Below are 45,487 nucleotides of genomic sequence, written 5' to 3'. Positions count from 1 at the left end.
ACCCGCCTCCCCTCGGCGGTCCACGCACCGCTGCCGCCGCCCGCCTTACCCGGGGCGGGACGCCCCGGCCCCGGTCCGCCGCGGTGGGGGCGCCCGGGGCCGGGAGGGGCACCGCCGGGGAAGGGGGAGCAGGCGGTGGGGACTACAGGGAGTGCACGTGCGGGCCCACCGCGTTCGACCAGGCGTTGCCCGCGGAGGCGTCCCAGTTGGTCGACCAGGTCATCGCGCCGCGCAGGCCCGGGTAGGCCTTGGCGGGCTTGAACGAACCGCAGTTGGTGAGCTTGGTCAGGCAGTCGAGGGCGTTGTTCACGATGGTCGGGGAGACGTAGCCGCTGCCCGCGCCGCTGGTGGAGGCGGGGAGGCCGAGGCCGACCTGGGACGCGTCGAGACCGCCCTGGAGCTGGATGCAGGCGAGCGCCGTCAGGAAGTCGACCGAGCCCTGCGAGTAGACCTTGCCGTCACATCCGAGCATCGAACCGCTGTTGTAGTACTGCATGTTGACGACGGTGAGGATGTCCTTGATGTTCAGCGCGGTCTGGAAGTAGGAGTTCGACGTGGACTGCATGTCGATGGTCTGCGGGGCCATGGTGATGACCAGGGACGAGCCCGCCTTCGCGGACAGCGAGCGCAGCGCCTGGGACATGTAGGTCGCGTTGAGACCGTTCTCCAGGTCGATGTCCACGCCGTCGAAGCCGTACGTCTGCATCAGGGAGTAGACGGAGTTGGCGAAGTTCGTGGCCGAGGCGGAGTCGCTCACCGAGATGGTGCCGTTCTGCCCGCCGATGGAGATGATGACCTTCTTGCCCGCGGCCTGCTTGGCCTTGATGTCGGCCTTGAACTGGTCGACGGTGTAACCGCCCAGCCCGGCCGAGTCGAGCGTGAAGCTCACGGCGCCCGGCGTGCCGGTGGCGTCGGCGAACGCGACGGCGATGATGTCGTACTGCGACTGCACCGCGGAGAGCTTCTGCACGGTCGCGCCGTTGTTGAAGTTCTGCCAGTAGCCCGTCACGGCGTGCGCGGGCACGGTTCCCCCGCCCCCGCCGCCGCCCGAGGCGCTCGTCGTCCCGGTGACGGCGGACGACTTCGCCGACTCACCGGCCGAGTTGGTCGCGCTGACCTGGAACGAGTAGGACGTCGAGGCGGAGAGCCCCGAGACGGTCGCGGAGGTTCCGGTCACCGACTGGACCTTGGAGCCGCCCTGGTAGACGTTGTAGCCGGTCGCGCCCGACACGGTGTTCCAGGCCAGGGAGACCGACGAGGAGGTCGTGGAGGACACGGCGAGACCCGCGGGGGTCGCCGGGACCGTCGGGGCCGGGTCGCCGCCACCGCCGCCGTCGGGGCCGAACACCGAGAAGTCGTCGGCGAAGTAGGCGGGCTGTCCGTACCAGCCGTGCGTCCAGACCGTCACCGACGTCGTCGAGGCACCGGTGGTGAAGGTGGTCGAGAGCTGCGTCCAGGCGGTGTTGGGCGTCCAGGTCGAGACGTCCGTCGTCCCCGTGCCGGTCGCGCCGAGGTAGGTGTAGGACCCCTGGACCCAGGCGCTCAGCGTGTACGTCGAGTTGGGCTTCACGGCGACGGACTGGGAGCACTGCGCGTAGTCCTGCCCGGCGGGCGTGGCCTTGAGGGCGGCCGAGCCGCCGTGGACCGGCGAGGAGACGGTCGCGCCGCTGCCCGCCGAACAGGTCCAGTTGCTCAGGCCGGACTCGAAGCCGGCGTTCTTGACGTTGTTGACGTCGGCGGCCTGGGCCTGGCCCGCCAGGCCCGTGAGGGAGAGGACGGACGCGGTGACGGCGGCGGCGAGCGCTCCCGCCCATCTCCGTCCGGGCATACGGGTGACGCGGTCCACTGGGTCCTCCAGGGAGAGGTGGGGGAGGGGAGGGGGAACGGAACGGTGGCCACCGCCGGTGGATACAAGTTGGTCCAGACCAATCTGGTTGTCAAGACCTCCGGCACTTCCAACACCCTTATGTGAGGCCCCAGTTGTTTTGAGACGGCTTACTCTCCGTTGATCACGCCCGCACCTTCGGTGAGATGATCTCGGAGATTCGGTGTTGAGCGGGCCATGCCGTGGATATGGTGCTGATGCAAGAGGGCGTCACCGTGGCGATCCGCGGCCGTTGAAGGAACGACTGTGACGCTCTATGGCGACAAAGGGGCGATCTGAGGCGGTGGTTGACCACCCCGCCGCAGCGAACGGGGTGTGTGCAGCGTGCCGACCGCGATAGCCGTCACCAGTCCCGATCTGGTGCTCCCACCGCACGACCGGCAGACTCCGCCGGCGGCCGTCCAGCCGCTCGGCACCCTGGAGGACTCCCTCACCGGGATGCACACGCTCATCGAGCAGCACGGGTATGTCATCGCCCTCTACCCGGCCTCCGCCGACACCGCCGTCACCCGGCGGCTGCACACCGTCCGCTCCGTCCTGGAGAGCGACCGCATCGCCCTGCTCGGCATCGAGCTGCCACCGCTCGGGATCGCCCTGCTGGCCCAGCAGTTACGCCAGCTCTCGGTCTGCGACTTCAGCCCCGGTGTGCTCGCCTCCGCCGCCCGGCTGCTCGCGCACTACATCTACGCCGGCGCCCTGCTCGGCTCGGTCGCCAAGCTCGACCGGGTCCCGGTCTCCCTGAAGTCGCACGCCAAGTCCTGGGTGCCGGGCGCCCAGTTCGCCGTACTGGCCAATCCGCGCGCCGAGCTGATCAGAGTCGGCCAGGAGGAGCTGCCCGGTCCGGAGTTCGGGACCCGGCTGCTCTCGGCGTCCGGCCAGCCGCCCTCCGACTGGGTCACCTCCACCCTCGCACCCGCCTGGCAGGTCCAGGGCGCCGCCACCGTCCCGCTGCCCGAGGAGTCGGTCCGCTGGTGGGGGACGAACCGGCTCGTCGAGTTCGCCGCCGGACTGTACGACGTCTCCGTCCTCTACCAGCTCGTGTCCTCCGTCCGGCGGGACGAGTGCCGCTGGTGCGGCCTCGAACTCATCGGTGACCGCTGCGGGTTCTGCGCCGCCCCGCTGCCGCCGCCGCCCACGGCGCAGGAGCTTCCGGCCACGACCGTCCGGGCAGCCTCTCCGGTACGCGCCCTGCCCCGCGGCGCCACATAGGCCCCTGGGGCCCGTCCGAGCCGCACGACCGCACCGGCACGACCGCACAGCGCACCAGGCACGAACCGCACAGCACGTCCGGCACGACCGCACAGCGCATCCGGCACCACCCGCCCGACCCCGCCGTCCCCGTAGATCGAGGTTGTCCTGAACATGCTGCATCAACCCGGAGGTCAGCCCCCGGATCCCCGGCAGGAACGACAGCCCGGTCCCCTTCCCGGCTCCGCCCCACGAGGAGAGATTCAGTGAACTCGCGCCAGCGCCGCGGCGTCATCCTGCTGGTCCTCTCGGTCCTGTGCGCCCTCGGCGCCTTCGCCGGAGTCCTCTCGGTGATCCGCGACGTGAACTCCAAGGTCGGCCCGGAGGTCACGGCGTACCGCCTCAAGAGCGACATCGCGCCCTACAAGGAGCTGACGGCCGACCAGTTCGAGAAGATCTCGATGCCCGAGCGGTGGCTGTCGTCCACCGCCGTCACCGACCTCGCGCGGATCCGCGGGAAGATCGCCGTGACCCGGCTGGAGAAGGGCTCCCTGCTGCAGGCCGACATGATCGTCGACAAACCCCGGCTGGCCGCGGGGCAGCAGGAGATCGCCATCATGATCGACGCCTCGACCGGCGTGGCCGGAAAGATCGACCCCGGTTCGCGGGTCAACATCTACGCCACCTTCAAGGCCGAGAACGACAAGGGCCGGGACCAGTCCAAGGTGATCGTCGAGAACGCCCGCGTCATCGACGTCGGCAAGCTCACCGCCCTCGAACCCGACCAGTCCAGCGCCGACCGGCGCAACAGCGCCGCCCAGGCCGTCCCGATCACCTTCGCGCTCGGCACCGCGGACGCCCAACGCGTCGCGTACGCCGAGTCGTTCGCCGAGCACGTCCGGCTCGCCCTGGTGGCCGGCGGCTCCGACACGATCGTGGCGCCCGGCGACCGCACGTACACCCTCGACGAGGACAAGTAGGAGGCCGCGCATGAGGTCCATGCCCACCGGGCCGCGTACGAGGCCGGCCCCCGCGACGAGGACGCGGCCGGCGCCGGGCCCCCGGTCGGGGACGCGGCGGCGGGTGCCGGGGGTGCCGTCGCCCGCCGCGGCACAGGGCACAGGGGCCGCCGCGCGGCACGCGAGCGAGGAGCTTCGCCGATGACCATCCGTATCCTTCCCGCCGTCGGCGACATCGACTCGGCCCGCTCGCTCACCACCCTGCTGAGCCAGCTCGCCGACACCGAACCCGCCCCGCCCGTACCCGACTCGACCGCCCTCCTCGACACCCTGGCGCGCCTGGCCGCCGAGTCCCTCGACGAACTCCCCGAAGTCGTCCTCGTCCACGAACGCATCGGCCCCGTACCGGCGCTGGACCTGATCCGCGACCTCGTGATGCGCTTCCCCGCCGTCGGCGTCGTCCTCATCACCGCGGACACCAGCACCGGCGTCCTCACCGCCGCCATGGACTCCGGCGCGCGCGGCATCATCGGCCTCCCGCTCGGCTACGACGCCCTCGCCGAACGCGTCCAGGCCGCCGCCGCCTGGTCCGCAGGAATGCGCCGCCACCTGCACAGCGGCGCCCCCGAGGTGTACGCGGGCCCCGGCGGCACCGTCGTCACGGTGACCGGAGCCAAGGGCGGGGTCGGCGCGACCGTCACGGCCGTCCAGCTCGCCCTCGCCGCGAAGGCGTCGGGACGCGACGTGGCGCTGCTCGACCTGGACCTGCAGTCCGGGGACGTGGCCTCGTACCTCGACGTGCAGTTCCGCCGCTCGGTGGCCGACCTCGCGGCCATCACCGACATCAACCCGCGCGTCCTCCAGGACGCCGTCTACACCCACGACAGCGGCATCGCCCTCCTGCTCGCGCCCGCCGAGGGCGAACGCGGCGAGGAGGTCACCGACCGCGTGGCCCGCCAGGTCGTCTCCGCGCTGCGCTCCCGTCACGACGTCGTGGTCGTCGACTGCGGCTCCCAGATGAACTCCGCCACCGCCGCGGCCGTCGAGATGGCCGACCGGGCCCTGCTCCTCGTCACCCCCGACGTCGTCGCCGTACGCGCCGCCAAACGCATGGTCCGGATGTGGGACCGCCTCCAGATCCGCAAGGCGGAGGAAACCACGACCGTCGTGAACCGCTTCGCCCGCGGTACGGAGATCCAGCCGTCCCTCGTCGAACGCGTCACCGGCACCAAGGTCGCCCGCGCGGCGGTCCCGGCCGCCTTCAAGGAACTCCAGTCGGTCGTCGACGCGGGCCGGCTCCAGGACCTGGACGCCCGCTCGACCGTCAAACAGGCGCTGTGGTCGCTCGCCGCCGAACTGGGCCTCGTCGTCCCCCAGGAGGGCGGGGCGGGCGGCAGACGCCGCAAGGCGTCCGCGTCCGACCGGGGCGCGCTCTCGCTCCGCGGCCGGGGAAGCGACCGGGGAGCGGTCACCCTCGAATTCGCCGGGATGTTCCCGCTGCTCCTGGTCGTCATGACGATCCTGTGGCAGTGCGTGCTGTACGGCTACTCGTACTCGCTGGCCGGGAACGCGGCCGACGAGGCGGCACGGGCCGCCACCGCGGCGTACGCCGTCCACGGCGACGTCGCGGGCGCCTGCGCGGCGGCGGGGAGCAGACATCTGCCGGGCTCCTGGAAGGACGCGGGCATCGCGTGCGGCTCGTCGGGCCAGGTCATGACGGCCACCGTCGACGTCGACGTCCCGCTCTTCTTCCCCGGCTTCGACGCGGGCTTCCACGTGCAGGGCAAGGCGGGCGCGGCGCTGGAGGGGGACGACGGATGAGGACGCACCCGCGGACGGCATCCGGCGGAAGGGGACGTGCCGGTACGTCACGTGTCCGCCGCCCACGTCCGGATCGGGCAACGCTTCGCACCGCACCGACGTCTGATCCAGCGGCGACGGACGGATGTACCGGCACGCCCCCGACCCACGACGTACCCGCGCCCGTCACCGCCGCCGCACCGGTGACCACACCGGCACCCGCACCCGCGAGCAGGCTCCGGGACGACCGGGGCGTCTCCATCCTGGAGTTCGTCGGGTTCCTGCCGATCCTGCTGCTCATCGGGATGGCGACCATCCAGCTCGGGCTCATCGGGTACGGCGTCAACCAGGCCGGCTCCGGGGCGCGGGCGGCCGCGCGGGTCGCCTCGCAGGGCGGCGAGGGCGGGGCGGCCGGGACGGCCGCCGTGAGCGGATGGCTCGACCCGAGCGTGTCGTTGGAGGGAGGGCCCGGGACCGACCTCACCACCGCCACGGTCACGGTCACGGTCCCCAACGTCATCCCCCTCTTCGACCGTTACACCGTCAGCCGCCACGCCACCATGCCCACCGACGACTGACCGGGAGGAGCCGACACCATGAGCCTGCGATCCCGCATCGCCTCCCCCGACGAGGGGGGACCCGCCCGTGAGGACGGACACCTCGTCGCCGTCTACCGCGCCAAACTCCTCGAGGAGATCGACCTCGCCGAGATGTCGAGCCTGGCGGCGGCCGAGAGAAGGGTCCGTCTCGAACGGGTCCTCGGCCACATCATCAGCCGCGAGGGCCCGGTCCTCTCCACCGCCGAACGCTCCCAGCTCATCCGCCGGGTCGTCGACGAGGCCCTGGGACTCGGCGTCCTCGAACCGCTCCTCGCCGACGCGTCCATCACCGAGATCATGGTCAACGGCCCGGACTCGATCTTCGTCGAGCGGGCCGGCCGCGTCGAGCAGCTCCCGCTGCGCTTCGCCTCCAACGAGCAGCTCATGCAGACCATCGAACGCATCGTCTCGACGGTCAACCGCCGCGTCGACGAGTCCAACCCGATGGTCGATGCCCGCCTGCCCACCGGCGAACGCGTCAACGTCATCATCCCGCCGCTCGCCCTGACCGGCCCCACCCTCACCATCCGCCGCTTCCCCCGCGCCTACACGCTCCCCGAGCTGATCGGCCTCGGCTCCCTGGACGAGCAGACGCTCATGCTGCTCGCCGCCTTCGTCCGGGCCCGTTTCAACGTCATCGTCAGCGGCGGCACCGGCAGCGGCAAGACCACCCTGCTCAACGCGCTCTCCGGTCTGATCCCCTCGCACGAGCGCATCATCACGATCGAGGACTCCGCGGAGCTCCAGCTCCAGCAGGAGCACGTCATCCGCCTCGAATCACGCCCCCCGAACGTGGAGGGCAAGGGCCAGATCACCATCCGCGACCTGGTCCGCAACTCCCTGCGCATGCGACCCGACCGCATCATCGTCGGCGAGGTCCGCGGCGGCGAGACCCTCGACATGCTCCAGGCCATGTCGACCGGCCACGACGGCTCCCTCGCCACCGTCCACGCGAACTCCGCCGAGGACGCCCTCATGCGCCTCCAGACCCTCGGCTCGATGTCCGAGGTCCAGATCCCCTTCGAGGCGCTCAAGGACCAGATCAACTCCGCCGTCGACGTCGTCGTCCAGCTCTCCCGGCACGCCGACGGCTCCCGCAAGGTCACGGAGGTCGCGCTGCTCGTCTCGCACGGTCGCGAGCAGTTCCGGGTCACCCCCGTCACCCGCTTCGTGCCCCGCCCGGTGGGATCCGACCGCGTCGTGAGGGGCCACTTCGAGCACCTTCCGCTCCCGCGCCCGGTCGCGGAGAAGCTGTACGTCGCCAACGAGCCGCTGCCGCCCGCCTTCGGGGTCGCCGAGGCCATCGACGTACTCAACACGAGGCAGGCGATCGGATGACGCCTTCGACAGGGGGACCCGCCACCGAGGTGTCCCGGGCCGAGCGGTCCGCCGCCCCCTTCACCCCCGCCCTCCTCGCCCTCGCCCCTCTCACTCCCGTGCCCCTCAACCCCGTGCCTCTCACCCCCTCGCCCCTCACCTCCGAAGGGAGGCAGCCATGAACAACGACCCCGCACTCCTCGCCCTCGGCGGGACACTCCTCGGCGGCACGCTCGCCGTCGCCGGAGTGCACATTTACGCCTCGGGCCGCGCCCAGCGACGGGACCTCCTCGACCGCCTCTCCGGCGGCGGCCTGCCCCCGACGGCGGGCGGCAGGACACGCCGCTTCGCGGGCGTCGACCGCCGGCTGCGCCGCACCGGCCTCGGCCGCACGATCCACCTGCGCCTGACGGCCACGGGACTCGATCTCACGGCGGGGGAGTTCTTCACCTACGTCACCGCCGTGGTCGTCGCCCTGTGGCTGATCGCGGCCGCGACCCTGGCCCCCTTCTTCGGCCCGATCGCGGCCCTCCTCGGCGTGTGGAGCGCGGGCATCTTCCTCAACTGGCAGCGCCAGAAACGTATCGAGGCGTTCATCAACCAACTTCCCGACGTGGCACGCCTGCTGGCGAACGCGACGGCGGCCGGCCTCGCCCTGCGGACGGCGCTCGCCATGGCCGCGGAGGAGCTGGAGGCCCCGGCGGGCGAGGAACTGGCGCACGTGGCGGACCAGTTGATGCTGGGCCGCACGATCGACGACGCCCTCGGGGAGCTGTCGGAGCGACTGCCCTCCCGCGAGCTGATCGTCCTGGTCACCACCCTCGTCCTGGCGAACAAGGCCGGCGGCTCCGTCGTCAGCTCCCTGCGCAACCTCACCCAGACCCTGGAGGACCGCAAGGAGACCCGCCGCGAGGTCCGCACGATGCTCTCCGAGGTCAACGCGACCGCCTTCACGGTCCCCTTCCTCGGCATCGGCTCGCTCGTGCTCATCAACTCCTCGAACGAGGGAGCCCTCGCCCGCGTCACCGGCTCCCCCCTCGGCCAGGGCCTCGTCCTGCTGGCCCTCGGCCTCTACACCGTGGGCTTCTTCGTCATCCGCCGGCTCGGCAAGATCGAAGTGTGAGGGAGGGATCACCATGCTGCCGCTGCTGCTCGCCGTCCTGATGGGCGCGGCCGTCGCGGGCGTCCTCCTGGGCGTCCGGATGATCCGCTCCGAGGTCAAACTCCCCAGCGACCTCCAGCTCGCCCTGGAGGTCGGCGGCACCCGTGTCTCGGCCGCGGACTCGGCCGTCGACCGCCTCGGGATGCGCTTCGCGCCGACCGTCCTGCGTCTGATGGGCCCGCGGCGGGTGGACGCCAAACGCCGGCGCATCGACATGGCCGGCAACCCCGGCGGTCTGACCCTGAACCGCTACGCGGCCCGCCGCGCGGTGTACGGGGTCTTCGGCGTCGTCCTCGGGCTGGTCTTCCTCTCCAACGGCCAGCTCCTCTTCGCCGTGCTCACCTTCGCCTTCGGGCTGGTCGCCGCGGACGCCCTCATCTGGCAGGCCGTCCGGGAGCGCAAGGAGGTCATCGACCGCACCCTGCCCGACTTCCTCGACGTCCTCGCCGTCGTCGTCTCCGCGGGTCTCGGCTTCCGGCAGGCCCTGGACCGCGTCGCCGAGAAGTACGAGGGACCCTGGGCGGACGAACTGCGCATCACCCTGAGCCAGATGGACATGGGCGTCAGCCGCCGCCAGGCCTTCGACGAGCTGCGCCGACGCAACTCCTCCGAGCAGGTGGCCCAGTTCGTCTCGGCGCTCCAGCAGGGCGAGGAACTCGGCTCCCCGATCGCCGAGACCCTCATCCAGCTCGCCACCGACATGCGCCGCACCGACGCGCAGAACGCCCGCCGCCGGGCCGCCAAGACCATCCCCAAGGCCACGATGGTCACGCTGGTGTTCATGCTCCCGGCGACGATGATCCTCATCGCGACGGGCATGTTCCTGGGCTCGGGCACCGACTTCGGCTCGATCCTGGGGCGCTGATGAAGAGCCTTCCGAGGAGCCGGGGTGGCGCGGCCCGCGAGCGCCTGCGCCAGTCCTTCGAGCTCGCACGAAGCCGTGGACGGCGGTCCGTCCGCCTCGCGCGAGGCCGTGCGCGGCGGTTCCTCCGGCTCGCGCGGACCCGCGAACAGCGGGGCACCGGCTACCTCGCCGACGACGCGCCCGCGCCCGGCGGCATCCGCCTCCAGCTCAACGCCCTCCAGGCGCTGTGCCGCCAGGCCTTCGCGGTCCGGCTGGCGGCCATCGTGGTCGGCGCGCCCTTCGCGATGTCGAACGCCACGGGCGGCCTCCTGCGCTACGCGGTCCTCGCGGCCGCCGTCCTCGGCGTCATGGGTTCGTACGCCATGCTCCGGGACTGGGACCGCTTCGGCCCGCGCCTTCTCGCCCACCCGACCCTGATGGGCCTGGACCTCAGCTTCGGCGCGGTCCTGCTCCTCACCGCGTCCCCGGCCTCCCCCCTCGCCTACGCCACGGTCTGCACCCCGCTCCTGTCCGGCCTGCTGTACGGCTGGCGCGGCGCGGGCGTCTTCACCGGATTCCAGCTCGTCGTGCTGCTCACGGTGTTCCGGGCCTGGGAACACCGGCCGGGGGCGGGATCCAACACCCTGCTCATCGCGGGTTTCTGCGTCGGCGCCGGCATCATCGGGGTGACCCTGCGCAATCTGCTGTTCCGCTTCGGCACGGCGGGACAGGCCCTGGCCGAGGCGACCAGCAGGCTCGCCGTCGCGGAGGCCGTGGAGTCCGAACGGGCCCGCATGGCGCGCGAGATGCACGACTCGGTGGCCAAGACGCTGTACGGGCTCGCGCTCGCCGCTGAGGCGCTGGCCGCCTCCTCGGAGAGCGGGGACCCGGGGGCGCTCAAACGCCAGGCGACCGCCGTCGCGGACGCGGCACGCCTCGCCGCCGCCGAGTCCCGCACCCTCCTGACGGACCTGCGACGGCACAGCGACCTGACCGACCCCGACATCGACCTGCTGCCCGAACTCGACGCCATGGCGACCGACTTCGAGGCGCGCACCGGCCTCGCCCCGGTCGTACGGCTCCGGGGCGCGCCCCCGGTCCTGCCCAGCAGCGCCGCCCACCACGTCCTCGCGATCGTGTCCGAGGCCCTGGAGAACGCCCACCGGCACGCGGACGCGAGCACGCTGACCGTCGAACTCGATGTTTCCGCGCACGTGTTCGCGCTTCTCGTCCGTGACGACGGCGTCGGCCTCCCGGCTCCGGCGACCCCCGCCAGGCTCACCGCCTGGACGAGATCCGGCCATTTCGGCCTGCTCGGCATGACGGAACGGGCCGCGTGCGTCGGCGGCCTCCTCCGGCTGGACCGGCCCCTCGGCGGGGGCACCGAGGTCCGGCTGACCCTCCCGCTCCAGGCGGCCGCCCTTCCCGTTCCCCCCACTTCCCAAGAGGAGGCCGCACATGCCTGACCAGGCACTTCCCGGCCCGTCCCTGCGTGTCCTCGTGGCCGACGACAACCCGGTCGTACGGGCCGGCCTGACCGCGCTGCTGGACGCGCACCCCGACATCACGGTCGTCGCGGCGGCACGGGACGGGGCGGAGGCGCTGGACCGTGCCGCCCTCCTCGTCCCGGACGTGGTCCTCCTCGACGTCCGGATGCCCGGCACGGACGGCCTCACCGCGCTGCCCGCACTGTGCGCGATCGCGCCCGTCATGATGCTGACGTACAGCCGTGAACCCGAGGTCGTGGCGGAAGCCCTGCGCAGAGGCGCGTCCGGCTACCTCGTCCATGGCGAGTTCACGGCGGCCGAACTGATCGCCGCCGTACGGGAGATGCGCCACGGGCACCCGACTGTCCCGGATTCACTCGGAGTTTCGTACCAACCCCACTCGTTCTCTTCGCATCTGCAACCGGCTGTGGCACAGTCTTCGGAGGCTCGGCCCTTACCGGCGGCGGGACTTCACCGCCATGCCGTCCATCAGTCCGAGTTCGGCCTGAGTTCGAGGGAGGTGGAGGTGATGGACCTCATCGCGGCCGGCATGAACAACCGGCAGATCGCCGCCACCTGCTTCATCGCTGAGAAGACCGTGAAGAACCACATCAATCGCATCTTCGCGAAGCTGCACAGTTCCTCGCGGAGCGAAGCGATCGCCCACTGGCTGGGCACCGCGCACGAGGGGTGGGGGCGATGACTCCGCACCGCGTTCCCCACCAGCGAAGTTGGGCCCCTGGGCCCACTCGCGGTAGGCGACTTCTCACGTACGGTGCTCGGGTCGTTAGTGGCCTCGGCAGGGAGGGCAGTCCTGATGAACAGGTTCACCGCATGGACCCGAACGGTGATCGCCCGGACACGGGGCGCCCACCGGGACGCGGGGGCGGGGTTCGTGGAGTACGCGGGCTTGATGATCATCATCGCGGGGATCTTCACATTGATCGACAGCCTGGGGCTGGACGGGCTGATCTCGCAGGCGATCCTGAACGCCGTGCAGGACGTCATCGGCGGCTGATCCTCGCCGACAAGGCGAGTGACCGAGGACAGACCCTCCCCATTTACATCTGGCTGACAGGGATCCTGCTCTTCGCCGCTTTCGCCTTCTTCGCCTTCGCCCAAGCAGCGTCCGCCCGCAATGGAGCTCAATCCGCGGCGGACGCTGCGGCGTTGGCGGCCGCGCAGGATTCCCGCGACGAGCTTGTACAAGGGCTGACCGGAGCCATCGGTACGGACGACGGCTGGCTGGACTGGCTCGACGGTGACAAGTTCCAGGGTGCGGGGGCCGCGGCCGCCGCCGCCCGACTGGCCGCCGAGAACGACTCGGACGTACAAAGTGGGCCTGAGCCCACCGTCGTGAACGGATTCCCCGGGTATCGCGTGGCGATCGAGACCCGGTACACGGTCGGCAAGTCGATCATCCCGGGCACGGAGAGCCGTCATGCCACGGCCCACGCGACGGCCGTCATCGAGCCGCGCTGCACCGTGCCCACCGACGCGGACCCCAAGAAGCCCGTACGGCTGGATTGTGCCGGGCACCCCGTGGACATCGATCCCGAACATTTCCATTCGGACGAACTTCCCGACGCGTCCGTGCTGTTCTCAGTGCATCTGGCCGAGTGAGAGGAAGCCGTACCGATGGATCTCCGGCACACCATGAAGGGCCGCAGGGTCATGGCCGCGGTGGCGATCAGTACCGGATTGCTCCTCACGGTGTCCGGGTGTGGCGGTGGGGACGGCGACGGCAAGCCGAAGGCTGTCTCGTCCTCCTCCCAGCCGGCCGCGGAGGGCGGCGCGAAGCAGGCGTCACCGACAGCGAGTCAGGACCAGGTGCTGGCCGAGGTCAAAGGTGAGAACGGAATCACTCTTGCGGTCACCTCGGCCAAGCGCGACCAAGGAGGCTTCGTGACCGTCGAAGGGACGGTCACGAACAACACCGACAGCGTCTGGATCGCGGCGGACTGGCGGGGTGACGAAAGGGAGTTGTCCAAGAACGGCGCGTCCATCGCCGGCGCCAGCCTGATTGATCAAAAAGGCAAGAAGAAGTACCTCATCCTCCGGGACACCTCGGGCCGCTGCCTGTGCACCCAGTTCACCGGCGGCGTCAGCCAGGGCGAGACCACCCAGTGGTTCGCCCAGTTCCCCGCACCCCCCGCCGGAACCGACGCCGTCGACTTCCAGGTCGGCTCCATGCCACCCGCCTCCATCGAGATCTCCGAGGGCTGACCCATGGCCCTCCCGCCCCGAGCCGCCGCGACGGCGTTCACGGCTCTCGCCGTACTGGTCACCCTCGGCCTGCCCGGGCCCGCGCACGCCGACGACAGCGATCCCAGTGCCCCGCCCGGCAGCGTCACCACCTCCCCGCCCCCCGATGTCGACGCCAACAGTCCGGGGCTCAAGCTCGCCGACGGCGCCACCCTCGCGCCCGCCAAGGTGCTGGACATCAAGTCGGTCGTGGAGGACCTGGGCGGCGAGGAGCGCCGGGAGGACACCAACGAGGACGTGACGTTCGCCCTCCAGGCGGAGGTCCTGTTCCCCAAGGACAGCTCCAAGCTCAACCCGGAGTCCCAGTCCCGTATCCAGGCGATCGCCGACGAGATCAAGGCCCAGCACGCCACGACCGTCCGCGTCTTCGGGTTCACCGACAACCTCGGCTCGTACGCGCACGGCCTGACCCTCTCCAAGAAGCGCGCGGAGGAGGTGCACGACCGGCTGGCCGCCGCGCTCGGTCCGGCGGAGGCGGACGTCACCTTCGAGGTGCGGGGCTACAGCGAGGACTACCCGATCGCGGACAACACCTCGGAACAGGGCCGCCGCAAGAACCGCCGGGTGGAGGTGACCTTCCCGAGGGGCGCCGCGGACGGGAACAGCGCCTGACGCGCGCGTCACCTTCTCCCGCGCCCGGCCTCCTGGCAGCATGCCCCCGACGAACGGGTCGCGCACGAGGTCGATGGAGTCCGCCATGAGGAAGATCGTGTTGATGTCGTCGGTGTCCCTCGACGGATACATGGAGGGCCCGGACCGCGACATCGAATGGCACCGGGTCGACGCCGAACTGCACCAGCACTTCAACGACCTGGTCAAAGGCTTCGGCGCCCTGATGTCCGGACGGGTGACCTACGAACTGATGGCCTCCTACTGGCCGACGGCCGACAAGGACCCGGACATCAGCCCGGAGATGGCCGAGTTCGCCGGGATCTGGCGGAACATTCCCAAGGTGGTGTTCTCGCGGACGCTCGACCGCGGCACGGGACACACCACGGTCGTACGGGAGGTCGTGCCCGAGGAGATCTTGGCGCTCAAGGCGCAGGAGGGCGGCGACCTCGCGCTCAGCGGCGCCGACATCGCCGCGGAGTTCCTGCGGCTGCGCCTCGTCGACGAGATCAGGCTGTACGTGCACCCCGTCCTCCTCGGCGCCGGCAAGCCGCTGTTCCCCGAGTCCGAGGCCCCGACCGACCTCCGCCTCGTCGAGACGCGGACCTTCGGCAACGGCGTCACCCTCCTGCGCTACGAGCGCGACACCACCGCGGGGCCGGGCGATGCCGCCGGGACGCCGGGAACCGCCGGGACGGACCGCGCGTAAAGCGGTTGTCCGCCGGGGGAGGCCCGGGTAGGAAGACGGCATGACCTCGCTCGGTGTCGTCTTCCGCCCCCAACTGCCCCCCGAGCGGCTGCGCGCCCTGGCCCGCGCGGCGGAGGAGGCGGGGCTGGAGGAGCTGTGGCTGTGGGAGGACTGTTTCCTCGAAGGCGGAATCTCCGCCGCCGCGGCGGCCCTCGCCTGGACCGAGCGCCTGCGGGTGGGAGTGGGACTGCTGCCCGTCCCGCTGCGGAACGTCGCCGTCACGGCGATGGAGGCCGCCACCCTGTACCGGCTGTTCCCCGGGCGGGCCACCGTCGCGGTCGGCCACGGCGTCCAGGACTGGATGGGACAGGTCGGGGCACGGGCCGAGTCGCCCATGACGTTGCTGCGGGAACATCTCGACGCGCTGCGCGCCCTGTTGCGCGGCGAGCGGGTGACCACCGAGGGGCGGTACGTGAAACTCGACGGGGTCGCCCTCGACTGGCCGCCCTCCGAGGTGCCCGAGGTCCTCACCGGCGCCACCGGGCCCCGCACGCTCCGGCTGGCCGGACAGGCGGCCGACGGCACGGTCCTCACCGCCTCGACCACGGTCGACGGGGTACGGCGGGCCCGCCGGCTCATCGACGAGGGACGGCGGGCGGCCGGCCGGACGGAGGAACACCACCGGGTCGTCGTCTATCTGCTCACCGCCACCGGGGACGGCGCGGCCGGCCGGTTGCGCGCCGAGATCGAGGCCGACGGCGACGGCTCCGTCCCGGAGCTCGGGGTCGCGGGTGACGCGGACGCCGTCGCCGAGGCCGTCCGGCGTCTCCTCGACGCCGGTGCCGACACGGTGGTCCTCCAGCCCACCGCCGACGAGCCGGACCCCGAGGGCTTCGTCCGCTTCGCCGCGGAACGGGTCCGCCCGCTGATCTCCACGGCAGATTGACCGAAAACCTCCCAATGGAGGTCACTCGGCGTGAGATGTCCGTCCGGAGGGATCGGCGGCGGACCGGGCGGGCGACGCGCCGTGTGCGCGACATCCGCACGGGGTTTCCACATCGTTATCGATCGGCTGTCGCCAGGGTTGTTCGGCTGACGTAAGTTCAGACCAAGGTAATTCGCGTGAGCAAAGCTGCGCGTGTGGCACCGCGCAGAGGAGGGGGCTGCGCGGTGCTGCCTTCCCTGGTGACGCGCTGTCAGGCGTACCGGACGGTGATCCGCGCGCCGCGTCGCACGCCCCAGCGCTCCATCGACCCGGCCTCCGCCTCCAGGACGTGCCGGGCCCGGGGTCGCGGCAGTCCCAGCCGGCCCGGGCGCATCGTGCGTACCGCCAGGACCCGCGACGACCGGTCCAGATAGGCGACGTCGATCGCGAACCGCATCCCCAGGGTGTGCACCGAGCTCGCCGGTGTGAGCAGCAGCGCGCCCTCGATCCCCGAGCGCCCGAGCAGTCCCCGCCGCCGGGCGCGCGCCGTGGCGGCCAGTTCCAGGGGCACCGGCTCGGATGTCCCCTGCGGTGTGTCCGTCGTGAACGTGGCCATGGGTGCGAAGTTAGCGGGCGGGTCAAGCCGGGGGCGCCACGCGGATCACTCGCCCGGAGTACGGACGGGCGCGGCGGTGCCATGTCGTGGAAACGGTCACGAACCCATTGGATCTCTGTCGATCCTCCACGATTCCCTTTGAATCAGCCATGAATCGGCCATGATCACGCCCGGAATCCATGGTTCCGCGCTCATCGCGGCGTTGTCGGACGACTCCGGAGAGTAGTTGTGGCACGCGGATGCACGCAGCATCACTTACGAAGGGTTATGGTGGAAACCCCCCCTCGGGCCGGTCCGTCTCCCCCCCACGGACCGGCCCGTTTTTTGTGCCCACGACGGCCCGCCCGGCGGGCGCCCCCGTGCGCCCCTCGGACCGGCCGCCGCGTGCGGCCCGGGATTCCGGTGACTCAGTGCCGTTGGGCCCAGATGTTCGTGCCCCGCGTCGACACCGCGAACGTGTCGATCTCCCTCAGCTCCTCGTCGGTGAGCCGCGGGGCCGCCAGTGCCTCCAGGTTCTCCTCGAGCTGGCGCACGCTGGACGCGCCGATGAGGGCGGAGGTCATCCGCTGGTCGCGCAGCACCCAGGAGAGCGCGAGCTGGGCGAGCGACTGGCCGCGCCGGGCCGCGATGTCGTTCAGCCCGTTCAGCCGGCGCACGACCTCGTCGCTCAGCAGCCCCGGGTCCAGCGACTTGCCCTGGGTGGCGCGCGAGCCCTCCGGGATGCCCTGGAGGTACTTCCCCGTCAGCAGACCCTGCGCGAGCGGCGCGAAGGAGATGCAGCCCATGCCGGCCGCCTCCAGCGTGTCGAGCAGTCCGTCGTCCTCGGTCCAGCGGTTGAGCATCGAGTACGAGGGCTGGTGGATCAGCGGACGGACGCCCATCCCGGTCAGGATCCGGGCCGCCTCCGCCGTCTGCTCGCTGCTGTAGGAGGAGACGCCGACGTACAGCGCCTTGCCCTGCTGGACGGCGGACGCCAGCGCGCCCATCGTCTCCTCCAGCGGGGTGTCCGGGTCGAAGCGGTGCGAGTAGAAGATGTCGACGTGGTCGAGGCCCATCCGCCGCAGCGACTGGTCCAGCGAGGACAGCAGGTACTTGCGGCTGCCCCACTCGCCGTACGGACCGGGCCACATGTCGTAGCCCGCCTTGGTCGAGATGACCAGCTCGTCCCGGTAGGGCGCGAAATCCTCCTTCAGGAGCCTGCCGAAGTTCAGTTCCGCCGAGCCGGGCGGCGGTCCATAGTTGTTGGCGAGGTCGAAATGGGTGACGCCGAGATCGAAGGCGCGGCGCAGGATCGCGCGCTGGGAGTCGAGCGAGCGGTCGTCGCCGAAGTTGTGCCACAGACCGAGCGAGATCGCGGGCAGTTTGAGCCCGCTGCGGCCCGTACGCCGGTATTCCATCGAGTCGTACCGCTCCGTTGCGGCACGGTACAGAGTGGGGTCGTTCATGGGGACGAACCTATGTCAGGGTGCACAGGCCCCTCGGCAGGCCTCGCGTTGCGCAGGGGTAGGCTTCGCCCCGGGGGACCGCCATATGGACAGGGACTGTGCTCGGGCGCGGCTGTCCGATCCGCACGGAGGGGCTGACAACACGTGACCTTGCGCGACAACCTGCGCCGTCTGCTGGTCAGGTTCTATGCACGCAGGGTGGAAGGCCACCTCGACCACGACCAGGTGCCCAAGCACATCGGCGTCATCATGGACGGCAACCGCCGCTGGGCGAAGGCCGCCGGTTCGACGACCGCCCAGGGACACCGGGCCGGAGCGGACAAGATCGAGGAGTTCCTCGGCTGGTGCGCGGAGACCGATGTCGAGGTCGTCACCCTGTGGCTGCTGTCCACCGACAACTTCGACCGCCCGCAGGAGGAGCTCGGTCCGCTCCTCGGCATCATCGAGGGCGTCGTGCGCACCCTGGCGGCCGACGGCCGCTGGCGGGTGCACCACGTCGGGACGCGGGACATCCTGCCCTCCCCGATGCAGTCGGCGCTCAAGGAGGCCGAGGAGGCCACCGCGCACGTCGAGGGCATAGTCGTGAACGTCGCCATCGGCTACGGCGGCCGCCAGGAGATCGCCGACGCCGTGCGCTCGATGATCCTCGACGCCGCGGACAAGGGGACCTCGATGGAGGACCTCGCCGACCGCGTCGACGTCGACCTCATCGGCAAGCACCTCTACACCGGTGCCCAGCCCGACCCCGACCTGGTGATCCGCACCAGCGGCGAGCAGCGGCTGTCCGGATTCATGCTCTGGCAGACCGCCCACTCCGAGTACTACTTCTGCGAAGTCTTCTGGCCGGCCTTCCGCAAGGTCGACTTCCTGCGCGCCCTGCGCGACTACGCGGCGCGACACCGCCGCTACGGAGGCTGAAACACCGGGCATCCCGCGTACTTCGGGGTGCCCGGGAGGGACGCACGTCATCGGGAGTTAACGAACGCGCCGTCATGTGCCCTGGCATGGCTTGGCTCGTTCGAGGGCATAAGCCTTGCAGGTCGACGCCCGAACCACGGGTGTCGTATCTCAGCGGACGGCACGGGGCCGTCCGCCCGGGAGGCCCTTTGCACCAGCGCGATCGTGCGGTCAGCACGGACGAGGCGGAGGGCCGGTTTTCGGCCCGTGCATCGGTGCCGCGAACCGGTCCAGATCTCCTTCGTCGCTCCCCGACCTCATCCGAGGGGGTACGTCCTTCCGTGGTGACCAGCACAAAGCGCCGTAATCCAGACCGGCGCACCTATGTTCTCGACACCAGCGTCCTGCTGGCCGACCCGAATGCCCTGAGCCGCTTCGACGAGCACGAAGTCGTGCTGCCGATCGTCGTGGTCACGGAGCTGGAGGCCAAGCGGCACCATCCCGAACTCGGCTACTTCGCCCGGCAGGCGCTGCGCCTGCTCGACGAGTTCCGGGTCCGGCACGGCCGCCTCGACTCCCCGATCCCCGTCGGGGACCTCGGCGGGACGGTACGCGTCGAGCTCAACCACTCGGACCCCAGCGTCCTGCCCAGCGGGTACCGCCTGGGGGACAACGACTCCCGCATCCTCGCGGTCGCCCGCAACCTGCAGGCCGAGGGATACGACGTCACCGTCGTCTCGAAGGACCTGCCGCTCAGGATCAAGGCGTCCTCGGTGGGTCTCCTCGCCGAGGAGTACCGCGCGGAGCTCGCCATCACGGGCTCGTCCGGTTGGACCGGGATGTCCGAACTGGCCCTGTCCGGCGAACAGGTGGACATCCTCTTCGAGGAGGGGCACGCCTACGTCCCCGAAGCGGCCGGTCTGCCGGTGCACACGGGACTGACGATCCAGTCGGAGCGCGGCAAGGCCCTCGGCCGTGTCACGGCCGAGGGCAACGTCCGGCTCGTGCGCGGCGACCGCGAGGCCTTCGGCATCAAGGGCCGCAGCGCGGAGCAGCGCATCGCGCTCGACCTGCTGCTCGACCCGGACGTCGGGATCGTGTCGATGGGCGGCCGGGCCGGCACCGGCAAGTCCGCGCTCGCGCTGTGCGCGGGCCTGGAGGCCGTCCTGGAACGCCGCCAGCACCAGAAGGTGATGGTCTTCCGGCCGCTGTACGCGGTGGGCGGGCAGGAGCTCGGCTATCTGCCCGGCTCCGAGTCCGAGAAGATGAGCCCCTGGGCCCAGGCGGTCTTCGACACGCTCTCCGCGGTCACCAGCCGCGAGGTCATCGAGGAGGTCACCGCGCGCGGCATGCTGGAGGTCCTGCCGCTCACGCACATCCGCGGCCGCTCGCTCCACGACGCGTTCGTGATCGTGGACGAGGCCCAGTCCCTGGAACGGAACGTCCTGTTGACCGTTCTGTCCCGTATCGGCGCCAATTCGCGGGTCGTTCTGACCCATGACGTGGCACAAAGGGACAATCTGCGCGTCGGGCGCTATGACGGAGTGGTCGCCGTCGTAGAGAAGTTGAAGGGCCATCCGCTCTTCGCGCACGTCACGCTGAATCGTTCCGAGAGGTCCCAGATTGCGGCACTCGTGACCGAAATGCTGGAGGACGGGCAGATCTGATCCAGGCTGCCCCACCTGCTCAAAGGGTGGTGCATACACGCTGGTTGGCGCCGTCCGGCAAAGGCGAAGAGCCTAGCCGGGCGGCGTCTTGCTGCGCTGGTGTTTCCGCGAAACAGCCGAGGCAAACGGGGTGTGAGCTTTCACACGCGACACGGAATTGCCGAGCGGCGCCGGGTAACGGCTAGAGTCTCACTCCTGTCAGGCCCCGCATACGACACACCTGTACCCCCAGCGGCACAGAACACCGGAACCTCAGAACTCCATAGAGCCGTCGTATGCCGCCCGCGCACCACGTGGCGCTCCCTCAGCGGGAGTTGCCCACCGGGCCCGTGTCTCCCCGTGACCCCGCAGTTGGGAGGCCAGCGCCGAGGGGCACGATTGCGTCCGCGAGGGTCACCTAAACGGGCGATGCTGGAAGGAAACCGTGTGAGCCGGATTTCGGTCCGGGGATTCGCAGTGGCTTCGGCCACCGCGGTCACCGCTGTCGGAAGCGTGGTCGGAGTTGCCTCGGGCAGCGTCGCCCAGCCCTCGAACGATGCCGAGGCGACGGCGAGCGACTCGACTCTCCTCGCAGACATACCTGCCGGCCAGCAGGCCCAGGTGCAGACCGCTTCCCTGACGCAGCAGGCCGATGCCCAGGCCATCGCCGCCGACGCGAGCGCCAAGAAGGACGCGGAGGCGGCCGCCCGCAAGCAGGCGGCCGACGACGCCGTCGCGAAGCAGAAGGCTGCTGCGAAGGCGGAGAAGGAAGCCAAGGAGCGCAAGGCGGCGGAGGAAGCGGCCAGCCGCTCCGCGACGCGCGACGCCTCCAGCTTCTCGGTCAAGTCCTCGTACACCGTCGCCCAGATCCAGGCGATGGCGGCTCAGATGGTGCCGAGCGGTCAGTTCCAGTGCTTCAGCAACATCGTGAACCACGAGTCGAGCTGGAACTACCACGCCGTCAACGCCTCCTCCGGTGCCTACGGTCTCTTCCAGGCCCTGCCCGCGGGCAAGTACGCCTCGGCCGGTTCCGACTGGCAGACCAACCCGGCCACCCAGATCAAGTGGGGCCTGAACTACATGAACAGCCGGTACGGCAGCCCCTGTGAGGCCTGGTCGTTCTGGCAGGCCAACAGCTGGTACTGAGTTCCACGTCGTACGCCGGCGGCTCAACCTTGCGGAGCCCCTCCCCGTCCTACGGGGAGGGGCTCCGGCCATGTACGGTCGGACCCGACGACTCCAGGGGGAGTGGTGGGGAGCGGCGGGGGAAGAGGACGCATCATGTCGCGTGTACCAGGATGGCTCGGCCGGATCGGCGCCGGACTCACCGAGCTGGGAGAGCGGTTGGACGAACGCCGCGCCGAGGTCGAACTCGAGTCGCGGGGCCCGCTCGACGGCGAGGACGGCTCCGACGGGTCCGCCCCGCTCGACGCACCCGGCCCCCAGGCGAAGACTCCCGCGCCCTCCGGTACCCCTGACGGCCCGGCGGACGCCGACGCCTCCACGCTCCCGGTCCAGCGCCCCTCCGAGGAGCAGGCCGCGGCGCTCGCGCACGCGCCGCACCCCCACCGTCCCGACCCCGCCCTCGCCGTGCCGTGGGGAGTGCGTGTCGCCGCCGAGGCGGGCTGGCGGCTGCTCATCCTCGCGGGCACCGTCTGGGTGCTGATGCGGGTCATCAGCGCCGTACAGCTCGTCGTGCTCGCCTTCGTGGCCGCGCTGCTCATCACCGCGCTGCTCCAGCCCACGGTGGCCCGGCTGACGCGGCACCGGGTGCCGCGCGGGCTCGCCACCGCGCTCACCGCGATCCTCGGCTTCGTCATCATGGGGCTGATCGGCTGGTTCGTGGTCTGGCAGGTCCAGGAGAACATCGACAACCTCTCCAACCAGATCCAGGACGGCATCGACGAGCTGCGCAAGTGGCTCCTCAAGGGCCCGTTCCACGTCACCGACAAACAGATCAACGAGATCGCCAAGAACCTCCGCGAGGCGATCGGGGCGAACACGGACCAGATCACCTCGGCGGGTCTTCAGGGTGTGACGGTGATCGTGGAGGCCCTCACCGGCATCCTGCTCACGATGTTCTCGACCCTCTTCCTGCTCTACGACGGCAAGCGGATCTGGGAGTGGTCGCTCAAGCTCGTCCCGGCCGCCGCCCGGACCGGGGTCGCCGGCGCGGGCCCGCGCGCGTGGCGCACGCTCACCGCCTACGTCCGCGGCACGGTGATAGTCGCGATGATCGACGCGATCTTCATCGGCCTCGGCATCTACATCCTCAAGGTGCCCATGGCCGTGCCGCTCGCCGTCTTCATCTTCCTCGGCGCGTTCATCCCGCTGGTGGGCGCGGTGATCTCCGGGGCGCTGGCGGTGGTGGTCGCGCTGGTGACCCAGGGCGTCTTCGTCGCCGTCATGACCCTCGTGGTGGTCCTCGCCGTCCAGCAGATCGAGGGCCACATCCTCCAGCCCTTCATCCTCGGGCGCGCGGTCCGCGTCCATCCGCTGGCCGTGGTCCTCTCGGTCGCCGCCGGCGGCATGATCGCCGGCATCGGCGGAGCGGTCGTCGCGGTCCCGCTGGTCGCGGTGACCAACACGGTGGTCGCGTACCTGCGTTCGTACGCCGGTGAGGCGGAGCTGCGGGACACCCCCGAACCCCGCGGCGCCACCGCCGTGGACGCCTCCCCGGCCCACCGGCCGACCTCCTAGGGCCCGCTCCGGGACCCGTCCGCGGCGTCGGCCCGCCCCACGACGCCGGGCGGCACGCCCCGGCGGCCTCGCACGGAACGCACAGGGCCCCGCCCACCGTGATGGTGGGCGGGGCCCTGTGTCCGTGTGTCGGTCCTACACGGCGAGGTGCGCCTCGGCGTCCAGCGTGGCGGCGACGGCCTGGAGCACGGCCGCGATCTTGAACGCCTCCTGGATCGTCTCCCGGTCGACGCCGGCCTTGCGGAGCACCTGCTCGTGGGAGTCGAGGCACTGGCCGCAGCCGTTGATCGCGGAGACGGCGAGCGACCACAGCTCGAAGTCGACCTTCTCCACACCCGGGTTGCCGATGACGTTCATCCGCAGACCGGCGCGCATCGTCCCGTACTCCGGGTCCGACAGCAGGTGCCGGGTCCGGTAGAAGACGTTGTTCATCGCCATGATCGCGGCGGCCGACTTGGCGGCCGTGTACGCCTCGGGCGACAACTGGGCCTTGGCCTCGGGCTCCAGCTCACGCAGCACGCGCGGGGACCGCGAGGCGATGGCGCAGGCCAGCACCGTGCCCCAGAGCTGCTGCTGCGGCAGGTCGCTGTTGCCGATCACCGAACCGAGGTTCAGGCGCAGGTCCTTGGCGTAGTCCGGTATGGCGGACTTCAGTTCGTCGAGAGCCATGGAAGGTCACTCACCGGCCAGCAGGGCGACCGGGTCGAGGGTGGTCTCGCCCTTGGTCCAGTTGCACGGGCAGAGCTCGTCCGTCTGGAGAGCGTCCAGGACCCGCAGGACCTCCTTGGGGTTACGGCCGACGGAGCCGGCGGTCACCATGGAGAACTGGATCTCGTTGTTCTGGTCGACGATGAAGACGGCACGCTTGGCGAAGCCGTCCTCGCCCTCGATGCCGAGGTCGCGCATGAGCTCGTGCTTCGAGTCGGCCATCATCGGGAAGGGCAGGTCACGCAGGTCGTCGTGGTCCTTGCGCCAGGCGTGGTGCACGAACTCGGAGTCGCCGGAGAAGCCCAGCACCTGCGCGTCACGGTCGGCGAACTCGTCGTTCAGCTTGCCGAACGCCGCGATCTCGGTGGGGCACACGAAGGTGAAGTCCTTGGGCCACGCGAAGACGATCTTCCACTTGCCCTCGTAGGTCTTGTGGTCGATCTGCTCGAACTCCTTGCCCTTCTCCAGCGAGACACAGGCGGTCAGGTCGAACGTGGGGAACTGGTCACCGACAGTGAGCACAAACTCTCCTAGCAGCAAGGGGCAGCCCTTTTTGGGGGCGTTTCCCTAGGGGGGTGGACGGCCTTGATCGTGGCACAGCCGGTATTGATTCGGGAAATAGCTACACTTGGTCGTGTTGATCGGCTACGGCTATCAGTGACGCCCGGTGAACGGGCCCGGAAGGACGAGGACGGCCATGGCGAGCCCCACCGGCAGGACGGGCGGCAAGGGCGGCGGGCGCCGTACCCCCAGCCTCGCGCAGCTTCGCGCCTTCACCGCCGTCGCCGAGCATCTGCACTTCCGGGACGCGGCCGCCGCGATCGGCATGAGCCAGCCCGCGCTGTCCGGTGCCGTCTCCACGCTGGAGGACACCCTCGGGGTGACCCTCCTGGAGCGTACGACCCGCAAAGTGCTCCTGTCGCCCGCGGGGGAGCGCCTCGCCGTACGCGCCAAGGCCGTACTGGCCGAGGTCGGCGCACTGATGGAGGAGGCGGCGGCCGTCCGGGCGCCGTTCACCGGAGCCCTGCGCCTGGGGGTCATCCCCACCGTCGCCCCCTACCTCCTGCCGACCGTCCTGCGTCTCGTCCACGACCGCTACCCCGACCTCGACCTCCAGGTGCACGAGGAGCAGACCGCCAGCCTGCTGGAGGGGCTGACGGTCGGCCGGCTCGACCTGCTGCTGCTCGCGGTCCCCCTCGGTCTCCCCGGTGTCGTCGAACTCCCGCTGTTCGACGAGGACTTCGTGCTGGTGACCCCGCTCGGCCACGGGCTCGGCGGACGGGAGGGCATTTCGCGCGAGGCGCTGCGCGAACTGCGGCTGCTGCTGCTCGACGAGGGCCACTGCCTGCGCGACCAGGCCCTGGACATCTGCCGTGAGGCCGGGCGCGCCGACGCCCCCGTGACCACCACCGCCGCGGGCCTGTCGACCCTCGTCCAGCTCGTCGCCGGCGGTCTCGGGGTGACCCTGCTGCCCCGTACCGCCGTCAAGGTGGAGACGACCCGCAGCGATCAGCTCCTCACCGGGTACTTCGCGGACCCGGCCCCCACCCGGCGGATCGCGCTCGCGATGCGGTCGGGTGCCGCGCGGAGCACGGAGTACCACGAACTCGCGGAGGCCCTGCGCGAGGCGCTGCGCCCCCTGCCCGTCCGGGTGTTGGGCGCGGACGCCTGAACCGCCGTACAGAGTCGGTCAATCGGGCGACCGATGACGTCCCGTGACAGCCGGGAAATTTCAAGTTCCGTCAGGTAGTGCGACTCTCGCTGGGATATCCGCCCCGGCTGATACACATACCCCCTCAGGGTGATTCGTCAGGCGTCTGTGCGAAGTACCGGAAGTTCCAAGGGGAGTGATGTCGGGCATTCGGGATTCCCTTGGCAGGGTCGGATACGACCTGCTGTCGCACGCGCTGAGCGAATGCCAGAACACGCGGGCGACGGGGAAACTGCGGGTGTCCGGAAAACCCGGGGGAGTTTTCCATCTGCGTGACGGGGCCGTCGTCGCCGTCGAAAGTCCCGGCGCCCCGGGAGCCGAGGCGCGGCTGCTGCGCTCGGGCCGGGTCAGCGGCGAGCAGTGGGCCGAACTGCTCCGCGAGTCCGGCGGTACCCGGTGGCCCGAGGCCGGACTGATCGCGCACGGATACGCGGGGGCCGCGCAGCTCCGGGTGGTCTGCATGATGGCGATGCAGGACGCGGCGTTCGCCGTCGTGGCCGGTGACGTGGAGGCGTGCGACCCGCTCGACGCCGCCTTCGAGCCGTACGCGCCGGTCGCCCTCGGAGAGGCCCCCGGGCGGCTGCTCCAGGACGCGGCGAGGAAGCTGGCGGCCGTCGCCGCCCTGCCGCGGCCCGTACGGCCGGACCGGGAACGCCCCGTGCCGGCCGCGGTGCCGGACGAGATACGTGAGCAGCTCCCGCCACCGCACAAGGAGCTGCTGGCCCAGGCCGACGGCCGCAGGACCGCCCGCGACATCGCCTTCGCGACCGGGCTCGGCGCCTACACCGTCACCGTGGGGATGGCCCGCATGCTCGGCGAGGGGCTGCTGGAACTGCCGGCGGAGTCCGACTCCGCCGTCCGCGTCACCGTGCGGGACCTGCCCAGCGGGGCGCTCCGCCAGCGGCCCGCCGGAGCCCCGCCCGCCCTGGATCCCGAGGTGTTCTCCGCCCTGTCCTCCGTGGTGGCCGCAGGGGAGGAGACGGCACGGGACTCCGCCCCACCGGACCCCGCGGCATCGGACCCCGCCGGCCCGGACCCCGCGGCACCCGAGCGTCGGCCGGACCCCGACCCGCCACCCCCCGCGATCGCTCCGGCCCTGCCCCGCAGGGAGCCCGGCGCGCACGCCCCGTCGCTGCCCCGCCGTGAGCCCGGCGCGAGCGGAATAGCGGAGACCCTCGCCCCCGAAAGGGCCGGAGCGAGCTGGAAAGGATTCTTCCGGCTGCGCCACAGGATCTGGACCCCGGACTCAGGAACGTAGAACCGACATGCCTGTCAACGATCGAATGCGCACCGTCATCAGGGAGTTCAACGCATGAATCACGAGGCACTGGCCAGGGAAATGAGGGAACTCCGGGAACAGGTGCCCGGAATCACCGACACGGCGGTGGCGGCCGCCGACGGAATGCTCATCGCGGCCGACACCGCCGACATGATCGACCCGGAGAGCCTCGCCGCGATCGCCGCCGCGGGACTCGGCATCGCCCGCCGCGCGACCGCGGTGACCGGCAGGGGCGCGTTCCGCCAGACCGTGACCTACGGCAGTCAGGGCCTCGCGGCCTTCTACGCGGTCGGCGACACCGCGCTGATGATCGTCCTCGGCGACGAGGGCATCGACCTCGAACGGCTCCACGAGCTGACCCGGCCGGCTCTCGGCCGCATCGGCTCGATCCTCACCGGAACCGGCCCCGACCCGCTCGCCGGGACACCCGCCGAGCCCGATCCGCACGCCGCGGCACCCGACGCCCTCGTCGGAGCCGTGACCGACACCGCGACCGAAGGGGTATGACGACATGGCCACCAAGCGAATGACGCCCGGGTTCTCCGACCAGATCATGGGCCTGGTCAAATCACTGCGCACCGACGCCCCGGACTGCGTCGCCTCCGGAGCCGTCGACATGTCGACCGGGATGCTGCTGAGCTACGAGACCGTCGACAACCATCCGCCGGAGGTCCTGGACCTGCTCGCGGGCGCGACCCTCGACCTGTTCCAGGGGCGCACGGTCCAGATGATCGAGGACGTGTTCAAGGAGCGCCGCGGCATCGAGTCCGAGTCGCACTTCTTCCAGGAGATCCTGGTCAACAGCGACAACCTCACGCATCTGTTCGTGCGGATGAGCGACCAGCAGGACGTGGTCGCCGTCGTCGTCTGCCGCAAGGCGGTGAACGTCGGGATGCTCTTCGCCCAGGTCCGCCGCGTGGTGAAGGAGTACAGCATGTGAACGCGGACCGGTGGCCCTCCCCGGGCGGGGAGGCCACCGGCGGCGCGTCCGAGGGCGCGGAGCGGACGCGGTCCGGCCGCGCCCGTGTCCGTGTCGGTTTGGGGCCTATTCCGTGCGCAGCCCGTCCGGCCGCATCAGCCGGATCAGCGGCGGCAGGCTGAGCAGGGTCACCAGGAGCACGACACCCGCGCCGATCCCGGTCATCGACAGAACGCTCGCCCAGTCCACGCTCACCGAGGTCCCCGTCATCTTGAGCAGGACCGTGCCGAGGGTGAGCCCGACGACGGCCGCGAGGCCGAGCCCCAGCGCGATCGGGATCGCGGTCTGCCACAGCACCGACATGCTCAGGGTGCGGCGCCGGGTGCCGAAGGCGACCAGCGCCGACAGCAGCTTCTTGCGCTCGCGGAGCTGTTCGAGCTGGGAGATGAGCAGACTCGCGCCGATCAGCACGAGGACGCAGGCCGCGCCGACGGACAGGCCCGTACGGATGGACGTGAACTTCCGGGACTGGGTCGTCGCCGACCAGACGGTGGCGTCGGTCAGGGGGCCGATCCTCGCGGCGCTGTTGCGCACCAGTTCCAGGACGTCCGGCACCGACTCGTCGAGCTGGACGTAGACCGTCGCGCGCGTGGCGGACGCAGCCCGTTCGGGCAGCGCGCCGGGCGTGAAGAGGAAGCCGCCGAGCTCGCTGCCGGACGGGTCCTTGCGCAGACCGGCCCGCTTGACCCCCTTCGGCACCGTCCAGGCGATCTCCCGGCCCTCGTCGGAGGAGCCGTAGGAGGGGTCGAAGTAGAGCCTGGTGCCGGGCTTGTCGAGCTTCGCGGTGGTGGTGTCCCACGAGGCGTTCTCGACGGCGAAGACGTCACCGTCCTCGCAGGAGGGCAGCACCGCCGTCTCCCGCAGCGCCGCGCAGTCGCCGACCGTCGCGGTCGTGGTGTTCTCCGGTTCGTCGCGCCCGTCGCCCACGTCGGTCCGCGCCAGGGCGGTCAGGTGGGTGACGCCCCTGGTCCCGGACAGTTGCCGGACCGCCCGGGCCGAGGAGACCCCGTCGGGTACGGCGACGGACATCTGGGCCCGGGTGAGGTCCTCCTTGCTGATCTTCGTGTAGTCGTCGTCGACCCCGGCGAACAGCATCTGCAGGGCTATCGCGCCGGCCACGGCCACCGCGATGCCGTTGACCAGCCGGGCCGCCGAGCCGCTGCTCAACTGAAGTCTGCGGATGGCCAGTTGCCAGGCCACGCCGCCGGAGTTCAGCCGGGCGACGACCGCCTCGACCACCCAGGGCAGCAGCGCGGTGATGCCGACCAGCAGCAGCAGGACGCCGCCGATGACGAGGTACTGGTTGAAGTCCCCGTTGGACCGCCCCTGCCCGATCATCGGGTACAGCATCGCGAGGCCGCCCAGCGGCAGCAGCAGCCGCCACCACAGCCGGCGTCGCGAGGGCCGCGCGGTGCGCACCACGCCGAGCGGCTCGATGACGACACCGCGCAGCGCCAGGAGCGTCACCGCGACCGCGGCGGACGGGACCGCGAGGGCCACCAGCGCCACCAGCGCGGGCGAGGGATCGAGGTCGGCCGGGAAGACGCTGATCCTGAACACCATGATCAGACCCGCGACCTGACGCCCGACCAGGAAGAACCCCGCGCCGAGGACCAGGCCCAGCAGCGCGCCGGCCAGCGCCTCGCCGGCCGCGATCCGCCGGGTCATCCGCCCGTCCGCGCCGACCAGCCGCAGGGCCGCGAGCCGGCGGTCGCGCCGCTCGCCGCCGAACCGGACGGCGGCGGCGATGAACACGCCGACCGGCATCAGCAGCACGACGAAGACGATCAGTACGAGCAGTACCAGGACGGGGTCCATGGCCTCGGACTGCCCGGGGGAGCCGAAGGCGTCGATGCGCTCGACCCGGCCGCTGCCGACGGCGGTCGCGGTGAGGTCCTTCGAGCCCGCGTAGAAGGCGAGTTCGTGCGGACCGACCAATCCGGCGTCGGCGATCGTGCCGGTGACGCGGTAGTCCAGGCGCTCGCGCAGCAGCTTGCCGTCGGGGGACTTCAGCAGCCGGTCGAGGGCGGGCGACACGACCATGTCACCGGCCGCGGGGAACGCGGACACGCCCGGCGGCAGCGGGGCCCGGGAGCCCTCGGGCTGCAGCAGCCGGCCCCGTACGTCCTCGTCGCGGAAGGCGGTGTCCACGTGCGCGACGATCAGCGTGCGGTCCGACTTCTTCCTGACCGTCCCGCTGTACGTGATGTCGCCGCGGGCGCTCTCCCGGTCGTGCCGGGAGGCCAGCGCGCTCGGCAGCGCGGTCGTGAGCAGCAGCAGCGCCACCCCGAGCCCGACCCCGACGGCCGTCAGCAGGACCCGCACCCAGGCCTCGCGGCCCCCGGTCACCGCGAACCTGGCGCCCATGGCGAGGTCGCGGGTCCACTGGCGGGCACTCATACGATCCGCTCCATGTCCCTGGACCTGCCGTCGCGTACGACGACCTCGCGGTCCGAGTACGCGGCCACGCGCGCCTCGTGCGTGACGAGCACGACGGCGGCGTTCGTCGAACGGGCGGCGTCCGTCAGCAGCTCCATCACGCGCTCGCCGTTGAGGGAGTCGAGCGCCCCGGTCGGCTCGTCGGCGAACAGCACCCGGGGACTGGTGACCAGCGAACGGGCGACGGCCACGCGCTGGCCCTGTCCTCCGGAGACCTCGCCGGGCCGCTTGCCCTTGAGGTCGTCCACCTCGAGGCGTTCCATCCACGACAGCGCGGCGCGTTCGGCCTCCTTGCGGCCCGTGCCGTTCAGCCGCAGCGGCAGCGCGACGTTCTCGACACAGCTCAGCTCCGGTACGAGCTGGCCGAACTGGAAGACGAACCCGAACTCCGAGCGGCGCAGCGCACTGCGCTGGGCGTCGTTCATCGTCGCCATCTCGCGGCCGTCGTACGTGATCGAGCCGGAGTCGGGCGTGACGATGCCCGCGAGGCAGTGGAGCAGGGTGGACTTGCCGGAGCCGGAGGGGCCCATCACGGCGACGACCTCGCCGGGGTGGATGGAGAAGCCGGCACCGTCCAGCGCGGTGGTCGGACCGTAGGTCTTGCGCAGCTCGGAGGCGGTGAGCAGGGAGCCGGCGGGAGGGGCGGAGGTGGTCATCGGGCCGTCACCGCCTCGGCGAGCCGGTCGAGGCGCGCGGCCGTCAGCTCCAGCCACCGCAGATCCGCCTCCAGGTGGAAGAGGGCGTGGTCGCAGATGAGCTGGTCGGCCAGGTCGCCCTTGCGCTTGCGCTCGGTCAGCATGCGCATCATCCGCAGGTGCTCCGAGCGCTGGGTGTCGAGGAGCTCGCTCGCGTCCCGGTGGGTCAGCAGGGCGAGGACGACCTTCGTGTACAGGGTCGACTGGAGGTACGGCTCGGGCGTCTCCGGCGTCGCGAGCCAGCGCTGCACGTCGGTGACGCCGGCCTCCGTGATCGCGTACCGCTTGCGCTCGGGCCCGTCGCCCGCCTCGATCCCGTCGATCTCGACGAGCCCGTTCTTCAGCAGCCGCGACATCGTCGAGTAGACCTGGCCGTAGTGCAGAGGCCGGTCGTGACCGAATTTCTCGTCGAAGGCCCGCTTCAGGTCGTAACCGTGGCGCGGCCCGGACTCCAGGAGCCCTAGAAGGGTGTGACCGATGGACATGCCGAGCACTCTACACACGGCGTATACACGGCATGTATACGCAGCGCGTATAGGTCGACCGAGGAAGCCGCCCGGCGCGGGGAACGCGCTGGTCAGGGCCGATTGTCACGGTTCTGGAACCGTCCGGCCGCTCGGTGCGCACCCCCTGTGCGCGCCCTCCCTCGCGCGGGACGGCGCCCCGTGGCCCCGGGCGCCCGCCCTCCCGCGACCCGGGAGCGCGCGGCCCGGCGGGGACCCGGTCCGCGCGCCGGACGCCCGTTGTCGGTCGTCTCACTTTCCCCCGCCCCGGCAACCTTCCGGCCCTTCCGCACGTCGGAATCAGTGAGGCGGTGCCCATGGCGTGCTGATTGTCACGTCCGGAAAAGACCGGATCGGCGCCCCTTTGTCATAGCGCGCGGTGTTAGCTTGCTGAGCTGACCTGACCGGCGAACTTGTGTGCCACACGAGAATGAAGCGGAGCGGATCGACCCATGGGACGAGCTGAAGAGAGACGAGCGCGGCAGGCGCAGGGCCGCCGCGCGGCGCCCCAGCGCTCGTCCGGGCACGAATCGGCGGGCGCGGCGGGCGGCGCGAAGGCCGCCGGCAAGCCCCGCCGTACCGGCATACGCCGGTTCGTGAACTGGAAGACGATCCTCGGCACGTTCCTCGGCTTCTGCCTGCTCGGCATGGCCGGCTTCATCGTGCTCTACATGATCGTCCCGGTGCCCGAGGGCAACGCGGCCGCCAAGCGCCAGAGCAACATCTACCAGTACAGCGACGGCTCGATGCTCGGGCGCAGCGGCAAGGTCAACCGCGAGATAGTCGACCTGGCCAAGGTGCCCAAGAGCGTCCAGAAGACGTTCGTCGCCGCCGAGAACAAGACCTTCTACGGCGACTCGGGCATCGACCTGAAGGGCACCGCCCGAGGCCTGATCAACACCCTGTCCGGCAAGGGCAAGCAGGGTGGATCGACGATCACGCAGCAGTACGTCAAGAACTACTACCTCAGCCAGGACCAGACCGTCACGCGCAAGCTGAAGGAAATGGTCATCTCGCTGAAGGTGGACCGCAAGAAGACCAAGGACGACATTCTCGCGGGCTACATCAACACCAGCTACTACGGCCGCAACGCCTACGGCATCCAGGCCGCGGCGCAGGCCTACTACCAGGTCGACGCCCAGGACCTGAACGTCGCGCAGGGCGCCTACCTCGCCTCGCTGCTCCAGGCTCCGAGCCAGTACGACTGGGCGGTCGCCTCGAAGACCGGCAAGAAGCTCGTCGAGGCCCGCTGGAACTACACCCTCGACAACATGGTCGAGATGCACTGGCTCGACGCGGGCAAGCGCGCCGGCATGAAGTTCCCGGTCCCCAAGGAGCCCAAGGGCGCGCCGGGCATGGAGGGCCAGACCGGCTACCTGGTGGAGGCGGCCAACAACGAGGTGGCCAAGCAGCTCGTCGCCCAGGGCACCGCCGAGGACCTGGACGACGCCAAGGCGTTGCTCACCGCGGGCGGCTGGACCATCACGCTGAACGTGGACCCGAAGAAGCAGGCGCTGCTGGAGAAGACCGTCAAGCAGCAGCTCACCAGCAAGCTGGACCCGAAGAAGCGCAAGGTCGACGCCAACATCCAGGCCGGTGCCGTGTCGGTCGACCCGAAGACCGGCAAGATCCTCGCGATGTACGGCGGCACGGACTACTTCAAGCACTACTTCAACAACGCGACCCGCCGCGACTACCAGGCCGCGTCGACGTTCAAGCCGATGATCTTCGCGGCCGCACTCGACCAGCAGGCCAAGACGCGTTCCGGGCAGCCGATCACCGCGAACACGGTCTACGACGGCACCAACCGCCGTCCGGTCGTCGGCAGCGACATCGGCTTCGCGCCGCCGAACGAGGACGAGGCCAGCTACGGCCCCGTCACCGTGCAGACCGCGATGAACAAGTCCATCAACTCCGTCTTCGCGCAGATGGGCGTCGACGTCGGCATGGACGAGGTGCTGAAGGTCGCGGGCAAGCTCGGCATGAACACCAAGGGCCTCCAGGCGGTGCCCGCGCAGACCCTCGGCTCCATGGGCGCGAGCCCGCTGGAGATGGCGGGCGCGTACGCCACGCTCGACAACCACGGCAAGAAGGTCACTCCGGCGCTCGTCGCCACGGCCGAGCACAAGGACACCACGGTCAAGATGCCGGACCCGATCGGCGAGCAGGCCATCAGCGAGGAGGCCGCCGACACGGTCACCTCGGTGCTGACCGGCGTGGTCGACGACGGTACGGCGCGGGTCTCGGTGCGCAACAACCCGGCCCGTGACGGCCAGCAGGTGGCCGGCAAGACCGGTACGTCCGACAACAACAAGTCGGCCTGGTTCACCGGCTACACGCCGAATCTGGTCACCTCGGTCCTGCTGTTCGGCGAGGACGCGAAGAGCCACGCCCAGGTCTCCATGAAGGGCGCCACGGGTCTCTACCTGGAGGGCGGCCGCGTCAACGGCGGTGGCTACCCGGCGAAGATCTGGGCGGCCTACACGTTCGAGGCGATGGCGGGCAAGGTCACCAAGTTCGACCTGAACACCACCTCGGGCGCCGCGGTGGCGCCGACCGACCTGCCCACCGCCACCCGGTCGCCGTCCAGCACGCCGTCGTCGACCCCGACGACCGAGGAGCCGACGACGGAGCCGCCCACCACGAGCGCTCCGCCGACCCCCACGGACGAGCCGACGACGACCGAGCCGACGACGACGAGCCCGTCCACACCCACGAGCCCGCCGGCCACGGACGGCGGCGCCCTGACGAATCCGTTCGACCGGTCGGGTCAGTAGCGGCGCCCGCGTCCTGACGCGCGAGGAGGGCACCCGGAGATCCGGGTGCCCTCCTTCTCGCCTTTTCGAGGCCGTGGCCGGGGTTTCCGAGCCCTCGCGGCTCCCGGGCGCCCTCAGCCTTCGTCGACGGCGCGCGCGATGCGGTCGCCGGTCTCCTTGTCCACGTTGCGCCAGTACTGGAAGGCGCGCTCCAGCACCGGACGGGTGACACCGGCCTGGAGATGGCCGCTCACGTTGTCCACCAGCCGGTCCCGGGCCGCCTCGTCCAGCACCTCGCGGACCATCGTGCCCGCCTGCCCGAAGTCGTCGTCCTCGCGGTGCGGCTTGTACGCCTCGCGCACCAGCTCACCGGCTGTCTGCCAGCTCGCGGGGTCGCCGAAGCGGCCGTCGTAGTCGGCCGCGGGGCCGCCGTAGGAGTTCGGCGCGTACGGGCGGGCCGCCTTCGACGGCTCGTAGCGCATCGCGCCGTCCTTGGCGTACGAGTTCACCGGGGCGTGCGGCCGGTTGGGCGGGAGCTGGCTGTAGTTGGGGCCGATCCGGTACCGGTGGGTGTCGGGGTACGAGAACAGCCGGCCCAGCAGCATCTTGTCCGGCGAGGGGCCGACGCCGGGCACCATGTTCGAGGGCTCGAAGGCGGCCTGCTCGATGTGGACGAAGTAGTCCTCGGGATTGCGGTCCAGGACCATGCGTCCCACGTCGATCAGCGGGTAGTCCCCGTGCGGCCAGACCTTCGTCAGGTCGAACGGGTTGAACCGGTAGTCCGCCGCGTCCTCGAACGGCATGATCTGGACCTTCAGCGTCCAGCTCGGCGCGTCCCCGGACTCGATCGACTCGAACAGGTCACGGCGGTGCCGGTCCGGGTCCGTCCCCGCCAGCTCGTCGGCCTCCGCCTGGGTGAGGAAGTCGATGCCCTGGTCGGTCTTGAAGTGGTACTTCACCCAGAACCGTTCACCGCCGCCGTTGATCCACATGTAGGTGTGGGAGCTGTAGCCGTTCATGTGGCGGTACGTCCTCGGGATGCCCCGGTCGCCCATCAGCCAGGTCACCTGATGCGCGGACTCGGGCGAGAGCGTCCAGAAGTCCCACTGCATGTCGTGGTCGCGCAGCCCCGTCACCGGGTGGCGCTTCTGCGAGCGGATGAAGTCCTGGAACTTGATCGTGTCACGGACGAAGAAGACCGGGGTGTTGTTGCCCACCATGTCGTAATTGCCGTGCTCGGTGTAGAACTTCAGCGCGAAGCCGCGCGGGTCGCGCCACGTGTCGGGGGAGCCCTGCTCGCCCGCGACGGTCGAGAAGCGCGCCAGCATGTCGGTGCGCCTGCCGGGCTGGAACAGATCGGCCTTCGTGAACTGGCTGACGTCGTTGGTCACTTCGAAGAAGCCGTACGCGCCACTGCCCTTGGCGTGCACCACGCGCTCGGGCACCCGCTCCCGGTTGAACTGCGCCATCTTCTCGATGAGGTAGTGGTCCTGGAGCAGGATCGGGCCGTCGGGGCCGACGGTGAGCGAGTGTTCGTCGCTCTCCACCGGAATCCCGACGTTGTTCGTGGTGTACGGAGCCTTCCGGGATGCCTGCGTCACGAGCGTCCTCCCGTCGGAGATGAGGTCGTCAGGTCGCTTCGCCCACCCCAGCAGTCAACGCTGCCGACACCATGTCGGCAACACGGACCACGGCCCGGCACCTGCCGGTCCGACAGGCACCGGTACGGGTGTCACGGGCACCTGGACACCGGCGCGGGTGCCGGGCGTCACCGGACACCGGCCGGATGCCACGAGGCACCCGGCACACCGGCACGGGCGCCGCTGGGCGCCCGACCACCGGGGCGGGGCCGGACGAGTACCCGGTCAGTTCCGGTTCAACTCGAACCAGACGACCTTTCCCGTACTCAGCCGGGTCGCCCCCCACCGCCGCGCCAGCCGGTTCACCAGGAACAGCCCGCGACCGCCCTCGTCCGTGGCCCGCGCCTGCCGCAGCCGCGGAAGCTGGGGCACGTCGTCACCGACCTCGCAGCGCAGGACGTCCGTCCGCAGCAGCCGCAGCGTCACCGGCCGCGACGCGTACCGCACCGCGTTCGTCACGACCTCGCTGACCAGCAGCTCCACCGCGTCGGTCATGTCCTCCATGCCCCAGCGGGCCAGTGCCCGCCGGGCCAGGCGCCGGGCGCGGCCGGGCGCCGCGTCCTCCGGCTCCAGGAACCAGTACGCGACATCGCTCGGCGCGATCCCGTCGAACCGTGCGGCGAGCAGCGCGATGTCGTCGTCCCGGTCGCCCGGGCCGAGCATGTCGAGCACCTCGTCGCACAGCGCTTCCAGCGGCGGCGGATGATCCGGTCCGGTCAGCGCGGCCACCGCCGCGAGCTTCTCCCGGAGCTGTTCTATGCCGGTCCAGACGTCGCGGAGCCGTGACTCGACCAGGCCGTCCGTGTACAGCAGGAGCGTCGCCCCGGCCGGCGCGTCCAGCTCCACCGCCTCGAAGTCGACCCCGCCCACGCCGATGGGGGCGCCCGGCGGCACCCGCAGCACCTCGGCCCGCCCGCCCAGATGCAGCAGCACCGGCGGCGGATGGCCCGCGTTGGCGATCGTGATCCGGTGCGACACCGGGTCGTAGACGGCGTACAGGCAGGTCGCCATGCGGTCGGTGCCGAGCCGCTGCGCCTGCTCGTCGAGATGGTGCAGCACCTCCTGCGGCGGCAGGTCCAGCCCCGCGAGGGTCTGCGCCGTCGTCCGGAGCTGGCCCATGATCGCCGCCGACGTCATGGAGTGGCCCATCACGTCACCGACGACCAGCGCCACCCGGCTGCCCGGCAGCGGGATCGCGTCGTACCAGTCGCCGCCCACCCGGGCCGTCTCCGCGGCCGGCAGATAGCGGGACGCGAGCCGCACCCCGGTGGGCCGAGGCAGCGTCTCGGGCAGCATCGTGCGCTGCAGCTCGTCGGCGATGTACGCCTCACGGCCGTACAGCACCGCCTTGTCGATGCCCAGCGCGCTGTGCGTGGCGAGCTGCGCGGCGACCAGCAGATCGTCCGCCTCGAAGGCGAGCCGCTCCGGCCGGCGCAGGAACAGCGCCGCCCCGATCACCCGGCGCCGGCCGCGCAGCGGGGCGAGGATCGCCCGCTGCCCGCCGGGCACCGGCAGATCGTCGCCGAGCAGTTCGGGCAGCGCGGCCCGGGCGGCGGGCGCGTCCGCGAACACCGGCCGCACCCCGCGCAGCACCTCGGCGAGGGCGCCGCCGGGGCGCACCTCGCACAGCTCGGCCGTCATCGCCGACAGCTCGCTGGGCTCGGGCCGCAGCGCGGGCAGGAAACCGCTCTCGGTGTCCCGCTCCTCGGGGATGCGGTCCGTGCGCCGCAGGCGCAGCACGAGGGGCCCCGTCGGCCGCTCGTCGCCCACCGGCAGCGGGTCGCGCAGATAGACGAGGATCGCGTCGGAGAAGGTCGGCACGGTCGCCCGGCACAGCCCCATCACGATCTCGTCGAGGTCGATGCCCCGGGCGATCCGCCGGGTCGCGGCGCCCACGAAGCGCAGCCGGTCCCCGTCCCGGCGCATCGGCATCGGTCCGCCGTGCGGGACACCCTGACCCGTACGGCGCTCCTTGGCCCCGGAGGTCCGCGAGGCACGGCCCTGCTCGGCGTCCGGCTGGATCGGAATGCCCTCCGGCGCGGGCCGGGGGCGGTGGGTGTCGGGCTCGGTCACCGAGGGCTGCGAGTGCTCGGAGCCGGACCCGGAAGGGGCCGGCGAGGACGAGGGCACGTCCGTGCCCGAGGACGCGGTCACGCCGGTGTCGGACACCTGGCCGCCGGTCTTGCCGCGCTTGCCGCGCGGCTTGGACGCACCCGAACCCCTCGGTGCGTCACCCGTGCGGGCCTGTACCGGTAACGCGCCGGAACCCGGGAGCTGGGACGGCGGCTCCGAGGTACGCAGGAGCGCCCCGCGAGGGTCCGCGGGGGCGGGCGCGCCGCTCTGCCGGCGCTCGTGCGAGGTGGGGTGCTCCGTCACGCGTGTCGAGTCCATCCGTCCGGGGCTGCGCGCCGAGCGCACAGTTCTTCCCGCAGCCCCGATACCCGGAATGTGTGCCCCAGGAACGGATTCTGCGTGTCGTCAGGGCCGGAACCCGCGGCGCGAACGGCCGCGGCCCGGCACGGTACGGCTCGCCCACGGCCGAAAACGGCCCCCGTCCGCGGCGGGGCGGTGACCGAAGCCCCGGTCCGTGCGGCCGTCGTGGCGGGTCCGCGCGGTGCGACCGGTCTCTGGCCGGCCACGCCGCCGTACGCCTCGTACCCCTCGCTCACGTCTTGCCGCCCCTCGGTGACATATGGTCAAGCCCGGCTCATCCTGCGGGAGTTGTCGCTGCCGTGTGCCCTTGCGGAAGACGATCCTACGGTTGTACCACGGGGGCGCATCAAGGGTCTCATGAGGACACGTGCGCGGGCGTACGGTCCCAGTCATCCGGCAGAACGGGAACCGGCCAGCCCGGATCCGGCCTCCAGTGCTGCCAGCCGTCCGAGAACGGCGCGCCCCAGGCACGGATCACCTCCACCGCCGACCACCCCGCTTCCCTCACTCGTGCAGCCAGTTGAGCATCCATCAGACCGGCCCGTTGCGCCATGGCGAATTCGTCCTCGTCGAGCCAGCGCCAACTGCGGTCCGGGTGCACCGAGATGTCGAGGAAGTGGTCCTCGGAGTCCACCCCGCCCGCCCAACGGACCAGCGGAGCCTCCAGGTTCACGTACCAGTTCTTGAAACGCCAGCCCTGTTCCCAGAACAGCCACACCGACCAGGCCTCGCCCGGACGCGCCAGCTTCAGCACACCGGTCCCCGACCAGCGGCCGCGCCGCACCGCGCGAGGCTTCGTGTAGCGCGACTCCAGCGGTTCTGCGTGCACCGGCGAGCCGTCGGCGAGCACGGGCTTGACGCATTCCGTGTCCGGCGCCATCCACACCGCGAGCAGGTCGGCGTCGTCGCGTACGACCGTCACGGGCCGGCAGATGTGGACACTGTCGCCGCCGTTCTCCCGGTACCGCCACAGGATCGGTTGCCCGGGCTCCCAGTACGCCGCCCGCCCGTCCGCTTCCGCTCGTCTCACCGCTCCACCCTCTGCCATGACCAGATATTAGGTGCCCGGGGCATACGACGCTGCGGCAAGCGTCACGGTTCACGCCATCGGGAACCCGCTGTTACGGAGCCGTCATCAGGCGTTTCTCCGCGGGCGCCGTCCGTTACGGGTGCGTCATCCGCAGGACATCCAGGGCCTCGCCCAACTGCTCCTCGGTCAGGTCCCCGCGCTCCACGTACCCCGACTCCAGCACCACCCGGCGGATCGTCTTGCGCTCCGCCAGCGCCTTCTTCGCGACCTTGGCGGCCTCCTCGTACCCGATGTACCTGTTCAGCGGCGTCACCACGGACGGCGACGACTCCGCGTACTCCCGGGCCCGCTCGCGGTGTGCCACGATCCCGTCGACCGTGCGGTCGGCGAGCAGCCGGGAGACGTTCGCGAGCAGCCGGACCGACTCCAGCACGTTCTTCGCGATCACCGGCAGCATGACGTTCAGCTCGAAGTTCCCGGCCGCGCCCGCGGCGGCGACGGTCGCGTCGTTCCCCGTGACCTGCGCGGCGACCATCAGCACCGCCTCGGGAATCACCGGGTTCACCTTGCCGGGCATGATCGAGGAGCCGGGCTGGAGGTCCGGGAGGCTGATCTCGGCCAGTCCGGTGCGCGGTCCGGAGGCCATCCACCGCAGATCGTTCGCGATCTTCGTCAGTCCGACGGCGATGGTCCGGAGCTGACCGCTCGTCTCCACGATCCCGTCGCGCGCCCCCTGCGCCTCGAAGTGGTCGCGGGCCTCGGTCAGCGGCAGGCCGGTCGTCCGTGCCACCTCCGTGATCACCGCGGCGGAGAACCCGGGCGGGGTGTTGATCCCCGTCCCCACGGCCGTGCCGCCGAGCGGCAGTTCGGCCAGCCGCGGCAGCGAGGCCTCCAGCCGTTCGACCCCGTACCGCACCTGGGCCGCGTACCCGCCGAACTCCTGGCCGAGCGTCACCGGCGTCGCGTCCATGAGGTGCGTGCGCCCCGACTTCACGACATCGGCGAACTCCCGCGCCTTGCGCTCCAGCGAGGCGGCGAGATGCTCCAGCGCGGGCACCAGATCGCGGGTGACGGCGGCGGTCGCGGCGATGTGGATGGAGGACGGGAACACGTCGTTGCTCGACTGCGACGCGTTCACCTCGTCGTTGGGGTGGACGTCCCTGCCCAGCCGCTCGCCCGCCAGCGTCGCGATGACCTCGTTGGCGTTCATGTTGGAGGAGGTGCCCGAGCCCGTCTGGAAGACGTCGACCGGGAAGTGCGCGTCCCAGCGCCCCTCGGCGACCTCCGCGGCCGCTTCCTGGATCGCCTTCGCGGCATCCTCGCCGATCACGCCCAGCTCGCCGTTCACCTTCGCGGCGGCCCCCTTGATCCGGGCGAGCGCCTCGATGTGCGCGCGCTCCAGGCGCTGCCCCGAGACGGGGAAGTTCTGCACGGCGCGCTGCGTCTGCGCCCGCCACTTCGCCTCCGCGGGCACCCGCACCTCGCCCATGGAGTCGTGCTCGATCCGGTACGCGCCTTCGCCCTGGCCATCCGCCATTGGTGACACCTCCATGGGGGACAGCATCCCGGAGCCCGCCGGTGTTCCCGCCCGGCGCGCGTCACCCGTACGGCGTCCACCTCGCGGGGTGGACGCCGTACGGGGCCGCACTACGCCAGTCCGGGGCCGCGCACCGGGATCGTGGTGAAGGTCGGGGCGGGGGCGGGGTCCTGGAAGAAGTCGTTGCCCTTGTCGTCGACGACGACGAAGGCCGGGAAGTCCTCGACCTCGATCTTCCAGACGGCCTCCATGCCGAGCTCCTCGTACTCGACGACCTCGACCTTCTTGATGCAGTCCTGGGCCAGACGGGCGGCCGGACCGCCGATGGAGCCGAGGTAGAACCCGCCGTGCGCGTCGCACGCGTCGGTGACCTGCTTGCTGCGGTTGCCCTTGGCGAGCATCACCTTGGAGCCGCCCGCCGCCTGGAACTGCTCGACGTAGGAGTCCATGCGGCCGGCCGTGGTCGGACCGAAGGAGCCGGACGCGTAGCCCTCGGGGGTCTTGGCCGGGCCCGCGTAGTACACGGGGTGGTCCTTCAGGTACTGCGGCATCTCCTCGCCCGCGTCCAGCCGCTCCTTGATCTTGGCGTGCGCGATGTCGCGCGCCACCACGAGCGGGCCGGAGAGCGAGAGGCGGGTCTTGACCGGGTACTTCGTCAGCTCGGCGAGGATGTCGTCCATCGGCTGGTTCAGGTCGATCCTGACGACGTCACCGGCCTCGTCCAGGTGCTCGTCCGTGGTCTCCGGCAGGAAGCGCGCGGGGTCGGTCTCGAGCTGCTCCAGGAAGACGCCCTCGGCGGTGATCTTCGCGACGGCCTGGCGGTCGGCCGAGCAGGAGACCGCGATCGCGACCGGGCAGGACGCGCCGTGCCGGGGCAGGCGCACCACGCGGACGTCGTGGCAGAAGTACTTGCCGCCGAACTGCGCGCCGATGCCGATCTTCTGGGTCAGCTCGAAGACCTTCTCCTCCAGCTCCTTGTCCCGGAAGCCGTGGCCGAGCTCGGAGCCCTCGGAGGGGATCTCGTCCAGGTAGTGCGCGGAGGCGTACTTCGCGGTCTTCAGCGCGTACTCGGCGCTCGTGCCGCCGACGACGATCGCCAGGTGGTACGGCGGGCAGGCGGCCGTCCCCAGCGAGCGGATCTTCTCCTCCAGGAACTTCATCATGGAGCCCTCGTTGAGGACCGCCTTCGTCTCCTGGTAGAGGAACGACTTGTTGGCCGAGCCGCCGCCCTTGGCCATGAACAGGAACTTGTAGGCGCCGCCGTCGGTGGCGTACAGCTCGATCTGCGCCGGCAGGTTCGAGCCGGTGTTCTTCTCGTCCCACATGGTCAGCGGGGCCATCTGCGAATAGCGCAGGTTCAGGTTCTTGTACGCGTCGTAGATGCCGCGCGAGAGGGCCGCCTCGTCGCCGCCCTCGGTGAGCACGTTCTGGCCGCGCTTGCCCATGACGATCGCCGTGCCGGTGTCCTGGCACATGGGCAGGACGCCTGCGGCGGCGATGTTCGCGTTCTTCAGCAGGTCCAGGGCGACGAACTTGTCGTTCGCCGAGGCCTCCGGGTCGTCGATGATGCGGCGGAGCTGGGCCAGGTGCGCCGGGCGCAGGTAGTGCTGGATGTCGTGGATGGCCTCCGCGGCGAGCTTGCGCAGCGCCTCCGGCTCCACCTTGAGGAACGTCCGCCCGTCGGCCTCGAAGGTGGAGACACCCTCGGAGGTCACCAGCCGGTACGGGGTGGTGTCCTCTCCCTGGGGGAGCAGATCGGTGTACGCGAACTCAGGCATCTCGCCTATTCCTCACTCGACAGTCGGCTTTGCGGTGCTCGGTCGCCTCGGGCACCCCTACGGCGCGTTCGCCGGAGGCCGGCCGTCATCGGCAGCGTCCACCAGCGTAGAACCTGACACGGACGGCGAGGCTGTGAGGTAAGGCTCAGTTCGGACACCGGACCCACGGGTTCCGGTGAGGACGGGTTTCCCGCGGGTGGCGCTTGAGGGGTAGTCGCGATCTATCGCGTTTGGGTACGCTGTCGCCGTGGACCTTCAAAAGAGCCCCGACGCGAGTGCCGCCACGGCGGCGAAGCCGGCCGAGCTGCGCGCCTCGGACGCCGACCGCGACCGGATCACCGACATCCTGCGCGAGGCGGTCGCCGAGGGGCGCCTGACCGCGGAGGAGCACGCCGAGCGGGTCGAGGGCGTGCTGGCCACCAAGACGGTCGGCGAGCTCGACCGGTTCGTCCGCGACCTGCCCGCCGCCCACACGGGCCGCGCGTCCGCCGCGTACACCTCGGCGCCGAACCGCCCCACCCAGGGCGCGATCCCGGCGGAGGCCGACGAGAACGTGGTGGCGGTCTTCAGCTCCGCCGTCCGCAAGGGCCGCTGGCGGGCGGGCCGGCGCATCCACGCGTACTCGGTCTTCGGCAATGTCGAGATCGACCTGAGTGAGGCGATCTTCGAGTACCAGCAGGTCGTGATCAAGGCGATCTCGGTGTTCGGCAACGTCGAGATCTTCGTGCCGGAGAACGTCTCGCTGCGCGGCAGCGGCGGTGGCGTGCTCGGCAACTTCGAGGTGGACACGCTGGACTCGGGCGACCCCGACGCCCCCGTGGTCTACATCGACGGCCTCGCCGTCCTGGGGAACGTCGAGGCGCGGCCCAAGCGCGGCAAGCTCATCGCGGACATCCTCGACCGGGTCACCAGCCGGGTGAACGAGCGGGTGGCGGACCGGCTGGACCGGAGTTTGCGCAAGCACCTCGACCGTTGACGCTCGTGAATATGCGGGCGGCGGATGCGGTCGGTCCGCGGCGGACGATCGATCACGCGTGAGAACGGCCGGGCTTCGGCACGCAGTGCATAGGCGCGCGCACAGCGGGTAGGGCTTGCTGCATCGTCTCTTGGAGGGCGCTGTGGAACTTCCCCGGTGCCCGGCACGCTCGCGAAGCCGTCGTCAGGAGTAGACCGTGCTGCAACCGCCGCATCAGTCCCTGCAGGTAGCTGCCGTTCCGGCCCAGCGGGCGCCCGTGCGGGACAGGGATCAGGAAGCGCCATGGCACACGGAGGCGGTGTGCAGGCGTGACGAAGCCGGCCTGTTCTTCGCTCCCTCCAAGGAGCCGACCGCTTCACGTCTCTCCCGTGAGGAGGCGGCCAAGCGCGTCTGCGCCCGCTGTCCGGTCATGGTCGAGTGCCGCGAACACGCGTTGCTGCAACCCGAGCCGTACGGCGTCTGGGGCGGACTGACCGCCGCCGAGCGCCGCGTCGTGCTCGCCAGGCGGCGCCGCCGCGACCTGGAACTGAAGAAGGCCGCCCGCGGCACGATAGCCGCGGCCGGCTGACCCACCCGGGAAGGCCGGGCCCCGGGCGTCTCCGCGTGCCCAGGGGCGGCCCGCCCGGGGCACGTGGACCCGCCCGGGGGTGCCGACACGGAAAAGGGGCGCCCCTCCGCACAAGGGGCGCCCCTTTCGCGCCGTGTGGGCGCCCGGCCGGCAGGGCCGGTGGTCCTACTTGGCGCGGTCGAAGTCGATCGCGCTGTACGCACGCAGCTTGCTCAGCCGGTGCTCGGACCGGATCTGGCGGACCGTGCCCGACTTGGAGCGCATCACGATCGACTCGGTCGTCGCCGTCTCGGAGCGGTAGCGCACCCCGCGCAGCAGCTCGCCGTCGGTGATCCCGGTCGCGACGAAGAAGACGTTCTCGCCGGAGACCAGGTCGTTCGTGGTCAGGACGCGGTCGAGGTCGTGCCCGGCGTCGATCGCCCGCTGCCGCTCCTCGTCGTCCTTCGGCCACAGCTTGCCCTGGATGGTGCCGCCGAGGCACTTGACGGCACAGGCCGAGATGATGCCCTCGGGCGTGCCGCCGATGCCGAGCAGCAGGTCGATGCCGGTTCCCTCGCGCAGCGCGAGGATGGAGCCGGCGACGTCGCCGTCGGAGATCAGCTTGATGCGCGCGCCGGTCTCCCGGATCTCCTTGATGATCCCGTCGTGACGCGGGCGGTCGAGGATGACCACCGTGACGTCCTCGGGCGTGACCCGCTTGGCCTTGGCGACCCGGCGGATGTTCACCGCCACGGACGCGTTGATGTCGACGAAGTCGGCGGCCTCGGGGCCGGTGACCAGCTTGTCCATGTAGAAGACCGCGGACGGGTCGAACATGGTGCCGCGGTCGGCGGCCGCGAGCACGGCGATCGCGTTCGTCATGCCCTTGGCGGTGAGCGTGGTCCCGTCGATCGGGTCGACGGCGATGTCGCACTCGGGACCGGTCCCGTCGCCCACGCGCTCCCCGTTGAAGAGCATCGGGGCCTCGTCCTTCTCCCCCTCGCCGATGACGACGACGCCGTTCATCGAGACGGTGGAGACGAGGGTGCGCATGGCGCGGACGGCGGCGCCGTCGGCGCCGTTCTTGTCGCCCCGGCCGACCCAGCGGCCCGCGGCCATCGCGGCGGCCTCGGTGACACGCACCAGTTCGAGGGCGAGGTTGCGGTCGGGGGCTTCCGACGGGACTTCGAGTTCGGAGGGCAGATGATGTTCGGTCATCGACACGCACCTTTCTGATACGACGACGGCCGGATGAGGGTGTGCCCCGACTCTATCGCCAGGCTTGCAAAATGAGCAGGGGGGCCCACGGATGAGCAGGCCAGGGCACCTGCGACGATAGGGGCGTGGCAGGTATGAAAGGCAAGCAGTCGGTCCGGGACATGATTCTTTCCCTGGGCCTCATCTCGCTCATGGCGGGTGTCATCTACATCTTCATTCCGCATGA

At 70.9% G+C, this 45,487-nt stretch carries 41 protein-coding genes (1 of these 41 running past the window's edge); 27 read left to right on the top strand and 14 right to left on the bottom strand.

The annotated features are described in order from the left end of the window. Positions 1–142: 142 nt before the first annotated feature. Entirely contained in the window at positions 143–1,828 is a 1,686-nt protein-coding gene (locus tag ACFRIC_RS21345; protein ID WP_382787913.1) for a chitinase, read from the bottom strand. 381 nt (positions 1,829–2,209) lie between these two features. On the opposite strand from ACFRIC_RS21345, the gene ACFRIC_RS21340 reads away from it, so the two are divergent. The 15 genes from ACFRIC_RS21340 (at position 2,210) to ACFRIC_RS21270 (ending at position 15,749) form a co-directional block, all read left to right on the top strand. After that, positions 2,210–3,094 carry a hypothetical protein gene (locus tag ACFRIC_RS21340; RefSeq protein WP_382787911.1) on the top strand — a complete coding sequence of 295 codons (885 nt, stop codon included), beginning with the start codon at positions 2,210–2,212 and terminating at the stop codon, positions 3,092–3,094. A gap of 245 nt (positions 3,095–3,339) precedes the next feature. After that, positions 3,340–4,053: a Flp pilus assembly protein CpaB gene (cpaB, locus tag ACFRIC_RS21335; protein WP_382787909.1), complete on the top strand. Its 714-nt coding sequence runs from the start codon at positions 3,340–3,342 to the stop codon at positions 4,051–4,053. A 180-nt stretch (positions 4,054–4,233) separates the two neighbouring features. Beyond that, positions 4,234–5,853 carry a CpaE family protein gene (locus ACFRIC_RS21330; protein ID WP_382787907.1) on the top strand — a complete coding sequence of 540 codons (1,620 nt, stop codon included), beginning with the start codon at positions 4,234–4,236 and terminating at the stop codon, positions 5,851–5,853. Positions 5,854–6,035: 182 nt separating this feature from the next. Next, positions 6,036–6,410 carry a TadE/TadG family type IV pilus assembly protein gene (locus tag ACFRIC_RS21325; RefSeq protein ID WP_382787905.1) on the top strand — a complete coding sequence of 125 codons (375 nt, stop codon included), beginning with the start codon at positions 6,036–6,038 and terminating at the stop codon, positions 6,408–6,410. A gap of 18 nt (positions 6,411–6,428) precedes the next feature. Then, complete coding sequence (locus ACFRIC_RS21320; protein WP_382787903.1) at positions 6,429–7,769, top strand: CpaF family protein; 1,341 nt, start codon at positions 6,429–6,431, stop codon at positions 7,767–7,769. A 157-nt stretch (positions 7,770–7,926) separates the two neighbouring features. After that, positions 7,927–8,871 (top strand): type II secretion system F family protein, encoded by a 945-nt coding sequence (locus ACFRIC_RS21315; RefSeq protein WP_382787901.1) that lies wholly within the window; start codon positions 7,927–7,929, stop codon positions 8,869–8,871. Positions 8,872–8,884: 13 nt separating this feature from the next. Then, on the top strand, positions 8,885–9,775 hold the full coding sequence (locus ACFRIC_RS21310) for a DUF5936 domain-containing protein (protein ID WP_382787899.1): 891 nt from the start codon (positions 8,885–8,887) through the stop codon (positions 9,773–9,775). Next, positions 9,775–11,220: a sensor histidine kinase gene (locus tag ACFRIC_RS21305; protein ID WP_382787897.1), complete on the top strand. Its 1,446-nt coding sequence runs from the start codon at positions 9,775–9,777 to the stop codon at positions 11,218–11,220. The genes ACFRIC_RS21310 and ACFRIC_RS21305 overlap by 1 nt, the downstream gene beginning before the upstream one ends. Next, positions 11,213–11,944, top strand: coding sequence for a response regulator (locus tag ACFRIC_RS21300; RefSeq protein WP_382787895.1), 732 nt, complete (start codon positions 11,213–11,215; stop codon positions 11,942–11,944). Before ACFRIC_RS21305 ends, ACFRIC_RS21300 begins: the two co-directional genes overlap by 8 nt. A 114-nt stretch (positions 11,945–12,058) precedes the next feature. Continuing rightward, positions 12,059–12,259, top strand: coding sequence for a hypothetical protein (locus ACFRIC_RS21295; protein ID WP_361685924.1), 201 nt, complete (start codon positions 12,059–12,061; stop codon positions 12,257–12,259). Continuing rightward, positions 12,181–12,864 (top strand): pilus assembly protein TadG-related protein, encoded by a 684-nt coding sequence (locus tag ACFRIC_RS21290; RefSeq protein ID WP_382788056.1) that lies wholly within the window; start codon positions 12,181–12,183, stop codon positions 12,862–12,864. The genes ACFRIC_RS21295 and ACFRIC_RS21290 overlap by 79 nt, the downstream gene beginning before the upstream one ends. 15 nt (positions 12,865–12,879) lie before the next feature. Further along, the gene (locus ACFRIC_RS21285; RefSeq protein WP_382787892.1) at positions 12,880–13,467 is read left to right on the top strand and encodes a hypothetical protein; all 588 of its coding nucleotides are present in this window, start codon (positions 12,880–12,882) and stop codon (positions 13,465–13,467) included. 3 nt (positions 13,468–13,470) lie between these two features. Beyond that, the gene (locus ACFRIC_RS21280) at positions 13,471–14,118 is read left to right on the top strand and encodes an OmpA family protein (protein WP_382787890.1); all 648 of its coding nucleotides are present in this window, start codon (positions 13,471–13,473) and stop codon (positions 14,116–14,118) included. 85 nt (positions 14,119–14,203) lie between these two features. After that, complete coding sequence (locus tag ACFRIC_RS21275) at positions 14,204–14,824, top strand: dihydrofolate reductase family protein (RefSeq protein WP_382787889.1); 621 nt, start codon at positions 14,204–14,206, stop codon at positions 14,822–14,824. Between the two features lie 40 nt (positions 14,825–14,864). Continuing rightward, positions 14,865–15,749 (top strand): LLM class flavin-dependent oxidoreductase, encoded by an 885-nt coding sequence (locus ACFRIC_RS21270; protein WP_382787887.1) that lies wholly within the window; start codon positions 14,865–14,867, stop codon positions 15,747–15,749. 250 nt (positions 15,750–15,999) lie between these two features. Here ACFRIC_RS21270 and ACFRIC_RS21265 read toward each other — a convergent pair whose 3' ends face one another. Together ACFRIC_RS21265 and mgrA are read right to left on the bottom strand one after the other, a co-directional pair. Next, entirely contained in the window at positions 16,000–16,344 is a 345-nt protein-coding gene (locus ACFRIC_RS21265) for a DUF192 domain-containing protein (RefSeq protein ID WP_382787885.1), read from the bottom strand. A 407-nt stretch (positions 16,345–16,751) separates the two neighbouring features. After that, positions 16,752–17,789, bottom strand: a complete 1,038-nt coding sequence (gene mgrA, locus ACFRIC_RS21260) for an L-glyceraldehyde 3-phosphate reductase (RefSeq protein ID WP_382787883.1) — start codon at positions 17,787–17,789, stop codon at positions 16,752–16,754. 144 nt (positions 17,790–17,933) lie between these two features. Here mgrA and ACFRIC_RS21255 point away from each other — a divergent pair, with 144 nt between their 5' ends. From ACFRIC_RS21255 to ACFRIC_RS21240, 4 genes are all read left to right on the top strand, one after another. Beyond that, on the top strand, positions 17,934–18,707 hold the full coding sequence (locus ACFRIC_RS21255; RefSeq protein ID WP_382787881.1) for an isoprenyl transferase: 774 nt from the start codon (positions 17,934–17,936) through the stop codon (positions 18,705–18,707). 320 nt (positions 18,708–19,027) lie between these two features. Beyond that, a complete protein-coding gene (locus ACFRIC_RS21250) occupies positions 19,028–20,353 on the top strand; it encodes a PhoH family protein (protein WP_382787879.1) in 1,326 nt (441 codons plus the stop codon). Between the two features lie 426 nt (positions 20,354–20,779). Further along, positions 20,780–21,478 (top strand): transglycosylase SLT domain-containing protein, encoded by a 699-nt coding sequence (locus ACFRIC_RS21245; protein ID WP_382787877.1) that lies wholly within the window; start codon positions 20,780–20,782, stop codon positions 21,476–21,478. Positions 21,479–21,613: 135 nt separating this feature from the next. After that, positions 21,614–23,032, top strand: a complete 1,419-nt coding sequence (locus ACFRIC_RS21240) for an AI-2E family transporter (RefSeq protein ID WP_382787875.1) — start codon at positions 21,614–21,616, stop codon at positions 23,030–23,032. A gap of 135 nt (positions 23,033–23,167) precedes the next feature. On the opposite strand, the gene ACFRIC_RS21235 is transcribed toward ACFRIC_RS21240, so the two are convergent. Both ACFRIC_RS21235 and ACFRIC_RS21230 read right to left on the bottom strand, forming a co-directional pair. After that, the gene (locus tag ACFRIC_RS21235) at positions 23,168–23,701 is read right to left on the bottom strand and encodes an alkyl hydroperoxide reductase (protein WP_382787873.1); all 534 of its coding nucleotides are present in this window, start codon (positions 23,699–23,701) and stop codon (positions 23,168–23,170) included. Positions 23,702–23,707: 6 nt separating this feature from the next. Beyond that, on the bottom strand, positions 23,708–24,262 hold the full coding sequence (locus tag ACFRIC_RS21230) for a peroxiredoxin (RefSeq protein WP_382787871.1): 555 nt from the start codon (positions 24,260–24,262) through the stop codon (positions 23,708–23,710). A gap of 175 nt (positions 24,263–24,437) precedes the next feature. Here ACFRIC_RS21230 and ACFRIC_RS21225 point away from each other — a divergent pair, with 175 nt between their 5' ends. From ACFRIC_RS21225 to ACFRIC_RS21210, 4 genes are all read left to right on the top strand, one after another. After that, a complete protein-coding gene (locus ACFRIC_RS21225) occupies positions 24,438–25,412 on the top strand; it encodes a LysR substrate-binding domain-containing protein (protein ID WP_382787869.1) in 975 nt (324 codons plus the stop codon). 178 nt (positions 25,413–25,590) lie between these two features. Further along, positions 25,591–26,709 carry a MarR family transcriptional regulator gene (locus tag ACFRIC_RS21220; RefSeq protein ID WP_382787868.1) on the top strand — a complete coding sequence of 373 codons (1,119 nt, stop codon included), beginning with the start codon at positions 25,591–25,593 and terminating at the stop codon, positions 26,707–26,709. Between the two features lie 54 nt (positions 26,710–26,763). Further along, positions 26,764–27,237 carry a roadblock/LC7 domain-containing protein gene (locus ACFRIC_RS21215; RefSeq protein WP_382787866.1) on the top strand — a complete coding sequence of 158 codons (474 nt, stop codon included), beginning with the start codon at positions 26,764–26,766 and terminating at the stop codon, positions 27,235–27,237. Positions 27,238–27,241: 4 nt separating this feature from the next. Further along, positions 27,242–27,670, top strand: coding sequence for a hypothetical protein (locus tag ACFRIC_RS21210; protein WP_382787864.1), 429 nt, complete (start codon positions 27,242–27,244; stop codon positions 27,668–27,670). A 105-nt stretch (positions 27,671–27,775) separates the two neighbouring features. Here the strand turns inward: ACFRIC_RS21210 and ACFRIC_RS21205 are convergent, their stop codons facing one another. The 3 genes from ACFRIC_RS21205 to ACFRIC_RS21195 are packed head-to-tail and all read right to left on the bottom strand — an operon-like array spanning position 27,776 to position 31,328. Continuing rightward, the gene (locus ACFRIC_RS21205) at positions 27,776–30,109 is read right to left on the bottom strand and encodes an ABC transporter permease (protein ID WP_382787862.1); all 2,334 of its coding nucleotides are present in this window, start codon (positions 30,107–30,109) and stop codon (positions 27,776–27,778) included. After that, positions 30,106–30,804 carry an ABC transporter ATP-binding protein gene (locus tag ACFRIC_RS21200; protein WP_382787860.1) on the bottom strand — a complete coding sequence of 233 codons (699 nt, stop codon included), beginning with the start codon at positions 30,802–30,804 and terminating at the stop codon, positions 30,106–30,108. The genes ACFRIC_RS21205 and ACFRIC_RS21200 overlap by 4 nt, the downstream gene beginning before the upstream one ends. Then, entirely contained in the window at positions 30,801–31,328 is a 528-nt protein-coding gene (locus tag ACFRIC_RS21195; protein ID WP_355760660.1) for a PadR family transcriptional regulator, read from the bottom strand. Before ACFRIC_RS21195 ends, ACFRIC_RS21200 begins: the two co-directional genes overlap by 4 nt. A 470-nt stretch (positions 31,329–31,798) precedes the next feature. On the opposite strand from ACFRIC_RS21195, the gene ACFRIC_RS21190 reads away from it, so the two are divergent. Next, the gene (locus ACFRIC_RS21190; protein WP_382787857.1) at positions 31,799–34,123 is read left to right on the top strand and encodes a transglycosylase domain-containing protein; all 2,325 of its coding nucleotides are present in this window, start codon (positions 31,799–31,801) and stop codon (positions 34,121–34,123) included. A 113-nt stretch (positions 34,124–34,236) separates the two neighbouring features. Here ACFRIC_RS21190 and ACFRIC_RS21185 read toward each other — a convergent pair whose 3' ends face one another. From ACFRIC_RS21185 to ACFRIC_RS21165, 5 genes are all read right to left on the bottom strand, one after another. Beyond that, a complete protein-coding gene (locus ACFRIC_RS21185; protein WP_382787855.1) occupies positions 34,237–35,703 on the bottom strand; it encodes a catalase in 1,467 nt (488 codons plus the stop codon). Positions 35,704–35,967: 264 nt separating this feature from the next. Then, positions 35,968–38,118, bottom strand: a complete 2,151-nt coding sequence (locus ACFRIC_RS21180) for a SpoIIE family protein phosphatase (protein ID WP_382787853.1) — start codon at positions 38,116–38,118, stop codon at positions 35,968–35,970. Between the two features lie 412 nt (positions 38,119–38,530). After that, positions 38,531–39,223 carry a DUF402 domain-containing protein gene (locus ACFRIC_RS21175; protein WP_382787851.1) on the bottom strand — a complete coding sequence of 231 codons (693 nt, stop codon included), beginning with the start codon at positions 39,221–39,223 and terminating at the stop codon, positions 38,531–38,533. A 115-nt stretch (positions 39,224–39,338) separates the two neighbouring features. After that, positions 39,339–40,742, bottom strand: coding sequence for a class II fumarate hydratase (locus tag ACFRIC_RS21170; protein WP_382787849.1), 1,404 nt, complete (start codon positions 40,740–40,742; stop codon positions 39,339–39,341). A 110-nt stretch (positions 40,743–40,852) separates the two neighbouring features. Further along, the gene (locus ACFRIC_RS21165) at positions 40,853–42,520 is read right to left on the bottom strand and encodes a fumarate hydratase (RefSeq protein WP_382787847.1); all 1,668 of its coding nucleotides are present in this window, start codon (positions 42,518–42,520) and stop codon (positions 40,853–40,855) included. A 247-nt stretch (positions 42,521–42,767) separates the two neighbouring features. Here ACFRIC_RS21165 and ACFRIC_RS21160 point away from each other — a divergent pair, with 247 nt between their 5' ends. Further along, complete coding sequence (locus ACFRIC_RS21160; protein WP_382787845.1) at positions 42,768–43,496, top strand: DUF1707 domain-containing protein; 729 nt, start codon at positions 42,768–42,770, stop codon at positions 43,494–43,496. A 196-nt stretch (positions 43,497–43,692) separates the two neighbouring features. Further along, positions 43,693–44,064: a WhiB family transcriptional regulator gene (locus tag ACFRIC_RS21155; protein WP_328671196.1), complete on the top strand. Its 372-nt coding sequence runs from the start codon at positions 43,693–43,695 to the stop codon at positions 44,062–44,064. A 165-nt stretch (positions 44,065–44,229) separates the two neighbouring features. On the opposite strand, the gene glpX is transcribed toward ACFRIC_RS21155, so the two are convergent. Next, positions 44,230–45,261 carry a class II fructose-bisphosphatase gene (gene glpX / locus ACFRIC_RS21150; protein WP_326785733.1) on the bottom strand — a complete coding sequence of 344 codons (1,032 nt, stop codon included), beginning with the start codon at positions 45,259–45,261 and terminating at the stop codon, positions 44,230–44,232. Positions 45,262–45,386: 125 nt separating this feature from the next. Here glpX and ACFRIC_RS21145 point away from each other — a divergent pair, with 125 nt between their 5' ends. Further along, positions 45,387–45,487, top strand: the 5' portion of a protein-coding gene (locus ACFRIC_RS21145; RefSeq protein WP_382787842.1) for a DUF4245 domain-containing protein. The gene runs 418 nt beyond the window's last position; 101 of the gene's 519 nt are visible here — the first part of the coding sequence; it begins with the start codon at positions 45,387–45,389; its stop codon lies off the right edge, out of view.

Origin of the sequence: Streptomyces sp. NPDC056738 (assembly GCF_042790435.1) — a bacterium.
Lineage (GTDB): Bacteria > Actinomycetota > Actinomycetes > Streptomycetales > Streptomycetaceae > Streptomyces.
This window is presented reverse-complemented; position numbering and strand designations above follow the sequence as displayed.

Coding starts and splice junctions, on each gene's coding strand:
- ACFRIC_RS21345 (WP_382787913.1), bottom strand. CDS start 1,828: ATGCCCGGACGGAGATGGGCGGGAGCGCTCGCCGCCGCCGTCACCGCG.
- ACFRIC_RS21330 (WP_382787907.1), top strand. CDS start 4,234: ATGACCATCCGTATCCTTCCCGCCGTCGGCGACATCGACTCGGCCCGC.
- ACFRIC_RS21320 (WP_382787903.1), top strand. CDS start 6,429: ATGAGCCTGCGATCCCGCATCGCCTCCCCCGACGAGGGGGGACCCGCC.
- ACFRIC_RS21315 (WP_382787901.1), top strand. CDS start 7,927: ATGAACAACGACCCCGCACTCCTCGCCCTCGGCGGGACACTCCTCGGC.
- ACFRIC_RS21310 (WP_382787899.1), top strand. CDS start 8,885: ATGCTGCCGCTGCTGCTCGCCGTCCTGATGGGCGCGGCCGTCGCGGGC.
- ACFRIC_RS21305 (WP_382787897.1), top strand. CDS start 9,775: ATGAAGAGCCTTCCGAGGAGCCGGGGTGGCGCGGCCCGCGAGCGCCTG.
- ACFRIC_RS21300 (WP_382787895.1), top strand. CDS start 11,213: ATGCCTGACCAGGCACTTCCCGGCCCGTCCCTGCGTGTCCTCGTGGCC.
- ACFRIC_RS21295 (WP_361685924.1), top strand. CDS start 12,059: ATGAACAGGTTCACCGCATGGACCCGAACGGTGATCGCCCGGACACGG.
- ACFRIC_RS21285 (WP_382787892.1), top strand. CDS start 12,880: ATGGATCTCCGGCACACCATGAAGGGCCGCAGGGTCATGGCCGCGGTG.
- ACFRIC_RS21280 (WP_382787890.1), top strand. CDS start 13,471: ATGGCCCTCCCGCCCCGAGCCGCCGCGACGGCGTTCACGGCTCTCGCC.
- ACFRIC_RS21275 (WP_382787889.1), top strand. CDS start 14,204: ATGAGGAAGATCGTGTTGATGTCGTCGGTGTCCCTCGACGGATACATG.
- ACFRIC_RS21270 (WP_382787887.1), top strand. CDS start 14,865: ATGACCTCGCTCGGTGTCGTCTTCCGCCCCCAACTGCCCCCCGAGCGG.
- ACFRIC_RS21265 (WP_382787885.1), bottom strand. CDS start 16,344: ATGGCCACGTTCACGACGGACACACCGCAGGGGACATCCGAGCCGGTG.
- mgrA (WP_382787883.1), bottom strand. CDS start 17,789: ATGAACGACCCCACTCTGTACCGTGCCGCAACGGAGCGGTACGACTCG.
- ACFRIC_RS21240 (WP_382787875.1), top strand. CDS start 21,614: ATGTCGCGTGTACCAGGATGGCTCGGCCGGATCGGCGCCGGACTCACC.
- ACFRIC_RS21235 (WP_382787873.1), bottom strand. CDS start 23,701: ATGGCTCTCGACGAACTGAAGTCCGCCATACCGGACTACGCCAAGGAC.
- ACFRIC_RS21225 (WP_382787869.1), top strand. CDS start 24,438: ATGGCGAGCCCCACCGGCAGGACGGGCGGCAAGGGCGGCGGGCGCCGT.
- ACFRIC_RS21220 (WP_382787868.1), top strand. CDS start 25,591: ATGTCGGGCATTCGGGATTCCCTTGGCAGGGTCGGATACGACCTGCTG.
- ACFRIC_RS21215 (WP_382787866.1), top strand. CDS start 26,764: ATGAATCACGAGGCACTGGCCAGGGAAATGAGGGAACTCCGGGAACAG.
- ACFRIC_RS21210 (WP_382787864.1), top strand. CDS start 27,242: ATGGCCACCAAGCGAATGACGCCCGGGTTCTCCGACCAGATCATGGGC.
- ACFRIC_RS21205 (WP_382787862.1), bottom strand. CDS start 30,109: ATGAGTGCCCGCCAGTGGACCCGCGACCTCGCCATGGGCGCCAGGTTC.
- ACFRIC_RS21200 (WP_382787860.1), bottom strand. CDS start 30,804: ATGACCACCTCCGCCCCTCCCGCCGGCTCCCTGCTCACCGCCTCCGAG.
- ACFRIC_RS21195 (WP_355760660.1), bottom strand. CDS start 31,328: ATGTCCATCGGTCACACCCTTCTAGGGCTCCTGGAGTCCGGGCCGCGC.
- ACFRIC_RS21190 (WP_382787857.1), top strand. CDS start 31,799: ATGGGACGAGCTGAAGAGAGACGAGCGCGGCAGGCGCAGGGCCGCCGC.
- ACFRIC_RS21175 (WP_382787851.1), bottom strand. CDS start 39,223: ATGGCAGAGGGTGGAGCGGTGAGACGAGCGGAAGCGGACGGGCGGGCG.
- ACFRIC_RS21170 (WP_382787849.1), bottom strand. CDS start 40,742: ATGGCGGATGGCCAGGGCGAAGGCGCGTACCGGATCGAGCACGACTCC.
- ACFRIC_RS21165 (WP_382787847.1), bottom strand. CDS start 42,520: ATGCCTGAGTTCGCGTACACCGATCTGCTCCCCCAGGGAGAGGACACC.
- glpX (WP_326785733.1), bottom strand. CDS start 45,261: ATGACCGAACATCATCTGCCCTCCGAACTCGAAGTCCCGTCGGAAGCC.